At 37.3% G+C, this 57,671-nt stretch carries 48 protein-coding genes (2 of these 48 only partly in view); 19 read left to right on the top strand and 29 right to left on the bottom strand.

Annotation, left to right across the window (positions count from 1 at the left end; all coding sequences use genetic code 11):
- Together RM573_RS12505 and chrA are read left to right on the top strand one after the other, a co-directional pair.
- Window positions 1-373 carry the 3' portion of a Fe2+-dependent dioxygenase gene (locus RM573_RS12505; RefSeq protein WP_311582479.1) on the top strand. The gene continues 308 nt to the left of window position 1, outside the view, so the window shows 373 of its 681 coding nt (coding positions 309-681); its start codon lies beyond the left edge, outside the window; its stop codon occupies window positions 371-373.
- Window positions 374-461: 88 nt separating this feature from the next.
- Entirely contained in the window at window positions 462-1,616 is a 1,155-nt protein-coding gene (gene chrA, locus RM573_RS12500) for a chromate efflux transporter (RefSeq protein ID WP_311582477.1), read from the top strand.
- A gap of 78 nt (window positions 1,617-1,694) precedes the next feature.
- Here the strand turns inward: chrA and yihA are convergent, their stop codons facing one another.
- The gene (gene yihA / locus RM573_RS12495) at window positions 1,695-2,312 is read right to left on the bottom strand and encodes a ribosome biogenesis GTP-binding protein YihA/YsxC (RefSeq protein WP_311582474.1); all 618 of its coding nucleotides are present in this window, start codon (window positions 2,310-2,312) and stop codon (window positions 1,695-1,697) included.
- Between the two features lie 200 nt (window positions 2,313-2,512).
- Between yihA and RM573_RS12490 the strand changes: the two genes are divergently transcribed.
- The 10 genes from RM573_RS12490 to RM573_RS12445 all read left to right on the top strand — a co-directional run bounded on the left by RM573_RS12490 (window position 2,513) and on the right by RM573_RS12445 (window position 15,578).
- Window positions 2,513-3,775, top strand: coding sequence for a c-type cytochrome (locus tag RM573_RS12490; RefSeq protein ID WP_311582471.1), 1,263 nt, complete (start codon window positions 2,513-2,515; stop codon window positions 3,773-3,775).
- 230 nt (window positions 3,776-4,005) lie between these two features.
- The gene (locus RM573_RS12485) at window positions 4,006-4,584 is read left to right on the top strand and encodes a paraquat-inducible protein A (RefSeq protein WP_311582469.1); all 579 of its coding nucleotides are present in this window, start codon (window positions 4,006-4,008) and stop codon (window positions 4,582-4,584) included.
- Entirely contained in the window at window positions 4,568-5,191 is a 624-nt protein-coding gene (locus RM573_RS12480; protein WP_311582466.1) for a paraquat-inducible protein A, read from the top strand. The genes RM573_RS12485 and RM573_RS12480 overlap by 17 nt, the downstream gene beginning before the upstream one ends.
- Entirely contained in the window at window positions 5,181-8,198 is a 3,018-nt protein-coding gene (locus tag RM573_RS12475; protein ID WP_311582463.1) for a PqiB family protein, read from the top strand. Before RM573_RS12480 ends, RM573_RS12475 begins: the two co-directional genes overlap by 11 nt.
- A 31-nt stretch (window positions 8,199-8,229) precedes the next feature.
- The gene (locus RM573_RS12470) at window positions 8,230-9,723 is read left to right on the top strand and encodes a DUF418 domain-containing protein (protein WP_311582460.1); all 1,494 of its coding nucleotides are present in this window, start codon (window positions 8,230-8,232) and stop codon (window positions 9,721-9,723) included.
- A 152-nt stretch (window positions 9,724-9,875) separates the two neighbouring features.
- Window positions 9,876-11,561: a M1 family metallopeptidase gene (locus RM573_RS12465; protein ID WP_311582457.1), complete on the top strand. Its 1,686-nt coding sequence runs from the start codon at window positions 9,876-9,878 to the stop codon at window positions 11,559-11,561.
- A 110-nt stretch (window positions 11,562-11,671) separates the two neighbouring features.
- Complete coding sequence (locus RM573_RS12460) at window positions 11,672-12,709, top strand: tetratricopeptide repeat protein (RefSeq protein WP_311582454.1); 1,038 nt, start codon at window positions 11,672-11,674, stop codon at window positions 12,707-12,709.
- Window positions 12,710-12,815: 106 nt separating this feature from the next.
- Window positions 12,816-13,388: a HutD/Ves family protein gene (locus RM573_RS12455; protein WP_311582451.1), complete on the top strand. Its 573-nt coding sequence runs from the start codon at window positions 12,816-12,818 to the stop codon at window positions 13,386-13,388.
- A gap of 120 nt (window positions 13,389-13,508) precedes the next feature.
- Entirely contained in the window at window positions 13,509-15,020 is a 1,512-nt protein-coding gene (locus tag RM573_RS12450) for a S10 family peptidase (RefSeq protein WP_311582448.1), read from the top strand.
- 174 nt (window positions 15,021-15,194) lie between these two features.
- Window positions 15,195-15,578, top strand: coding sequence for a response regulator (locus tag RM573_RS12445; protein WP_311582445.1), 384 nt, complete (start codon window positions 15,195-15,197; stop codon window positions 15,576-15,578).
- 103 nt (window positions 15,579-15,681) lie between these two features.
- On the opposite strand, the gene RM573_RS12440 is transcribed toward RM573_RS12445, so the two are convergent.
- From RM573_RS12440 to tatA, 10 genes are all read right to left on the bottom strand, one after another.
- Entirely contained in the window at window positions 15,682-18,525 is a 2,844-nt protein-coding gene (locus RM573_RS12440; RefSeq protein WP_311582443.1) for a M16 family metallopeptidase, read from the bottom strand.
- 36 nt (window positions 18,526-18,561) lie between these two features.
- Window positions 18,562-19,953 (bottom strand): M16 family metallopeptidase, encoded by a 1,392-nt coding sequence (locus RM573_RS12435; protein ID WP_311582439.1) that lies wholly within the window; start codon window positions 19,951-19,953, stop codon window positions 18,562-18,564.
- Entirely contained in the window at window positions 19,937-21,277 is a 1,341-nt protein-coding gene (locus tag RM573_RS12430) for a M16 family metallopeptidase (RefSeq protein WP_311582436.1), read from the bottom strand. Before RM573_RS12430 ends, RM573_RS12435 begins: the two co-directional genes overlap by 17 nt.
- 350 nt (window positions 21,278-21,627) lie before the next feature.
- Complete coding sequence (gene hemB / locus RM573_RS12425; RefSeq protein ID WP_311582433.1) at window positions 21,628-22,668, bottom strand: porphobilinogen synthase; 1,041 nt, start codon at window positions 22,666-22,668, stop codon at window positions 21,628-21,630.
- Window positions 22,661-24,007, bottom strand: coding sequence for a GGDEF domain-containing protein (locus RM573_RS12420; protein ID WP_311582429.1), 1,347 nt, complete (start codon window positions 24,005-24,007; stop codon window positions 22,661-22,663). Before RM573_RS12420 ends, hemB begins: the two co-directional genes overlap by 8 nt.
- A complete protein-coding gene (locus RM573_RS12415; RefSeq protein ID WP_311582426.1) occupies window positions 24,004-24,792 on the bottom strand; it encodes a TatD family hydrolase in 789 nt (262 codons plus the stop codon). Before RM573_RS12415 ends, RM573_RS12420 begins: the two co-directional genes overlap by 4 nt.
- A 10-nt stretch (window positions 24,793-24,802) precedes the next feature.
- The gene (locus RM573_RS12410; protein WP_311582423.1) at window positions 24,803-25,351 is read right to left on the bottom strand and encodes a hypothetical protein; all 549 of its coding nucleotides are present in this window, start codon (window positions 25,349-25,351) and stop codon (window positions 24,803-24,805) included.
- Entirely contained in the window at window positions 25,338-26,105 is a 768-nt protein-coding gene (gene tatC / locus RM573_RS12405; protein WP_311582420.1) for a twin-arginine translocase subunit TatC, read from the bottom strand. The genes RM573_RS12410 and tatC overlap by 14 nt, the downstream gene beginning before the upstream one ends.
- Window positions 26,105-26,455, bottom strand: coding sequence for a Sec-independent protein translocase protein TatB (gene tatB / locus RM573_RS12400; RefSeq protein WP_311582417.1), 351 nt, complete (start codon window positions 26,453-26,455; stop codon window positions 26,105-26,107). Before tatB ends, tatC begins: the two co-directional genes overlap by 1 nt.
- 3 nt (window positions 26,456-26,458) lie before the next feature.
- Window positions 26,459-26,689 (bottom strand): Sec-independent protein translocase subunit TatA, encoded by a 231-nt coding sequence (tatA, locus tag RM573_RS12395; protein ID WP_311582414.1) that lies wholly within the window; start codon window positions 26,687-26,689, stop codon window positions 26,459-26,461.
- Window positions 26,690-26,782: 93 nt separating this feature from the next.
- Here tatA and RM573_RS12390 point away from each other — a divergent pair, with 93 nt between their 5' ends.
- Window positions 26,783-27,826, top strand: a complete 1,044-nt coding sequence (locus RM573_RS12390; protein WP_311582411.1) for a hypothetical protein — start codon at window positions 26,783-26,785, stop codon at window positions 27,824-27,826.
- A 16-nt stretch (window positions 27,827-27,842) separates the two neighbouring features.
- Here RM573_RS12390 and RM573_RS12385 read toward each other — a convergent pair whose 3' ends face one another.
- Both RM573_RS12385 and rpoH read right to left on the bottom strand, forming a co-directional pair.
- Window positions 27,843-30,461: a bifunctional diguanylate cyclase/phosphodiesterase gene (locus RM573_RS12385; RefSeq protein WP_311582406.1), complete on the bottom strand. Its 2,619-nt coding sequence runs from the start codon at window positions 30,459-30,461 to the stop codon at window positions 27,843-27,845.
- Between the two features lie 162 nt (window positions 30,462-30,623).
- Window positions 30,624-31,490: an RNA polymerase sigma factor RpoH gene (gene rpoH, locus RM573_RS12380; RefSeq protein WP_311582403.1), complete on the bottom strand. Its 867-nt coding sequence runs from the start codon at window positions 31,488-31,490 to the stop codon at window positions 30,624-30,626.
- Window positions 31,491-31,725: 235 nt separating this feature from the next.
- Between rpoH and RM573_RS12375 the strand changes: the two genes are divergently transcribed.
- Window positions 31,726-32,940 (top strand): EAL and HDOD domain-containing protein, encoded by a 1,215-nt coding sequence (locus RM573_RS12375; protein WP_311582400.1) that lies wholly within the window; start codon window positions 31,726-31,728, stop codon window positions 32,938-32,940.
- A 14-nt stretch (window positions 32,941-32,954) separates the two neighbouring features.
- Here RM573_RS12375 and ftsX read toward each other — a convergent pair whose 3' ends face one another.
- From ftsX to ftsY, 3 genes are read right to left on the bottom strand one after another with little or no spacing between them, the layout of a single operon-like run.
- Window positions 32,955-33,941 carry a permease-like cell division protein FtsX gene (gene ftsX, locus RM573_RS12370; RefSeq protein ID WP_311582395.1) on the bottom strand — a complete coding sequence of 329 codons (987 nt, stop codon included), beginning with the start codon at window positions 33,939-33,941 and terminating at the stop codon, window positions 32,955-32,957.
- A 1-nt stretch (window position 33,942) separates the two neighbouring features.
- Window positions 33,943-34,626 (bottom strand): cell division ATP-binding protein FtsE, encoded by a 684-nt coding sequence (ftsE, locus tag RM573_RS12365; protein WP_311582391.1) that lies wholly within the window; start codon window positions 34,624-34,626, stop codon window positions 33,943-33,945.
- An 11-nt stretch (window positions 34,627-34,637) separates the two neighbouring features.
- Window positions 34,638-35,864 (bottom strand): signal recognition particle-docking protein FtsY, encoded by a 1,227-nt coding sequence (ftsY, locus tag RM573_RS12360; protein ID WP_311582388.1) that lies wholly within the window; start codon window positions 35,862-35,864, stop codon window positions 34,638-34,640.
- A gap of 113 nt (window positions 35,865-35,977) precedes the next feature.
- Between ftsY and rsmD the strand changes: the two genes are divergently transcribed.
- Window positions 35,978-36,583: a 16S rRNA (guanine(966)-N(2))-methyltransferase RsmD gene (gene rsmD, locus RM573_RS12355; protein WP_311582384.1), complete on the top strand. Its 606-nt coding sequence runs from the start codon at window positions 35,978-35,980 to the stop codon at window positions 36,581-36,583.
- 52 nt (window positions 36,584-36,635) lie between these two features.
- On the opposite strand, the gene RM573_RS12350 is transcribed toward rsmD, so the two are convergent.
- The 4 genes from RM573_RS12350 to RM573_RS12335 form a co-directional block, all read right to left on the bottom strand.
- A complete protein-coding gene (locus RM573_RS12350) occupies window positions 36,636-38,207 on the bottom strand; it encodes a serine hydrolase (RefSeq protein ID WP_311582381.1) in 1,572 nt (523 codons plus the stop codon).
- Between the two features lie 217 nt (window positions 38,208-38,424).
- The gene (locus RM573_RS12345) at window positions 38,425-39,033 is read right to left on the bottom strand and encodes a YjaG family protein (protein WP_311582377.1); all 609 of its coding nucleotides are present in this window, start codon (window positions 39,031-39,033) and stop codon (window positions 38,425-38,427) included.
- 57 nt (window positions 39,034-39,090) lie between these two features.
- The gene (locus RM573_RS12340; protein WP_311582372.1) at window positions 39,091-40,806 is read right to left on the bottom strand and encodes a hypothetical protein; all 1,716 of its coding nucleotides are present in this window, start codon (window positions 40,804-40,806) and stop codon (window positions 39,091-39,093) included.
- A gap of 106 nt (window positions 40,807-40,912) precedes the next feature.
- Complete coding sequence (locus RM573_RS12335; RefSeq protein WP_311582367.1) at window positions 40,913-41,674, bottom strand: SapC family protein; 762 nt, start codon at window positions 41,672-41,674, stop codon at window positions 40,913-40,915.
- A gap of 217 nt (window positions 41,675-41,891) precedes the next feature.
- Between RM573_RS12335 and RM573_RS12330 the strand changes: the two genes are divergently transcribed.
- Complete coding sequence (locus RM573_RS12330) at window positions 41,892-42,266, top strand: hypothetical protein (protein ID WP_311582364.1); 375 nt, start codon at window positions 41,892-41,894, stop codon at window positions 42,264-42,266.
- On the opposite strand, the gene RM573_RS12325 is transcribed toward RM573_RS12330, so the two are convergent.
- Window positions 42,263-42,970 (bottom strand): helix-turn-helix domain-containing protein, encoded by a 708-nt coding sequence (locus RM573_RS12325; protein ID WP_311582361.1) that lies wholly within the window; start codon window positions 42,968-42,970, stop codon window positions 42,263-42,265. The two genes, RM573_RS12330 and RM573_RS12325, sit on opposite strands and share 4 nt — an antisense overlap.
- Before the next feature lie 281 nt (window positions 42,971-43,251).
- Here RM573_RS12325 and RM573_RS12320 point away from each other — a divergent pair, with 281 nt between their 5' ends.
- Complete coding sequence (locus tag RM573_RS12320) at window positions 43,252-44,403, top strand: helix-turn-helix domain-containing protein (protein ID WP_311582358.1); 1,152 nt, start codon at window positions 43,252-43,254, stop codon at window positions 44,401-44,403.
- Here RM573_RS12320 and RM573_RS12315 read toward each other — a convergent pair.
- On the bottom strand, window positions 44,395-44,754 hold the full coding sequence (locus RM573_RS12315) for a DUF1428 domain-containing protein (RefSeq protein ID WP_311582356.1): 360 nt from the start codon (window positions 44,752-44,754) through the stop codon (window positions 44,395-44,397). The genes RM573_RS12320 and RM573_RS12315 overlap by 9 nt on opposite strands.
- Before the next feature lie 93 nt (window positions 44,755-44,847).
- Entirely contained in the window at window positions 44,848-45,654 is an 807-nt protein-coding gene (locus tag RM573_RS12310) for a hypothetical protein (protein ID WP_311582353.1), read from the bottom strand.
- 234 nt (window positions 45,655-45,888) lie between these two features.
- Here RM573_RS12310 and RM573_RS12305 point away from each other — a divergent pair, with 234 nt between their 5' ends.
- Window positions 45,889-46,929 (top strand): glycoside hydrolase family 5 protein, encoded by a 1,041-nt coding sequence (locus RM573_RS12305; protein WP_311582350.1) that lies wholly within the window; start codon window positions 45,889-45,891, stop codon window positions 46,927-46,929.
- A gap of 53 nt (window positions 46,930-46,982) precedes the next feature.
- Here the strand turns inward: RM573_RS12305 and RM573_RS12300 are convergent, their stop codons facing one another.
- The 3 genes from RM573_RS12300 to RM573_RS12290 are packed head-to-tail and all read right to left on the bottom strand — an operon-like array spanning window position 46,983 to window position 51,083.
- A complete protein-coding gene (locus RM573_RS12300) occupies window positions 46,983-47,939 on the bottom strand; it encodes a carboxylesterase family protein (RefSeq protein WP_311582347.1) in 957 nt (318 codons plus the stop codon).
- Window positions 47,939-48,649 (bottom strand): DNA alkylation repair protein, encoded by a 711-nt coding sequence (locus tag RM573_RS12295; RefSeq protein WP_311582344.1) that lies wholly within the window; start codon window positions 48,647-48,649, stop codon window positions 47,939-47,941. The genes RM573_RS12300 and RM573_RS12295 overlap by 1 nt, the downstream gene beginning before the upstream one ends.
- Window positions 48,650-48,662: 13 nt before the next feature.
- Complete coding sequence (locus RM573_RS12290; protein ID WP_432280242.1) at window positions 48,663-51,083, bottom strand: glycoside hydrolase family 3 C-terminal domain-containing protein; 2,421 nt, start codon at window positions 51,081-51,083, stop codon at window positions 48,663-48,665.
- A 441-nt stretch (window positions 51,084-51,524) separates the two neighbouring features.
- On the opposite strand from RM573_RS12290, the gene RM573_RS12285 reads away from it, so the two are divergent.
- Window positions 51,525-51,680 carry a hypothetical protein gene (locus RM573_RS12285; protein ID WP_311582338.1) on the top strand — a complete coding sequence of 52 codons (156 nt, stop codon included), beginning with the start codon at window positions 51,525-51,527 and terminating at the stop codon, window positions 51,678-51,680.
- Between the two features lie 43 nt (window positions 51,681-51,723).
- Here RM573_RS12285 and RM573_RS12280 read toward each other — a convergent pair whose 3' ends face one another.
- The 3 genes from RM573_RS12280 to RM573_RS12270 form a co-directional block, all read right to left on the bottom strand.
- Window positions 51,724-53,238, bottom strand: coding sequence for a tryptophan halogenase family protein (locus tag RM573_RS12280; protein ID WP_311582335.1), 1,515 nt, complete (start codon window positions 53,236-53,238; stop codon window positions 51,724-51,726).
- A gap of 138 nt (window positions 53,239-53,376) precedes the next feature.
- A complete protein-coding gene (locus tag RM573_RS12275) occupies window positions 53,377-56,400 on the bottom strand; it encodes a TonB-dependent receptor (RefSeq protein WP_311582332.1) in 3,024 nt (1,007 codons plus the stop codon).
- Between the two features lie 271 nt (window positions 56,401-56,671).
- On the bottom strand, window positions 56,672-57,671 hold the 3' portion of the coding sequence (locus RM573_RS12270; RefSeq protein WP_311582329.1) for an AMP-binding protein. Its footprint extends 572 nt past the window's final position; 1,000 of the gene's 1,572 nt are visible here — the last part of the coding sequence; the start codon falls outside the window, past its right edge; it ends in the stop codon at window positions 56,672-56,674.

Below are 57,671 nucleotides of genomic sequence, written 5' to 3'. Positions count from 1 at the left end.
CCCTAATACAGCTGATGTACTCCGAAGCGATGTGTCGATGACTACTTTTCTAAGTGAGCCTGAAGAATATGAAGGCGGTGAATTAATCATTTCAACGGAATTTGGTCAGCAACAAATAAAATTACCTGCGGGATATGCAGTCGTTTATCCATCAAGTAGCTTACATAAAGTAACCGCCGTTACCCGTGGCCAAAGAGTGGCAGCGATCACTTGGATGCAAAGCATGATTTCAGAGACAAGTATTCGACAAAACTTATACCAGTTAGATCAAACGATTCAAAATTTAATTAAAGAAAACAACACATCACGAGCAGAATTAGATAATTTACATAACGTTTACCATAACCTAATCCGTCAATTTGCAAAGTTGTAATGTCATAATCAAGGTGTATGATCGGGCTTTAACTGAATAAAGTGATACCTCACTTTTGTTTTGATAACTGTTTAACTTTACCGAACCTATGAATACTTATTTTGACATCTTCAAACAATTCTTACTGCTAGGCGTTATCAGTTTTGGCGGACCTGCTGCTCATATTGGTTACTTTCACCATAAATTTGTGCATAAATTACAGTGGATTTCACAAGAAAAATACGGCCAAATCGTAGCACTGAGCCAATTTTTACCCGGTCCGGGATCAAGCCAAGTTGGTTTTGCCTTGGGCTATCACAAAGCAGGCATTGTTGGCGCTTTTCTCGCTTTCATAGCTTTCACACTACCTTCAGTTATATTAATGATAGCGCTTGCTCAGTTAAGTAACCAACTCACTGATAACAGTTATTTTTATGGTATTACTCATGGTTTAAAATTACTTGCTGTTGTTGTAGTCACTGATGCCGTAGTGACCATGTTTCGCAGTTTTTGCCGATCGAAATTGACCAAAAGCTTAGCGGTATTCACTGCGATTACATTATTGGTATTTTCAAATTTATTGATGCAATTGGCCGTGTTAGTGATAGCAGGCGTGATTGGCATAAAATATTTAACCCATTCAGCGTTAGAAAGCCACTCGGTAAAATCAACATTTTCTTGGTGGCCATTCGTTCTCTTTATAGCGCTATTAATCCTGTTGAGCGCCTTAGCTTCACAATCAGTTCATTGGCAACTTGCGGCTGATTTTTATCAAGCTGGCAGTATGGTTTTTGGCGGCGGACATGTGGTTTTACCCTTATTACAAAATTTATTGGACGGACAGCTTACAACCGATACTTTTTTAACAGGATACGCTGCCGCACAAGCTGTACCAGGCCCAATGTTTACTTTAGCGACTTTTCTGGGGTTTCATCTATCACCTGACGCGCCTTATACCGGAGCCATTATTGCTACCTTTAGCATTTTCTTACCGGGTTTTTTATTAATGTTAACCCTGTTAAAGCATTGGCAGAATTTAGCGCAATCACCTAAATTGATGGGGGCGATGCAAGGCATTAATGCCGCCGTGGTTGGTCTATTGGCAAGCGCGCTGTATTTTCCTGTCTTTACGTCATCAGTTCTCAATGCGCTTGACATGGCCGTTGTAGTATTGGGTTTTTATTGTTTAAAACAATTAAAGGTGCCAATTGTCGGGCTCGTTATTGGCTTTAGTTTGCTAGGGATATTATTAAATTTAGCTTAGCTGAATTACTGGTTATAAATATTGCCGGTATTTATGGCGAGGTAAGGCTAAATAATGCTTACACTTACCCCGTTCTACTTATTCGCTCGCCGACGTTGATAACCAATCACAAATGATTTTGTTAGCTTGCTCGGCTCCTGTTCTTTTCAATGACGAGAATGCCTGCACTTTAATATCAGCATTTAAAGGTGCTAGATTTTTCTTCACTTTCAAAACTTCGGCGCTGGCTTTACCTTGCGATAATTTATCTGATTTAGTTAATAACGCCAAAACAGGCAAATTGCTTTCGGCCGCCCATTCAATTAAGTTTCGGTCTAAATCTTTTAACGGATGACGAATATCCATTAACACAACCAGTCCTTTTAAACTGTCACGTTTTTCTAGATATTCACCTAGTGCTTTTTGCCACTTCTTTTTCATTTCTAAGGGCACTTTTGCAAAACCATAACCCGGTAAATCAACCAGTCGTTGCGTGTCGCTTACTTCAAAAACGTTAATTAATTGTGTACGACCGGGTGTTTTACTGGTGCGTGCTAAACTTTTTTGATTCGTTAAGGTATTTAATGCACTAGATTTACCTGCATTTGAACGGCCAGCAAAGGCTACTTCAATGCCTGTGTCTTCAGGGAGTCGGCGGATATCGGGCGCACTAATAGTAAAAGTAGCTTTAGAAAGGTGGACAGCAGCGTTAGACAAAATAACTTCCAGAACAAAATATTTAAAAAGTAATTATATCTCTTTTTATAAAATAATAATTAAAACCTTGCATTTTTTAATGTTTTTTTTCTTCATTCGCTTAATTATTATCAGCTTTCGTGTAAAATGCCGCGGTAAATTTACTCATTTAAGCAATGCTTGGCTACAATTAATCAAGTCATTAACACAGAGAGTCCCTTATGAAAAAAGTCTTTTTCTCAATTATCATCGGGTTAAGTATGTTAGCGCATGCTAATGCGTTTGAAGGCGATGCCAAAGCCGGTAAAACTAAAGCAGCCACATGTGCGGGTTGTCATGGTACTAATGGTATTGGAATTATGGGTTCTTATCCGAATATTGCAGGACAACATGCGGATTACATCGTTAAACAATTGAAAGCATTTAAGGCAGGGACGGATCGAAGTGATCCTGTCATGTCGCCAATGGCTGCCGCGTTATCTGAGCAAGACATGGCAGACGTTGCTGCTTATTTTGCCAGTTTCGGTCGCGATGGCTCTGCACCAGCTGGCGCAGAAACAGCTGCAACAGATAATGACGCGGCAGCAACACCAGCACAAGTAAAAAGAGCACCCGCAAAGGCAGCATACGTTGCAAATGCAGCCTCAGGAAAGGCCTTGTATGAACATGGCGATACTACTCGAGGAATAACAGCCTGTATCGACTGTCATGGTAAAGAAGGCAATAGCCAAGTATTAATTAACCCTAATTTATCTGCACAACATCCTGAATATATTGAAAAGCAATTAAAAGCGTTTAAAGCAGAAACTCGTCATAATGCCTCTATGAACCAAATTTCAGGTAACTTATCTGACGAAGATATTGCTAATTTAGGCGCTTACTTTAAAGACCCTGCTGCCGTGGGCGAAGTAAAAGCTTCAGCCGCCAAAGTGGTCGTAAAGTCATTTACTGGCGATGTAGCTGAAGGAAAAATAAAAGCGGCGACTTGTGCTGCCTGTCATGGTGCTGACGGTAATGCATTGGTGGCTATGTACCCATCTTTAGCGGGACAGAGTGAAGCATACTTAGTAAAACAAATTACTGACTTTAAAACAGGTACTCGTCAAGATCCGGTTATGGCGGGTATGGTTGCCGCGTTATCAGCCGATGACATTCAAAATATTTCAGCTTATTTTGCTTCACAAACGTTAAATCCAGCCATTGCTGAATCAAACGAGCGAGGCAAAAGTTTATACCTAAGCGGTAATGCCAAAACTGGTATCACAGCATGTGTTGCTTGTCATTCAATCAGTGGTAAAGGCATGGACAAAGCGGGTTTTCCTGCGGTTGCCGGTCAAAGTGCAACGTACTTAAAGTCTCAACTTGAGAAATTCCGCACGAAAGCACGTACGAACGATACAAACAGTATGATGCAAAATATTGCCTTAAAGTTAACTAAGAAAGATATTGAAGCTGTGGCAAACTATATGGCTTCATTAAAATAATTTTCATTTTCACCTTTAGCGCGATTGATGTTAGTAATGTAATTAACTAATTCGTGCTTCTTCGATAAAAAGCAGCGTAATGGCTGCTTTTTTATTGAGTTAAATTCATCATTTTATTGGCGAATGTCTTCCAATCTCTTACACTAAAATTAATCTCCATTATAAATACACGTTTTTTGAGTACTTTAAACAATAAAAATGAACTAATTGCTTGTAAACATTGTGACTCTTTGGCATCTGTACCGATACTAAACTCGGGTGAATCGGCTTTATGCCCCTGCTGTGGACGAACACTTTACTCTCGAAAAGTAGACTCGGTTAATCGAACATTAGCAGTATCACTAGCAGGGTTAATGTTATTGGTGCCTGCCTTCACTACGCCTATTATTGGCGTTAGTGTTGCGGGTAAATATAACGATGCCACCTTAATTGATTGCATTATGTTAATGATCAATGCAGATTTTTATATTATCGCTTTTTGTGTTTTTCTGTTTGCAATCGCGATTCCTAGTATCAGAATTTTTTCAGCTTTTTATCTTTCATACAAAATAAAATGTAAGCAACTAGGTCCGTCATTACTGACTTTTTATCGCTCGTATCATCTTTTTGATAGTTGGACTATGGTGCATGTGTTTTTTCTTGGCGTGATAGTTTCTATGTATAAACTCATTACTCTAGATGAATTAAGTGTTGGGAGCGGCTTGATCAGCTTATTGTTATTACTCTTTTGTTCAACCTTAATTAGTATCACTTTAGATCAACGGCTAATTTGGGATTTATTGGAGGAAGAACTTGAATCACAAAGCTAAAGCCTTAGGACTTGGCAGTTGCCCTTGTTGCCAAAAAATCAACAAAATGACCGCGAAAAGGCAGCGCTGTATTCGGTGTCATCAAGTATTTAGTCAACGTAAAGAATTTAGCGTGCAATACACATTGGCTTGGACTCTCGCCGCTATCGTCATGTTTATTCCAGCAAATGTTTACCCTATGATGGTATTTTATACGTTAGGTAAACCAGAACAGTCGACCATTATCGAAGGTATAGCTTCATTTATACAACAAGGACTATATCCTATTGCTTTTATTATTTTTCTTGCTAGTTTTATCATACCGTTAGGCAAAATAATTGGCTTACTGATTTTACTTTATAATACAAAAAACTATTCAAAAATCTCAAAAAGAAAACAAACACAGATGTACCATTTAATTGCCTCATTAGGTCCGTGGTCTATGCTTGACGTGTTTGTTGTTGTGGTAATGGCAGCTGTCGTAAATTTTGGTTTTTTTACCTCTATTGAAGCAGGGGTAGGTATTACATACTTTACCTTAATGGTTATTTTCACTATTTTTGCCGCTGAAAGCTTCGACCCTAGGTTATTGTGGGATATAGAAAGAAGGAAAAACCATGACAGATAAGCAAGTCGACACACACCCGGCTGCCTATATAACAAGAAAAAAAGGCATCTCTGCCATTTGGATTGTGCCTATTATCGCGTTAATTTTTGGCGCATGGTTAATTATTAAAACGGTGTCGGAACGGGGCACATTTATTACGGTTCAATTTGACAATGCCAGCGGAATTGTCGTTGGCAAAACCGAAGTGCGTTATAAAGGTTTACCGACAGGTATCGTTACTGGGCTGGAAGTCTCTGAAGATTTAAAAAGTGTCATTGTTGAAATTGAAATGGTGGCCAGTGCTAAACACATGTTAACCGACAAAACGCTATTTTGGGCGGTAGCGGCGGATATTTCCTTTCAAGGAATTTCTGGGTTGGAAACTATTTTATCTGGTAATTACATTAATATTCAGCCGGATTTTGAAGGGAAAGGAGAAGCCCAAAAGCAGTTTATTGCACTCAGTGAGCCACCAAGGCTCAGTGACACGACACCAGGCTTACATATTAATTTACTCGCCGATAAACTTGGCTCTATTGGACGAAATTCACCGGTTAGTTATAAACAGATTAGCGTTGGTCATGTTTCTGGCTATCATTTTGATAATCAAACGAACAAAGTAAATATAAGCGTTTTTATTGAACCAGAGTACGCACATTTAGTGAAAGAAAATTCACGCTTTTGGAATGCCAGTGGCTTTGAGGTGTCTGGTTCAATCACTTCTGGGATGCAAGTTAAAACAGAATCTTTAGCGTCGATAGTGGCAGGTGGTATTGCATTTTCTGATGCAAAATTCGTTACACCGTTACCCCAAGCCAAAAATGGCCAGAACTACCCTTTATTTTCAAGTTTTCAAACCGCAGAAATGGGTCATGAAATTATATTAACCCTGCCGTGGGATGCGAATATAGAACAAGACGCTAGTATTGTTTATCAAGGATTAACCCTTGGTTATATCGAGTCTTTCTCTACGATAGATCCACAGACACGAACCATTACTGCCGTAGCAAAAATTAATCCCAGAGCAACGCCCTATTTAACGGATCAAACCCAGTTTTATGTGGTCTCGCCCAAATTAAGCTTAGATGGCAATAGCCCTATAAATGGCTTTATTAAAGGCGCTCATATTGGTTTACAACCTTCTTTGAAAGGTCAGCCTCAACATCAATTTATGGTGTTAAATAAAAAACCACCCTATAGCTACGATGAACCAGGGCTGCATTTAGTATTACAAGCCAGTCATATCAATTCGTTGTCAGTCGGCACAGGTATTTTTTATAATCAGCAAAAAGTTGGTTCAGTACAGGCGATTGAAAATAAAGCAGGTAGTACATTTGATGTACATATTTATATTCAAGAAAAGTTTCAATCTCTGATCAATAGCAAAAGTCATTTTTGGCATATTAGTGGCGTAAAAGTAAAAGGCGGCATCCAGCAATTTGAAGTACAAGCCAACTCACTTCAATCTATTTTAACCGGAGGAATCGCATTTGACATGCCAGACACTTCCGAGAATATTGCTGTGCATAACGGTGACAAATTTACGTTATTTAACAACCAAGAAACCGCAACGCAACGCGCTACTTTTCAATTGAAAACACACTCAGCAAAAGGCTTAACTACCCAAACCCGAATAATGTATAAAGGTGAAGTTGTTGGCTCCATTCATCAAATACAACGCCAAAAAAATCAAGTTACGTTAACAGCAGGTTTATTTTCAGAATTTGACTTTTTATTAAAAGAACAATCTCAGTTTTGGTTAGTTAAGGCAGAGCTTTCGCTGAGTGGCTTAAGTGATACCAATGCTTTATTTGGTGGAAACTATATTAATGTCAATGCGGGTTTAGGGGAAAGCAGTCAAACTTTTGAATTAGCCATTACACCTCCAATAAAGCATATAAGCGCTACAGGATTGCAACTGGCTTTACATACACAGAATGGCTCAGCGGTTCAATCTGGTAGCCCGATCAGTTATCGAGGTATGTATATTGGCGAAATCGACCATGTTTCTTTTGCTCCAAATGCAAAAGGCTTAATAATAAACATCACTATCGATGAAGAATATCGGCATTTAATTACACCTTTTAGCCGTTTTTACAACGCTAGTGGCTTAACAGTAACAGGTGGGTTGACTAATTTTACCGTTAAAACTGAATCTGCTGATACGCTAATACGTGGTGGCATTAGTCTTTATAATCCAGCAATCATCCCAGAAGATGATCGTGTACAAGAAGGTGCAAGCTTTACTTTATTTGATCATGTTCAACAAGCAGAGATGGCAAGCACTGCGATTAAAATACATTTTAATGATGCAGCAGGCTTAACGGAAAATTTAGCCATAAAATACCAAGGACAAGACATAGGTTTGGTTACTCGTGTTGAACTAGACCAAAAAAATTATGGCGCTATTGCCTATGCACTGTTAAATGATAAAGGTAAAAAGTTTGCAAGAGAAGGCAGCCAGTTTTGGTTAGCCAATACCGCGATTAATTTATCTGGAGAAAATGATGTTAATGCCATTTTAGAAGGATATTATATTAGTGTACTCCCCGGAGATGGTAAGCAATCACAAACCTTTCAAGCACCTGATTTTGAACCTGTAGTGACTCAATTACCTTATGGCTTAAACCTCAAATTAACCGCCAACGCTCTTGGTTCAATTCGTGTTGGCAATCCTATTTTGTATCGACAAGTAAAAGTAGGCAAAGTCATTGGAGTTGGGTTATCTTCGACGGCAGATAAAGTGAATGTTTACATTAATATTGCACAACGATATCGTACACTTGTTACTACGCAAAGTAAGTTTTGGAATACCAGCGGAGTGAAAATAGATGCTGGATTATTTTCGGGCGTAAATATTGACTCTGAATCCGTTGAAACACTATTAACTGGGGGCATTGCATTCGCGACTCCAGAATTAACAAGCGATAAAAATAACTTACCCATTAAGCAACACCATGAATTTACACTTCATAATGAACGACAAAAACATTGGCTCAATTGGGCCCCAAAAATATTATTAAAATAGCGTCAAAAACATAATAAAAAAAAGAGATCACATGGAATCGACAACGAATACAGGGTATGAAACCCCGACACATTTAAGCCCTGTTGAACATATCAACCGTATCCAAGTTATGGATTTATTGAGAGGTTTTGCCATCATAGGTATTTTATTTATGAATATCGAATGGTTCAACCGGCCCATAAATGATTTATTAAGCTTTGACTTAAAGCTAACGGGTTTAGATTGGGCGGCAAGTTGGCTAGTAAAAGTATTTATAGAAGGCAAGTTCTATCGAATATTTTCCCTGTTATTTGGCATGGGATTTGCCGTGATGCTGTTAAAAGCACAAGCAGCCAATAAGCCGTTTGGCGCTTGGTTTAGTAGACGAATGTTGGTGTTATTTATCCTTGGCATCTGTCATTTGATTTTTTTATGGAATGGCGACATTCTTCATGATTATGCTGTTGGCGGCATGTTATTGCTAGGCGTAGTGTTTTTACTTCGCACAAAACGTTTTGCCAAACGTAACCACCCTAACACATATTTAAAAATAGCATTATGGATCATGGCCTTGCCATTGTTTATCGCCATCGCCGTTTCGCTATTTTTTGGTATCACTCGCACTCATCAAATCATGACGCAAGATTGGCGTGAACAAACAACGGTTATAGAACAATCGGAAGTTCAACTGAACTCCATCAAGGAACAAGCAAAAAGACACGCGTTATCAGCCCCTGAGTTAGACACGTCAACACCAATTGAGGAAAACTCAAAGACAGAACAACAAGAGCCTAATTATGAAGATTTAACACCGGAAGAGAAAATCGCTCATCAAATAGAGAGTCGTGTTGACCATAAATTAGAGATGGAACAAAAGCATAATGCTGAAACCGAGGCATTTACTCAGTCGAAGTATGCCGTTGCCACGCAATTTCGGATAAAACAAGCGATGTTTTCGTTAAAAATCACCCCCGTGATGGCGATATTTATCTGTTTACCTTTATTTTTAATTGGTTATTGGTTGGTCGCTAGTGAGCGGATAACTAAACCTGAGTCTCATCAGAATTTCTTTAATATTTTATGTTGGGGCGGTTTGATTATTGGCGTTATTGTCAATATCTCTGGTACATATATAGTGCTACATCCTGCAACTCAAGGCGCGATAGAATTAGAAGTGATCGGCGAGATCCTTCAATATTACGGACAATTAATTTTATCCCTTGGCTACTTAGCTTTAATGGTGAAGTTATCGCAGAAAAGACAATTCCTTAAATATTTTTCTTGGCTGTCTCCGTTAGGCAAAATGGCACTAACGAATTATATTACTCACTCAATAATTCTGACCAGTATTTTTTATGGTTATGCCGGAGGCATGTTTGGACAAATAGCCCGTGCCGAGCAAATGCTTATTGTTGTCGCGATAATTTTCGGCCAAGTGCTGTTCAGTAAATTATGGTTAAATTATTTTAAGTTTGGCCCTTTAGAGTGGATATGGCGATCGTTAACGTACTTAACTTGGCAACCGCTTCGACGTTCAAAAGTCTAAATCAAAACCTTCCTCACTATTCAATATCGGTGGGGAAGCATTAACAACCCTTCCTTACACTGTTACTATTTTGTTGATTAATTTTAACAGTGTAATAAACTCAACATTCAGTGTATATTGTATAACATACGTTTTTTATCATGAGTAAAATAATGAAAACTATCGCTACGATGATGATAAATTGGAGCTTAATTGCTTTGTTTACCATTTCAACTTCTTTAGCTGCCGAGGTGGTTAATGACAATCCTTCGGTCAATCGGCAAGATATCTTAAGAGGTTCAATTACCCCTGAACGTGCATGGTGGGACGTAAGTCATTACCATTTAGACATTCATGTCGAGCCTAAAACCAAAACCATTTCAGGGACAAACACCATAAAATATCGAGTTTTGGCGGAACAACAACGTTTGCAAATTGAATTACAAGCCCCCATGAAGCTCGATAAAGTTATGCAATCAGGAAAAGCACTAGCTGTTCAACAAGACGGCTACAGCTATTTCATTTCAGTCATCGAGCAACACGATATTGGCTCAGAACATCAACTTACCTTATATTTTTCAGGTAAGCCGCAAGTTGCTATCCGAGCTCCTTGGGATGGTGGCATTACATGGAGTAAAGATGAGAAGGGTACCGACTTTATCGCTTCAAGCAACCAAGGAATCGGCGCAAGTATTTGGTGGCCAAATAAAGATCATGCTTATGATGAACCCGACAATGGCGTCACAATTAGTGTCGAAGTTCCCGAGCATTTAGTCAATGTTTCTAACGGTCGATTAATCAAAACAGATCATAATAAACAAGCAAAAACAAAAACCTATCACTGGAAAGTGGTCAACCCTATCAACAATTATGGTATCAATATTAATATTGGTGACTATGTTCATTTTGGCGAAAAGTACCAAGGTGAAAAAGGCCAGCTTGATATGGATTATTGGGTATTACGACACAATTTAGCCAAAGCAAAAAAACAATTTAAAGAAGCAAAACGAACCATTGAAGCCTTCGAATATTGGTTTGGACCTTATCCTTTTTATGAAGATAGCTTTAAGTTGGTTGAAGCACCTTATTTAGGTATGGAACACCAAAGCTCAGTGACTTATGGCAACGGTTATCAAAATGGCTACTTAGGGCGTGATCGCAGTAGCACTGGAGCAGGAATGTTATTTGACTTTATAATTGTTCATGAAGCTGGCCATGAATGGTTCGCCAATAATATTACCCATAATGATATTGCAGATTTGTGGATTCATGAGAGCTTCACTAATTATTCTGAGAGTTTATTTTTGGAATATCATTTTGGACCAGAAACTGCGTCTCAATATACCCGAGGGCAACGACTGAACATTGCGAATCAAACGCCAATAATCGGCCAATATAATGTTCATCAACGAGGCTCAAGTGACATGTATGACAAAGGTGGCAACATGCTACATATGATTCGTCAAATCATCGATGACGACGATATCTGGCGTAGTATTCTTCGGGGCTTAAATAAAGATTTTTATCATCAAACGGTTAACAGCAAGGATATTGAACAATATATTAACCAAAAATCCGCAAAAGATTTTTCAAAAGTCTTTGATCAATATTTACGTGATACCCGCATACCAACGTTTGAATATTTTATTAAAGATAACCAGATGAAATTACGCTGGGGCAATGCCATTGAAGGATTTGATATGCCCGTGAAAGTGAAAATTAACGATAAAATACATTGGTTATCACCAACGACGCAATGGACGACGGTAACGTTAAAAGAAAGCAACCCAAGCTTAGTCGTTGACGCTAACTTTTATATCAGTAGTCAAAATATTTTAGGTTCATCCATTCAAAAGTAGCAGTTATTTTATCAGGTATTCGATAAAGAGAATCATGACATGTTAATGAGATGATTTTCTTTGTTGAATATTTGTTAACCCGTTATAAATTACGCTATAAAGCAAGATAAGTGGGTGAATTTCATTGTAATAGTCAGTCACTTGTTTACTATAAGTTAACCTCAAAAATTACTGCAGACAACGCTATAGAAATGGCTCACAAGATAAATCACAAACAAATAGCTTTTTTCATGCTTTTGCAGGGTTTAGCGATATTTGTTGCAAGTGCTCACCCACAGAAAAAAGTTCCGACTAAATTAAGCTTACCTGTCATTGCAGATATCTGTTTAACCTCGCCTTTTGCGTGTTTACAACACGTGGATGAAGCCCTGTTGTCAGCTCCGCAAAATAGTCGAATATATTTTGAAATTTTACAATATAAGATGGAAGCTCTCTTTAACCTTCAAAGGGGAGATGAGCTATATCAAGAAACTAAGAAATGGTTAAACAAACCGAACCTGCCCTTACCATTTCAAGTCACTAATGCTATTTTTTTTGCTAAAACAGCCTGGCACCGAAATGAAAAAGAAGCCGCTAAAAAAAGTTATTTTTTAGCAAAGTCTCTATTAGCACAAATGAACGAAGTTTATCCGTCACCATTACGACTAGTACAGTTTGCTAATTTGCAACTTCAACTGAATGAATATCAAGAAGCGTATGACTTATTATTAAGCTTAGCTAACAAATACCCGAACAGCCCTGACACACGTTTTATGGTAGAGCTACATGGTAATTTAGGGCATGCTGCAAACCGATTGGGCAATTATAAAAATGCTCTAAGGCATTGGCAAGAAACAAAAAAGTGGGTCTATCTTTTTGATAACAAACAACAAATAGCAGTAGTTTTATTTAACTTAGCCGAAGTTCAACTTAAATTGCTGCAAGTTGATCAAGCTGAAAAAAGTTTTATTGCCGCCATCGCTAATTCAGTAAAAGCTGGAGATCATGTTAAAGCAAATCAAGCTAGATTTCTCCTTCTGCAAACGCAATTAAAATTACGAAAAGTATGTGCCAACAATCCAGTGATGAATGCCTTAGATACTACGTACTTACCTGATAACCCTAAATATAATCTAACACGCTTATCTGCAAAATTAAGCACCTGTTAACCAATATTTTTATGTGGCTTAAACTTAGCGACGATTAAATCGTTGCTATAAATAGCATTCTCAAGGACACTAGTCTTAGATTATTTGTTACTTGCTATACCTCCTCATGATAAACATTATTTCTGCGCAATCATTTAAAGCGATCCCTTGGAAAAATGGTAAAGGAATTACCACTGAACTCGCGATTAATCCAACAGGTACCTTAGACAATTTTCAATGGCGATTAAGTATCGCTACGGTTGCTGAAGATGGCATATTTTCTGACTTTTCAGGGTATATGCGAAATTTAGTGTTAATTGAAGGTGACAGCCTTTCATTAACACATAACGAAAATAAAACCGACACGTTGACTAAGCTATTAGATTTTGCAACGTTTGATGGCGGCTGTAAAACGTTAGGGACTCTACAAAATGGTGCAATCAAAGACTTTAATATCATTACATCAAAATCAGCGTGTGACACTAGAGTAGAGACGTATCCCCGTCCTACACACCAAACAATTAACTTTAATGGTCTAGTGTTCGCTTTTAGTCTAACTAGCGACATTAGTATTCAAAAAAATCGTACTGATCCACAAAGAGTACACCAAGGCGATTTACTGCAACTAAACCATCCCGATAAGATGACTTTATCCGGTACAGACTTGATCTTAGTCTTTATTAAAATCATCAATGAGTAAGTTAGACAACCAACGCAAATTTAACGGTATTCAACGGAAAAACTCTGACAGTAATAAGTTTATACCCTATGCTTGTTATATCTAAAAATAAGCCAAGAACTTAAAAACAAAGGGTTATAAATGATCATGAAAAAATTCATTCAATTCACTCTCCTTATGACTTGTCTTACTTCTTTTGCTTTCGCTGACAATATGCGTAAGTTGGAAGTAGACACAAAAAACCAAACAAAACACACAACCAAGATTAATGGTAAAAAAATTAGCTACACTGCCACTACTGGCACCCAACCAGTATGGGATGATGAAGGTCATCCAACCGCCAGTTTATTTTATACATACTATCAACGAAGTGATGTAAAAGATGACAGTTCAAGGCCATTATTAATTTCGTTTAATGGTGGTCCAGGCTCTGCTTCGGTTTGGATGCACGTGGCTTATACCGGCCCTAGAACTTTGAATGTGGATGACGAAGGTTACCCATTACAGCCTTATGGTGTAAAAACAAACCCTTATTCTGTATTAGATGTCGCTGATATTGTCTTTGTAAACCCAGTGAATACTGGTTATTCACGTGTATTACCCGATAAAGACGGCAAGATGCCATCAAAAGAACAGCAAAAGAAAATGTTTTTCGGGGTAAATGCTGACATAAAATATTTAGCTGATTGGATCACCACCTTTGTTTCTCGTCATGATCGCTGGCGTTCACCTAAGTATTTAATTGGTGAAAGTTACGGTACCACGCGTGTTTCAGGTTTAGCGCTAGAATTGCAATCACGCCAATGGATGTATGTAAATGGTGTGATATTAGTTTCACCGACCGATATCGGTATTAAACGTGAAGGCCCAGTTAAAGCAGCAAATCGCTTACCTTATTTTGCCGCAGCAGCCTGGTACCATAAAGCGTTAAACAGCAACTTACAAAGTAAGTCTTTATTAGAGCTATTGCCGGAAGTTGAAGCTTTTACGATTAATCAATACCTACCGGCCCTTGCTAAAGGCGCATTTATTAGTGAGCTAGAAAAGCAAACGATTGCCGATCAAGTTGCGCAATATTCAGGTCTATCTAAGCAAGAAGTTTTACGTAGTAATTTAGACATCAGTAATGCTTATTTTTGGAAAGAGTTATTACGCGATCGTGAACAAACAATTGGCCGTTTAGATTCGCGATATTTAGGTATCGACAAAAAAGCCGTCGGCGCTAGACCTGACTATAATGCAGAATTAACGTCTTGGTTACACAGCTTTACGCCAGCGATAAATTACTATTTACGTGAAGAGCTTAACTATAAAACAGATATCAAATACAACATGTTTGGTAATGTTCATCCATGGGATCGTTCTAAAAATAATACGGGTGAAAACCTTCGTTTAGCTATGGCGTCAAACCCTTATTTAAACGTTATGATCCAATCCGGTTATTTTGATGGCGCAACTAATTATTTTGATGCGAAATATACCATGTGGCAGCTAGATCCAAGTGGAAAAATGAAAGACCGCTTATCATTTAAAGGTTATGAAAGTGGTCACATGATGTATCTACGTCATGAAGATTTAAAAACGTCAAATAATGACATTCGTGCATTTATGAAAAATACTTTACCGAGCAAATCTAAAGCCGCTAAGTATTAAATATCCCTAGCTCATTGGTAAAGCCTTACTGACAAGGCTTTACCTTTTTTATCAATAAGTTATATTTAAAAAAGCCCGTCAAAAACCTACCCTTCGACTTAGTTATAAAATCTTTACAAGTGATCAGTATCTATCTAGTATTAATTAAAATACTAATTTATGAGATAGAAAAACATGGCAGAGTCATTAGAAACGAGCATTTTAATCGTCGATGACAGCACCATAAATACGCGAATCATTGCTAAAATGATCAGTGATTTGAACCATCAAGTGCTCGTTGCTAACAGTGGTCCAGAAGCCTTAAAGTTACTCACCACATTTAAACCAAGTTTGATTTTACTCGATATAAATATGCCAAACATGGATGGTTTTGAATGTTGTAAACGTATCAAAAATTCAAGCAGCAGAGCAGACATACCGATTATTTTTATTTCAAGTTCAGATTGTCCACACGATCAAATAACAGCTAAAAAATTGGGTGGCGCGTGTTATTTAACAAAGCCAGTTGATGCAAATAAGTTACTAAAAGAAATAGAATTTCATTTGCCTTGGGCATAAATCGGCGTGTAAAAAAGGGTTAATCCACTGGTGATTAACCCTGCAAACTAATTTCTAAGTTGTTCGAGACTTTAAAGCGATAATCTCTAACAATACTCGTTATTTAAATATCATAATTAACCACTTGATAACCTAGCGCTTCAAGCTGCGGTTTTAATGTTTTGGCATCTCCCACGACCACCATAAACATATCCGCAATATTTAAGTGTTTTTTCGCTAACGCGTTGATTTCTTCTTTTGTGATAGTCTCTACGATATTCGCGCGTTGTTTAACAAAATCGGCGGTTAAATCATGCTCTAAAATTTGCGCCAAAAAGCCTAATTTAGCGCGTGGCGTTTCATATTTTAAGGCATCTTTTTGATTAATAGCATTTCGCATAAAGCTTAACTCTTCATCGGTAATGCCGTTGTCATGATATGCCTGTATTTCTTTTACAAATTCCACGATAGATTTATCTGTAGCATCGGCACGCACTTCCGCAGAAGCCGTGTAGTTACCCGAAAATTTATCAGCACTAAAATAAGAACGAGCTCCGTAGGTGTAGCCTTTATCTTCACGCAAGTTTAAATTTATTCGGCTATTAAACGCGCCGCCTAAGGCAAAATTCATCAAGTAAGATTTATAATACTCTCCGGTAATGTCTTGTGTAATTGAGCGTTTACCGATGCGAATAGCTGATTGTGCCGCTTCATCCTTATTAACCAAATAAATAACGCCTGTTTGGGTATCAGGTTCAGCTAACACCAGTGATAGCTTTTCGCCTTTTCCTTGCCAAGCACTAAATACATCAAGGGATTTTGATAAGGCTTTTTCTTGCAAGTCTGATACAACAATAAGCTGGCTATCAAATGGTTTTACCTGCTGTTGGTAAAAGGCTTTTATATCATCCAGAGAAATGCTTTTAATGCTCTCTTCGCTACCTTGACTAGATATAGAGGCGATATTGTCAGCTTGTAACAATTGACGATAAGCTGTTGATGCTAAATAGCCTGCATCTTTTTTATTATTAATAATTCCTTGAATAGCATTACTTTTATTACGGGCAAATTCAGACTCGATAAACGCTGGCTTTAATAGTTTTTCATTTACTAAAAGCAAAGTAGCGTCTAAATTTTTAGTTAACGTGCTCACGTTAACATTCAAGTATTGATTACCAGCTGAAATACTTACTGAGCTACCCAGCTTTTGTAAGGCATTACTCATTTCTTCGGCACTACGTTCCGTCGTCGACTCATTCAACGCACTTGCGAGCAATGAAACAACCCCGGCTTTTTCTTTATCCGAATAGTAATGACCAGCAGGTATTTTCAATAATAATGTAGTAGTAGGCGTTTCAATGCTTTGTGTACCTAAGACTTTAATGCCATTGGCCAGTGTTTTTTGCCACATTTTTGGTACTTCAACCGCTTTATTCGCCCCAGATGTTGGAATTACACTACGATCAAAGTTGTCTTTTGCTTTACGAATGACAAGCTCTTCAGAAGATGTCTTAGATAATACGCCTGCACTTCTTAATGGCGGGGTAAAATTATCTTCTGCAGCAATTAATTCCGTTTTACCTTTTGGAATAACGCTCATAATGACACCGTGTTGACCTTTGATGTATTGTTTAAACACTCGCATCACATCGGCTTTAGTGACATTTGCGTAACGCGCAATATCTTGAGCAATATAATTTGGATTACCTTTAAAGGTTTCGTTAGAAGCTAATGTACTGACTTTTCCTGCTACACTCTGTAGGCCAAAGACATAGCTTGCTTCCATACTTGCTTTAACTTTTGTTAAATCATCATCTTCAACACCACGTTCTTCAAACTCTACAAGAGTATCTCGGATCACTTTTTCAATATCAGCAAGCGTCTTTCCCGATGCCGGATGAGGTAAAGCAAATAAATTAAAGGTACAGGCTAATTCTGCACAAGGGTGACTTACAGAAGCTTGAACAGCCAATTGATTTTTAACTAAATTCTTATAAAACAAAGAAGTTTTACCACCTCCTAAAATACTAGAAAGAACATCCAATGGCGCTTCATCTTCGTGACGAATAGACACGGTTGGATAAGACATATATATCAGAGGTAAGTGAACATTATCTTCCATCGAAATATAGCGATCTTCTGCTACTGTCACGGTCGGTTTTTCAGGCATTGCAACCTCAGGACCACGCGGAATCGTGCCGAAATACTTATTCACTAAGCTTAGCGCTTCTTGTTCATCAATATCGCCACCTATGGTTAACGTCGCATTGTTTGGGCCATACCATTTTAAGAAAAAGGCTTTTAAGTCATTTACGTTTACGCGATTAAGGTCTTCCATATAGCCTATCACTGGCCATGAATATGGATGACCAGCAGGGTAAAGTGCTTCAGAGACACGTTCATTCAATCGTCCGTATGGGCGATTATCAACCCGTTGACCACGTTCATTCTTTACGGTTTCACGTTGTACTTCAAATTTCTCTTGTGTCACCGCATCAACTAAAAAACCCATTCTATCGGCTTCAAGCCATAGCATTTTTTCAAACTGATTTGCCGGTACGGTTTGGAAATAATTAGTTCTATCGCTGTTCGTCGTACCATTCATGGTACCGCCAGCTTCCGTGACTAATTTAAAATGTTGTTCATCTTCAACATTTTCGGAGCCTTGAAACATCATGTGTTCAAAAAAGTGAGCAAATCCCGACTTTCCTATTTCTTCACGTCCTGAGCCAACGTGGTAAGTCATGTCAACATGCACTAATGGATCGGAATTATCTTGATGCAAAATTACCGTCAAGCCATTGTCTAAGGTATATTTTTTATATGGAATAACCGTTTTACCTGACTGTGCTTTGACTTCTTCAATAAATTTAACTCCTGACGGCAATATATTTTCCTGGATAGGCGTGCTCGCTTGTTCACAAGCGCCTAAACAAGCAATGACTAAAGCAATGCTCCACTTTTTCAACAGACTTCTCCTTTTAATTTTTTATTCAATTTTATGTTATTTAGTATTAAAACCAATATCATTAATGTTCACTTCAACTATTTCACCATATTTAGTCAATTTATCTCGTATAGCATCTGCTTGGCCAATAACAACAAATTGTAGGTTTTCCTGTGGAAAATATTGCTGAATCAGTTGCTTGCTCTTTTCAGTAGTTAGCGAGTCAACTTGTTGTTCAAAGGTATTAATAAAGCTTTCATCAAACTGATAGCCATACATATTTACCAGTAACGAGGCAAGCTCACTAGAGGTTTCAAATTGCGGTGGAAATTGACCTTTTACGTACGCTTTTGCTGAGTTTAAAGTATCATTATCAATACCTTTTTCCCACAACCTAGCATAAGTTTGCAATGCTAAATCAATGGCCTCAACCGTAGTATCAGTTTTAGTAAAAGTTGATATCGCAAAGCTACCGTCTTGACTGTATGAATTAAAACGACTTCTAGCGCCATAGGTTAAACCTGCATTCACCCGTAATTCATCGTTGAGCCATGAAGTAAATCGAGCGCCTAAAATAGTGTTTATCACTGAAATACCAACCCGATCCGGATTGCTTTGCGCAATCCCTTTGCCGCCTATTAAAAACGTCGATTGGCGAGCGTCAGGTTTATTTACCAACAATACTTTTGACTGCGATGCCTTTGCCACTTTGGCAATTTGGGTGGCTGTAACTTGTTGAGTATTTTTCCAACTTGCAAACAAAGACTTCAGTTGTTTTTTCATTTGCTGACGGTCAAAGTCACCCACAACAATCACGGCACTATTACTCGGCTGATACCATTGTTGATAATGTTGTTTTAACTGTTCCAATGTCAGTTTTTCAATAGATTGGCTATCGCCTTGTACGACAGAGCCATAGCCTTGTTCACCAAAAACAAGCTGGTTGAAATAGTGATTAATCACCGCACCAGGGCGTTCTTTACTTTGCTGTAAGTTTAAAATATGTCGTTGCTTTATTTTGTCAAACTCACTTTTATCGAAACGAGGAGCGGTGACCAGATCGCGAACTATAGGTAAGATTTTTTGTTGATCTTTGCTTGCAAGGGAAGCACCAAGAGTGACAAACTCTAAATTTGCACTACTAAAAATGTCAGCTCCGACAAAATCGATCGTTTCATCTAGCTCACTTTTATTTAACGATTGTGTGCCCAAAGTAAGATTTCTGGCGGTAAAGTAATTTAAGCCCGCGCGTTTTCCATCTTCAATGGCTCCTACTTTTACCACAACACTAATATCAATTAATGGAACTTCTTTCTGCTCCATTAAATAAATCACTAAGCCATTGTTTAATTTCAATTTTTCATAGGTGGGTAAAGTATACTTTGCCAGACTAACTGCACTAAAAACCGTAATACTCAGCAAGAATAAATAATTAAAGATCCGCATCATTGCTGTCCTCTTGTGAAGATAATACACCAACTGTTCTATTGGCTTTTTTCAAATATGTTTTAGCCACTCTTTGTACGTCTGCTAACGTGACTTTGCTATATTCTTGTGGAGCAGTGAATAGCTTTTTATAATCACCAAAATAAATTTCATAGCTACCAATGGTATTAGCTTTACCGTTAATGGTTGCCATTTGACGATAAAAATTCACCAGCTTAGTGTTTTTAACTTTTTGTAACTCTTGCTCGGAAATACCTGCTTTAATTATGCTATTTATTTCAGCAATAATACTTTTTTCTAATTGTTGTGCACTCACATCTTTTGCTGCTACGGCATAAATATAAAATAGGTTAGGGTCAATCGACTCAGGTTGATAACTAAAAACTGAACTGGCAACTTGCTGTTCATTCACCAATGCTTTTTGCAAACGAGCACTATCACCTGTTGTTAAAATATCATTTAAAATTTCGAGCGCGTAAAAGTCTTGATGTTGAGTTTCAGGGACATGATAAGCCATTAAGATATTCGGTGTTGTGACCGATTTTTTTTGTAAATAAACCCGTCTTTCACCTTTTTGCTCGGGCTCTACAGTATGGACTTTTCTAGGCGCTGGTTGAGCAGGAATAGGCTCAAAGTATTGTTTTGCTAATCGCTTTACTTGTTCAACCGTTACATCACCAGAAATAACAACTACGGCGTTGTTTGGTGCATAATAAGTTTTATGGTATTGCTTTAAATCTGCTAGGCTCCAATTATCGATGTCTGATTGATGACCAATAACAGACCAACTATAAGGGTGAGCGCGAAAAGCAGCATTTTTAACTTCAACAGAAATACTACGATAATTTGAATTTTCAAGGCCTGTACTACGTTCCGAAGTTACCACACCACGTTCACTTTCTACCATTTTTGCATCTATGGCTAAATTGGCGATGCGATCAGCTTCTAAATCAAAAATAGTTTCAATGGCAGACACAGGAAACCAATTCGTATATACCGTTAAGTTTTCAGTGGTGTAAGCATTATTGCTTCCACCGGCAGCCTCCATAGTACGATCAAATAATTTAGGACCATATTTTTTAGCGCCGTTAAACATCATATGTTCAAAGAAGTGTGACAAGCCTGTAATACCAGGGTATTCATTTCTCGAACCCACTTTCCAAAACAGATACATATTGGCATTAGGAATAGAATGATCTTCTAATACCATAATTTTCATTCCATTGTTTAAGGTAAATGTTTTGACATCCTCAGCTTGGGTTACTGCTTGTATTGGCTGACTAATGCACAGCACAATCAAAGCAATAATCGTCAATAACGACTTCATATAATACTCCGTATTACGTTCTTGAAAGGTAGTTGATAAGTATGCATTGATTCTCATCATGTATATAACAAAAATTTAACATAAATTAACAGTCGGCGCTTACCTATTCTGCTGGAATGTTTAAAATACACGGTGAATGGTGATTTAATCAGTGAAGCTGATGTTTAACTTAGAATATTTTAGAAAGTTATCAAGCGAGGCGGCAAAGAGATTGCCGCGAAAATAACAAATCAATAGACGATAAAGAGTCTCTGCCGCTTAAATCATTTCACGTGAAAAGTCTTAAAGTACAAAGAACAATCAGCGCATTAAGACAGTTATTTATTTCGATGAACCACGCTTTGCTATGTTTACTGAGTGTCTTCGTGTATCCAACGCGCAACTTGTTTGGCAAAGTAAGTAAGAATTCCGTCTGCACCAGCTCGTTTGAACGCTAATAAGCCTTCCATGACACAAGGTTTTTCTGCCAACCAACCGTTTTGAATAGCAGCCATATGCATCGCATATTCACCACTGACTTGATAAGCATACGTAGGCACTTGAAAATTATCTTTTACCCGACGGACAATATCTAAATAGGGCATTCCAGGTTTCACCATAACCATATCAGCCCCTTCAGCAATATCTTGCGCTATTTCATGTAAGGCTTCATTACTGTTTGCAGGATCCATTTGATATGAGTGCTTATTGCCTCCTTTAATATTTCCAGCAGAGCCAACCGCATCTCTAAATGGGCCATAATAATTAGAAGCGTACTTTGCTGAATACGCTAAGATGCGAGTATTCACAAAGCCATGTGCCTCTAGTGCTTTTCGAATAGCACCAACTCGACCGTCCATCATATCTGAAGGAGCCACAATATCAGCGCCTGCCTGAGCATGAGAAACCGCTTGCTTAACTAACACATCTTTAGTGATATCATTTAAAACATATCCTTCATCAACACCGTTTAATCCATTGTCGCTTGTGCCCAAAATCCCATCTTGACCATGTGTCGTGAACGGATCTAAAGCAACATCAGTAATGACGCCTAATGTAGGGAATTTTGCTTTTATTGCCCGCACGGTTCTTTGTGCTAAGCCATCAGGATTATAAGCTTCTTCCGCCATTAACGATTTTTTATCATTAGGGGTAACTGGAAAAATAGCGATAGCAGGGATGCCTAAATCAACCAGCTCTTGTGCTTCTTCAAGAAGCAGGTCAATACTTTTTCGTTCGACACCAGGCATTGATTGTATTGTTTCTCGCTGATTTTCTCCTTCAAGCACAAACACCGGATAAATCAGGTCATTTACCGTTAATTGATGCTCTGCCATTAGACGCCTTGAAAAGTCATCACGACGCATTCTACGCATACGACGCGCCGGGAACTGACCAAACTCATTATTCATCATTTTCTCCTGATTGCGAGCGAGAGGTTGTCGCAACAATTTCTTTTACTTGCACTTGATTACGGCCATCAGCTTTCGCTTGATATAAAGCTTTGTCAGCACCGTCAAATATATCGATAGGGGCAATATCTTTTTGCTGTTGATAAGTACAAACACCACAGCTAATCGTTAAGTTTATCGACTGACTATCAAAATCAAATGGTGTCGAAAACACTAATTCTCTTAATTCTTGCGCAAAAGCTACCGCGCCATCTGTGTTAGTTTCGGGTAAAATAAGACAAAACTCTTCCCCACCATATCGACAACCAATATCACTACTACGACGCAAAACTTGCTTAATTAATTGACCCAATTTTATCAAGCATTTATCACCTGCAGAGTGTCCATAGTTGTCATTGATTTTTTTAAAATGGTCAATATCAACCACTACAAGGCTCAGTGGGGTTAAATTACGTCGACTTCGTCTAAATTCAGCTAATATTTTTTGATCATAGAAACGACGGTTATATAAACCGGTCAATTCATCTAGCGTATTTTTTTCTTTGAGTTCTCGATTCACTTCTTCGAGCTCTTGTAAGGCAATATTTAACTCAAGAGTGTGCTCTTGAACACGAGACTCTAATAATTCTTGGTCTGCTTCTTGTTGCACTAACAATTTTTGATAGGCAGCTTGATACTGTTCAGATTCGGCGACAGCTTCTGCCTTTGCGGCGGTCATTTCTGCTCTTGATAATGCTGCCTGTCGATTTAATACATACAAAAACATCAGTGCTAGTAACCAATAACATGCACTGAAAATTTCACCATTAAACGAGTGCCAGCCAAATAAAATGATATTGCTTTTAACACTGATAAGATAAATAGCAGAAAGTGCAGTGAAGTAGGGCACTAAGTCATGCTTTTGTTTTACTAAGATATAATTTACCGTTAGCAAAATAAATAAAGTTAAAAATAAGGCGATATGAGTCAATAAATAAACGCGTTCTATTGGTGCAAATGTGGTTAATACGCACAGTAAAACCACTAAGATATTTAAATACTTTACCGGATAATTTTTTAAATTTAGCGTTAAAAAAAGCTGTAAAAACATCAATAAAAAAGGGATGGAAAACAATAATAACAGCGTCAATGTTGTGAAATTGCCACTCATTTCAATGGAAGAAAAAAAGTGCACCTTCTGTATGGCTGAAAGTGAGAGGGATGTCAGTAAAAAATAGCCCGACAAATAACCATAAGTTTTAGATTTATTCACACAAAAAATACTAAATAGCACAATGGCAAGCGTGAAAATTCCGCCCAAAGCAATACTATCAATAAAATATCGCGCTAAAGTATTCATTGTATTTGCCACGCAAAAACGTGTTGAGCATTTTGATAAGTACTATGCATAATTTCTGAAGCAGAGTAAGGCGTCAACTCTGCTAACGCAGCGACCACATAAGGTAAATAACTGGGTTCATTTCGACTGCTTTTCGGCTTAGGACGAATACTTCGAGGCATAAGATATGGAGCATCAGTTTCAATCAACAAACGTTCGAGTGGAATATATTTCACAATCTCTCTTAGTATCTGACCTCGACGTTCATCACATAGCCACCCTGTTATGCCAATATACATATCAGCATCTAAACATTGTTTTAGTTGTGATAAGTCTCCAGTAAAACAATGGCTCACCATTGCAGGAATTTTACCTATATATGGTTTTAGGATTTCAAACCATGGCTGAAAAGCGTCTCGTTGATGTAAAAAAAGCGGTAGGTTAATTTCACTAGCAAGCGTCACTTGTTGCGCAAAAACCTGTTGTTGGTTTTTTGGTGTTGAAAAGTTGCGGTTAAAGTCTAACCCGCATTCGCCTATTGCCTTAACATAATGATGTTTAGCTAACTCACGCAATTGCTCAATAAAGTTATCTTCAACTTGATCGGCATCATGAGGATGAACGCCAGCGGTACAAGCTAAAAATGGCGAATGTTCATGACAAAAAGACAAAGCCTTCTGACTTTCAGTAACATTTGTCCCGGTCACTAAAAGCCCGTTGATATTCGCTAATTTAGCTCGCTCAATTACCGCTGACCTGTCTTTGTCAAAGCGTGTGCTAGTTAAGTTAACACCTATATCTATCAAAATAAGTTCACTATTTTCTGCGTTTAACTTTAATTCTTCTTTTTTGCTTCTCTGTTTTTAAATATATAACCCCAAGCATCCCTTTAGATAATTTCACACGATCCCCAGGTAAAACCTTTAAGAAATTATCATCGGTCTGATACCACACTTGTCCATTTTCAAACGTGATAACGAGTTTATTGTGCAGCACTTTTTTTACAGACTTCACCGTAAAAAATACTTCGTCGATACTTTCTTTCGCTTTCTTTAAATGCTCTCCACCAAAGTCATCAACTTTGTTTGCTTCTTTCGATTGTTTTACAACCATAGGTTTAGTTTGGCTAGGGCGCGCAGCAACAAGATCAGACGGATGCTTTTTCGGTTCAGTTACTCTCACCGCAACTGGTGGCTTGGTTGTACGGCTACTTTTTAATGATTTAGCCAGGGTGTCATAACAAACTAACCTTTTGAGGCTATCTTTAATGCCAGCACATTTTTGTATATCTGTTATAGGATCAGCCTGTACATGACTGATAGCCAAGCAAACAACAACAAAAGTAACCAGTTTATTTAGATTCATTTTCAACTTCCTCGGAGTGCTCTTCGTCTTCACTCTCTTTATAATAAATGGCTGAAATAAGCACGCCAACTTCAAACAATAACAGCATAGGTACCGCTAATAATGTTTGCGAAATAATATCTGGCGGCGTCAACAACATACCAATAACAAAAGCTCCCACAACTACATACGGTCTTTTCAGTCGTAAACTTTGTGGTGTGGTAAAACCAGTCCAGCATAATAAAATAATCACGATTGGAATTTCAAATGCCACGCCAAAAGCAAAAAATAACTTTAAGACAAAATCGAGATAGCTACTAATATCCGTAGCAATATTCACCCCTTCCGGAGCAACTGAGGTAAAGAAAGCAAAAACGATTGGAAAAACCACATAATAAGCAAATGAAATGCCGCCATAAAACAGAAAACTGCTGCCAAACATCAAGGGACCGACTAATCTTTTTTCATTGCGGTACAAACCCGGAGCAATAAATGACCAAACTTGATACAAGATATATGGCATAGCAATAAATATTGCTAAAACAATGGTTAATTTGAACGGTGCAAAGAACGACGAGGCAACATCCGTCGCAATCATTTGTCCACCTTCAGGCATAGTGGCAATAAGTGGCTTTGATACATACTCATATATATCATTGGCAAAATAAATCATCGAACAAAACACGATTAAAACAGCTAACACTGCTTTTAGTAATCGAGATCGCAACTCTAACAGATGATCAAATAATGTGTATTGCTTTGTGGATGAGCTCATTAATTTTCGTTTTCTTTATTGCTGCTAGACTCAGTTTTATTCTCAATAACCGTGTCTTTTTTATAAGGATGATTCACGGATTCTGCGGCTTCTTGTAACGTTTTTAAAGACTCAGCCACTTCAGGCGACAAATTTTGTAAATTCGCATCTTCCGCTTTTTTTAAATTTGCATGAAGTTCCTGAATACGTAGCTCTTCCGTTAATTCTGTTTTGACATTGTTACTAAAACTTTTTACGCCACTGATCCAACCGCGCACCGTACGAATTGCCACAGGTAATCGCTCTGGTCCTAAAACCACTAAACCAATAATAGAAATTAGCAACAATTCCCAAAAACCAATATCAAACATCAGTTATACTTTTTCTTTATCTTTAGCTTCTGCTTCAACTTTCGCTTCGCTATTAGAGCTATCCGCTAAGGCCTCATTCTTTTCTGACGTATTTTCGTCATCTGTTACTGACTTTTTAAAGCCTTTAACTGCTGTACCAAGGTCTGAGCCTAAGTTTCGTAATTTTTTAGTACCGAATAATAAAACCACAATGACGGCAATTATCACTAATTGCCAAATACTTATACCACCCATAAAAAAAACTCCTATAATTCAAGTGAATCCATTATAAAGTTAATTGAAAAAAAAGCACCATTTAGCCAAGTAAAATATGAGGTAAAACAAACTTTGCAACAAAAGTTACTTTTTAATTTTTCTAATATCGGTTTTTCATTGATAGTTGCTTGCTTTATGGTAAGCAATACTTACGCACAAGCGCACGAACAAGTGAGCACATCTGATACCAAGATTTCAAAACAACAAAACGAGAAGAGTCACTCATTACAAAAAAACACCAACAGTTCCCACAGCAATGAAGATTACCTTTGGATGGAAAGTTTACATCAATCCATTTCTAATTCTGTTTATCAATCAGCTGTTTGGTTTGATAAATTTTTTCTTGATGAGAACACAGAACAAGCAACCCCTAGAACAAATGCCAGAATACGTATCGGTTGGGAGCCTAAAGCTCGAGATTGGAGTGAAATAGACACACGGTTTCGTATCAAAGTGAAACTGCCCCATTTTAAAGATAAGATCGATTTAATTTTATCGGATGATGACGAGCTTGATCAAAGTAACCTGCCATTAGACTCTCCTAAAGCACATCAAGAAGGTAACGAAGAAAACTTTGCGGCCGCGGTAAGGTTTACCCATAAAAAAGATAAAAATCGCTTACTCGAGTCTCGAATCGGAATTTCTGGTGGCGATATCTTTGTTAAAGCACGCCATAAACGACGTTACACTTGGGATAACACCCATAGCTTTAGGTTTGAACCGTCTTTATATTATTTTATTGATGATGGGTTAGGTGCTAAGCTTTTTCTTGAATACGATTACCAACTTAATCCGCAATCGCAATTAAGGGTTAATTATAGCATTCGAGGCTCAGAAGCTTTTAGTGGTATCCGATGGAAGCATAGTTTTTATAAATTAACTCAATTAGAACAAAATGCTGCAACTATCCTTGGATTAAAAGTAGAAGGTGAACGTAATGGCGAAAATGGCTTTTTAATTGATAACTATACTTTAAGTTATCGTTATCGCTTTAACGCAATAAAAAGCTGGTTATATTTTGAAGTTGAACCTTTTTTGGAATGGTCTGAACAAGAAAATTATACCACCACACCAGGATTAGCTTTAAGGGTTGAAGGCTTTTTTTATAAAGGATAACTAGTTTATTATCCCGTTATGCTCTCGCTTTCGGTAAGTCTTGATTGATTTCTGGCGATTTAGCTATCTTTTCTGGGCGACTGATATGATAACCTTGGCCAAATTCACACCCCACTTTTTGCAGCTTATCTAACATATCTTGTGATTCTATCCCTTCTGCCACTAATCGATAGCCAAACTTACTACCTAATTCATGGAGCGCTTTCACTAAAGATATATTGTCAGTATTGGAGTTTAATGAGCGAATAAAACTGCGATCTAACTTAATAAATTCAAAAGGATAACTATGTAAAAAGTTCAATGATGATAAACCGGCCCCATAATCATCTAAGGCTAGTTTCACACCAAACTCTTTTAACTTTCTTAATCCTTTTAGCGCTAGTTCTGCATGTTGGCTAAATGCTGACTCATTAAACTCTAAGATTAACCGTTCAGGTTCAACCGTATTGACTTTAATTAAGTCGATTAAGTGCGCAAGTTGATTTGCTTGTGTCAGATGTCTACCAGATAAATTAATGCCTATAAATGCATGTTGGTAGTCTTCACTCGTTTGCCAACTCTTAAGCTGTAAACAAACTTCTTCGATTACCCAAGTTTCAATATCAAGAATCATCCCTGTTTCTTCCGCCATAAACAGAAATTCACTCGGCGTTAATAAGCCTTTTGAGGGATGTTGCCAACGTAATAAGGCTTCAAAGCCAATTGTGTTTGAAAATTCAAGATCAGAAATTTGTTGATAATGTAACTCAAATTGCTTTTCTTTTATCGCGATACGTAATTCTTGTTCAAGTGTCATACTGGCAATAAGTTGCTCACGCATGCTTTCATCAAAGAAAACATAACGACCACGCCCCAAACTTTTAGCTTGATACATAGCGGCGTCAGCATCACGCAAAATCTCATTAGAATCATTATATTGCTGACCACATAAGGCAATCCCTATGCTGGCATTTGAGTACAAGGTATGACCGTCTAATTCAAACGGTTTTTCAATAGCGCTAATGATTCGAGAGGCTACTTCTTCCACATCGTCTTGAGACTGCAATGAATCTAATAAAATAACAAATTCATCGCCACCTAATCTGGCTAATATGTCGTTATCCCTAACACAGTCGCTTAAGCGAGCGGCAATTTCAATCAAAAACTCATCACCGGCATGATGCCCTAAAGTGTCATTGATTACTTTGAATCTATCTAAATCGATAAACAATACCGCAGAGCGATTTTTTGGATGACGTTTTAAATGACTTAACGCATAAGCTAATCGATCTGAGAACATGGCCCGATTGGGTAATTTGGTTAACGCATCATGATTCGCTTCAAAATATAATTGCTTTTCAGCTTTTTGTCGTTCTTCAATTTGCATACGTAAATTAAGGTTCGTTGCCTGTAACTCTTGTGTACGCTGATTGACTATTTTTTCTAATTGTTCATGACTTTGCTGCACCGCTTCCTGAGCTTTTTTCCTAATAATTGCCGAAGCAATATGTTGGCTAACAAATCGAATTAATTCTAAATCACAATATTGATACGCATGCTCGTCTTGATAATGTTGAATGGCTAATACACCAATAATTTTACCATTTTCAATAAGTGGTGCGCCTAACCACGCCTTAGGTAATTGTTTAGCGGGGTAATTTAATGAGAATTTTTGTTTAGTGACTTTGCCTTGCGCCGATAATATATAAACATTCTCATCAACAATTAATAACGGTAAGCCGGTTTTAATCGCCAACTCAGTTAATCCATTGGCAAATTTTCTTGGCTGGGGGCTGGAGACTTTTTCATCTTGATAATAAGGAAAAGATAACTCTGTATCATCATCAGAGATTAATGCAATATATAAGTTTTTTGCTGGTAAAAAGCTATTCACCTCACCATGCAATATTTCATAAAAACTATTGATATCTTTAGTTGATGAAGAAAGCTCAGATATCGCCAATAAAGCTTTATGCATTTTAACGGCTTTTTGGCGTTCAGCAATTTCTTGTTGTAATTTTACATTGGTAGCGGTTAGTTTTTGTGTTCGTTGACGAATGTTTTTTTCAAGTAACTCTCGACTTCGTACCCGATCAATCGCTGTGACTAAATGTTCGGCAATAAATTCTAATAATTGGCAATCTCGGTCATCAAAAAATAACTTTTTATCGTAACTCTGTAGTGCGATTACGCCAATCGTTTGATATCCACGCTTTAATGGTACACCTAACCAATCAACACAGGGTGAACCATGAAAGGCTATTTTTTCAGTACGTACCAGTGCCATTCTTTCTGCTGAACTGCAATGAAAAGATTCACTCTCTTCAAACACTAACCCGGTAAGTGTATGTTGCCAGTGGTTAATGTCAAAGTGCGCGAGTAATTGTTCTTCTTTCGAATTATGGCTATAAGCAAGGGAAAGTTGGCGAGATCTATTTAACAAAACAATATGAAAGCTATCAGTCACTAAAAGCATTTTAATCACTGATTCAAGAGCACGATAAAAAGATGCCATATCCGTCACTGTACTTGCCAGTTCAGACAATTGCAGTAATCCCGATTGCATCGTTTTTATTTGACGATATTTTTTTAGTAACGATTTTAGCTTAGGTAGTTGGCGCGCAGCTTGAATATCGTTTTTCGCCTTTACTTCCATTAAGGCTAACCCATTTAATTATTATTAGTATTTTTATTGAGCGATTAGTCTACCAAAATATGATTACTTTGCTAGTGTAAATTTGGTCTAATAATACGCTATTTTATTTTTTCTATAAAAAAGCCGACATATTTGTCGGCTTTTATCGATACATTTATTAGTTTAAGCGGCCATGCCAGCTTTTAACTTATTTAACGCATTTTTTTCTAATTGGCGTACACGTTCTGCAGATATTTCATATTTATCGGCTAACTCTTGCAATGTGCTTTTTTCGTCATTTAACCAACGTGTTTTCACGATATCTTGACTACGATCATCAAGGGTAATTAATGCGTTCATTAACCGTTTGTTCGCATGATCTTCCCAGTTTTGATCTTCTACTTCAGTCGCTAGATCAGATTGTTTATCTTCTAAATACTGAGCAGGAGAAAAATTACCCGATCCCATGGCACTATCATCATCGTCAGAAGACAACTCAAACGCTTGATCTTGGCTAGTCATACGAGATTCCATCTCTAACACATCTTTTTCACTTACACCGAGTGTTTCTGCAACATTAGAGATTTCATCGTTACTAAACCAACCTAAACGCTTTTTATTTTTTCGTAAATTAAAAAATAATTTACGTTGCGCTTTGGTCGTTGCAACTTTAACAATACGCCAGTTTTTCAAAACAAATTCATGAATTTCAGCTTTAATCCAATGAACAGCAAATGAAACAAGTCGCACACCGACTTCAGGATTAAAACGTTTAACGGCTTTCATCAAGCCGACATTACCTTCTTGGATTAAATCAGCTTGTGGTAAGCCATAACCTGCATAACCTTTAGCGACATGGATAACAAAGCGTAAATGCGACATAATTAATTCTTGCGCCGCTTGTAGATCATTTTCTGCATATAAACGAGTTGCAAGATCATGTTCACGCTCAGCTGTTAGCATAGGAATGCTATAAGCAGATTGCATATATGATTCAATACTGCCGCTTTGTGGAACCGTTAGCGCCATACTTTGAATATTATCACTCATTTATTTAAACCCTTTTCTTTACCTAGCTCGCGATAATAACACGAAGCTTTTCTCTGATCGAGTATTTACTGCAATCAACATAACGTACTAGACAGGACGATACAATAAATGCTTTCATAGATACGAAAAATAATGTGTGTAAATTTGTAAAATAAAATAGATTTTTAAAGAAATTACAAGATGTTGACTACTAAAATTACATATTTATTAAATTTTAATGTATTGAGGTGTTATTTTGTATTCTTACATAGCTAGACAGCCTATTTTAGATATTAACAAGAATGTTATCGCTTATGAGCTATTATTTCGTGATGGCAAAAGCAATAGTTTCCCAAATATTGATCCCAATTTAGCCACATCAAATATTCTTACTAATAACCATTTAACCTTAGGGGTAGAACAAGTTACAGGTGACTTACCTGCCTATATTAATTTTCATGCTATTACCCTTATACGTCGCTTTCCAAACTTTCTCGATCCTAAAAAAGTTGTCATTGAAATTTTAGAAGACCTCGAAATTTCCAACAAACTTGTCGAAGCAGTAAAACAACTTAAAGAAAAAGGTTATACCTTAGCATTAGATGACTTTGATTTTGATCCGAAATGGGATGTTTTATTACCCTATATTGACATTATTAAAGTAGACGTTTTAGTTTTTTCTTTATTAGAAATAAGTAAATTTATTCGCAGACTTCCTGATACTAACGTGACATTACTTGCGGAAAAAGTTGAAACGTTAGAACAATATGAAAAACTAAAAATGTTAGGATTTACTTTGTTTCAAGGGTATTTTTTTGCCAAACCAGAAATGTTAAAACAACGCAAAATCACTACCACTAAACAAAATATATTAGACCTTATCGGTCAAGCGAGCAAAGCTGAATTAGATAATGAAGTGATCGGGGATATTTTCAGCTTGGATCCTGGCTTAACCTATAAATTATTGCGTTTTATCAATAGCCCTACCTATGGCAATAATCAAGAAATCACCTCTTTAAGACACGCACTTATTTATATCGGTGAACTTGAATTAAAGAAATTTATCACCTTGTTAGCTTTATCCGATTTAAATGCTGGGAAGTGTGATGAAATCATGCGCTTGTCATTAATTCGGGCAAAATTTTGTGAACTTATTTCGCAAACTAAGTTAGATGAAGAAAACCCACCCAAGGCTTTTCTCACCGGAATACTGTCTTTAATTGATGGCGTTTTAGACCATGATTTGGAATATGTATTAAATGCCTTGCCTATTCACCCAGAGATTAAATCAGCATTACGTAATGAAGACAATTACTTAAATGATTATTTAACGTTAGCTAAACTGATTGAAAAAGGATGTTGGCAAGAATGTGAAGCACTAACAAACAAAATAGATTTAACAACAGACTATTGTTTTGAAACTTACCAAGAGTCGCTTGCGTGGGCAGATGGTATGTTATCTGATCAATAAACTAGATTCTCAAATTAATCTGCCGTTGGCTCTATGGCTCGAATATGTTTTCTAACGGAAATATAACTGCCTGTTAGCCCGAGTAATACCGCAAAAGAAATTAAAATAAACATTTCAAAAGCATCTAGTCCAATTAATTGAAAATCACTTTGGTATAAATCCGTAAGATTGAGCAATGCGCCCGTAAAGTATTGCGCTAAAACCGCAACACATATAACCGCGACAACACCACCTAGCACACCATACCAAACGCCTGAGTATAAAAAAGGGCGTTGAATAAAGCTATCGGTTGCGCCAACAAGTTTCATCACGGCAATGGCGTCTTTTTGATTTAAAATTGCCAAACGTATGGTGTTACCAATAATTAAAACCACCGATAAACACAGTAATATCGCAATACCGGTAACAATATCTTCAATGAGTTGGGTAATTGCTTCTAATCTCGTTAACCATTCTAAATCTAACTTACCTTGCTCCACTTCTCGTTCATTTGATAACTTTTGAAGGAGTTCTCGTGCCGCTTGAGTTTTACTGGCGCGTTGAGTTGGCGTCACCAGGATAGTGGCAGGTAAAGGGTTTGATGATAAATACTCAAGCGCATCACCAAAACCTGATAATTCTTTAAATTCTTTTAGTGCACTGTCTGCTGAAATATATTTCACTTCCGCCACTTCAGGATATAAATTGATACGCTGGACAAGGTTTTTTGCCGCTTTATCATCAACCGATAGCTTTAAAAATAAACTAATTTCTGAAGCAGAATCCCACTGCTGTGAAATAGCTTTGGCATTTTTTACAAACAAGTGCAACGTCGCAGGTAAGGTTAAACTTATCCCGAGAACCAAGACTGTCATTACTGAAGTGAAAGGTGTACGCCATAAATCACCTAAACTACCAATACTTTGTTGTAAATGACGAATAAATCGAGCAGCAATTTTCGCAATGATATTAGGTTTATCAGATTGATGTTGTGAAAAATTACCCGCAGTAAACTTCGTCACTTTATTCTCCTCTTAAACCTTCAAGCAAACCATCATTAATCATAGAACCTTGTTTGAGCGTTAAAGTGCGATATTTTAATCGAGCAATTAGCCCTAAATCATGAGTAGCAATCAAGACTGCTACACCCATGTCGTTGAATTCTTCGAATAATTTTATGATATCAAGAGAGAGTTTAGGGTCGAGATTCCCCGTAGGTTCATCTGCTAATAAAATAGGAGGCTTGTTGACCAAAGCACGCGCAATACCGACTCGCTGTTGTTCGCCACCAGAAAGCATATTTGGAAAACAACGCGATTTAGCCGATAAATGGACTTTATCTAAAGCTGCATCCACTCGTTTCTTGGTTTCTTTATGACTGTAACCTTCAATAATTAACGGTAGCGCAACGTTATCAAACACAGTACGGTCCATCAGCAAGTTATGGTTTTGAAAAATCATTCCAATGCCACGTCTTACATAAGGAATTTGTTGATAAGTCACCGTCGATAAATCGACGTCATTAATGATAACCTGACCGCTAGTAGGTTTTTCCATCAAACTCATCAATTTTAATAACGTACTTTTACCCGCGCCAGAATGCCCCGTTAAAAATGCCATTTCTCCAGCAGCTAAACTAAAGCTGACATTATTTAGCGCGATAAAGCCACCAGGATAAGTTTTATTGACGTGATTAAAACGGATCATTAATTAAGTTCTTATGTTTTATTGCCTAAAGGGGCAGCTTGCGCATTATTATCAACAAATAATGCATCGATAAAATCTGTGCCATTAAATGGTCTTAAGTCATCAATACCTTCACCAACCCCTAAATAACGAATGGGCATTTTGTATTTATCTGCTACGGCAAAAACGACACCGCCTTTCGCGGTTCCATCCAATTTTGTTAACGTTAATCCCGTTAAGCCAACCGCTTCATCAAATAATTGTGTCTGACTTAAGGCGTTTTGCCCTGTTCCGGCATCTATGGTTAACATAACTTCATGTGGTGCATGCTCATCTAATTTCTTCATCACTCGTACTACTTTTTTGAGCTCTTCCATCAGATGATTTTTATTTTGTAAGCGTCCAGCGGTATCCGCTATTAATACATCAGCTTTTCGTGCTTTGGCGGCACTAATGGCATCAAAAATCACTGAGGCACTATCAGCACCAGTATGTTGGGCAATAACTGGAATATCATTTCGCTCTCCCCATACTTGCAATTGTTCTACCGCAGCGGCTCTGAAAGTATCTCCAGCAGCTAACATCACAGACTTGCCTTGTGCTTGAAATTGTTTGGCTAATTTACCTATCGTGGTTGTTTTACCAACGCCATTTACCCCAACCATTAGAATAACAAAAGGGCCTTCGCCTTCAGGAATTTCAAGTGGTTGACTCACCGGCTCGATGATTTTTTGTAATTCAACTTTTAAAAGCTCATATAACGATTCAGCATCTTTTAACTGTCGACGAGAAGCCGAGTCAGTTAACGAGTTAATAATTTTAGTTGTGGTTTCAACACCAACATCGGCAAGTAACAAATGCGTTTCTAATTCTTCGAAAAGCTCATCATCAATTTTTTTACCCCGAAATAAATCAAAGACTCCACCGCCTAAATTTTGTCGGGTTTTAGATAAACCTTGCTTTAATCGTGCAAAGAAGCCAGTTTTGGGCTCTGGCTCTGGCTCTGGCTCTGGCTCTGGCTCTGGCTCTGGCTCTGGCTCTGGCTCTGGCTCTGGCTCTGGCAGGCTATCTTCAACCTTTGGACATGATGCATCAACGGCATCCTGTTGTTTTTCAATAGTTTCTAATTGATCTTCAGAATTATTTTCAACGGAGTCTTGCTCATGTTCTTGGCTTGTTTCTTCAACCAACGCTCCGGTCGATTCTTCTTTTTGACCACCAAGGCCTAACCAAGAAAACATACCTTTCTTTTTCGACATACGATTATTTCTTTCTCTGCATTATGAATAGTTGTAGTCATAACGCGTTAAACAAGGATAAAATTGGATAATAACACCTAAACTGCTGACAAAAAACTAAAGTAGCTCAACTTATGCGCAAAACAAGAAATCATGCTTCAAAAGGCTCTCAAAAAGCCAAAGCTACCGGTAATATTCGCATAATTGCGGGCAAGCATCGTGGAAGAAAACTTCCTGTGCTAATGTCAGAGGGTTTACGACCAACAACGGATAGAGTAAAAGAAACAGTTTTTAACTGGTTAATGCCTTACATTCAGCAAAGTCATTGTTTAGATTGTTTTGCTGGGGCAGGAAGTTTAGGGTTTGAAGCCCTATCTAGAGGGGCCAAGCAAGTCACTTTAATCGAACTTGACAAAAATGCCGCGAAACAATTGCAACAGAATAAAGCCTTACTGAATGCCGATAATATCGACATTCATCAAACCAATGTTTTAAATTATTTAGCCGCTAAACCAAGGGGAAAATTTGACATTATTTTTATCGACCCGCCCTTTAGGAAAGGGTTAGCCGAACAAGTTATCAACCGACTTAATGATCATTGGTTAGCCAAGGATGCTTTAATTTATATTGAAATGGAAAGTGAAAACAATCAGGTTTTAATACCAGATCATTGGACATTACTAAAAGAAAAAACTGCTGGACAAGTGAGTTATCGTTTATACCGCAATGATGAAGAGTAACTGAAAACAATGAGTTAGCATTTCATAATCGGCTAACTCATTGCAACTAAATTTATGGTAACGGCGTTAGTTTCAAATCATGAAAATCAAAGCTAAAATCAGTGAACTTAGATACAGCTTTCATGGTCGCAAAATTGATTGACCCATCTTCACGCAAATTAAAGTTAACGAAGGCATCGGCTTCTAACGTTCTATCCTGCCAATGAACAATAAAAGTATTATGCTGATAATGCGTTAAAGTACCAGTTAATTGAGCTGTTTTACTAAATTGCATATGAAGCTGTTTACCATCAAAAGTAATATCTATATTGCCATACCAATTATCTTGATAGGTTTGCGCGTATTCTGCGAGTGGTAACGATGGCTTTGAGTCTTTAGCTATTTTTTTCGACTCCTGCGCCAAGCGAGCTTTTTCTTTCGCGGTACGTTTTTCTTGAATAGCTTGGTAGTGTTTTACCCAATCTGTATCACTGATGTTTAAATAGCGGTGTAAAATGGTATTGGCAATCGCATTAAAAGCATAGCCCGATTGCTGATTAGTTAGAATCACCAAGGCTAGGTTCTCTTCAGGTACCATGACGACTTTTGAAATCATCCCTAAAATACCACCGGTATGTTGCACGAGTTTAACCCCATGATAATCTTTGAGATCCCAGCCTAAGCCATAAGCAGAAAAATGAGTTTTGTCATTTTTCATCGCACTTTCAGAAACCGTTTTTAAAGTATGCGCTTGCCACATTTTTCGACTTTGCTGCGGACTAAATAATCGGGCTTCTTTACCATTTATTTGATACACACCACGATTTAACTGGGCTTTTAACCATAGCGACATATCATTTACACTAGAAGCAACCGACGCCGCTGAATGAAATTTTTCTAAAAAGTTACCACCAACTACGTTAATCTCTCCATTTAAAGGTACGTGCGCACGAGCAACATTTGCGTTGGTTTTTTCTATTAGCGAAAATTTAGACCTAGTAGTTGTCATACCAAGCGGAGTGAAAATATTTTGTTGTATATTTTCTTCCCAAGATCGCCCCGTAACACGTGCGATAATTTCACCCGCGATGATATACATTAAGTTATCGTAGGCATATTCACTGCGAAAACTCGACACCTCAGGCAGATATTTAATCCCTTTAATAATATCGTCTATGGTATGGGTTGTTTCTGGCCAAATCATTAAATCACCGGCACCTAACCCTAAACCACTATTGTGTGATAATAAATCTACAAGGGTAAATTCGCGCGTAACATAAGCGTTGGGCATTTGAAATTCGGGAATAATATCAATGACTTTAGTTTTCCAAGATAATTTACCTTGATCAACTAATTGTGCAATTAACGCTGAAGTCATGGCCTTAGTATTAGAAGCGATTCCAAATAATGTATCACTGTTTACTTTTGTAGGTTTACCATGCTCGATAACTCCAAATCCTTGGTTCATGACAACCTTATCGTCTTTGATAATGGCGACAGCAACTCCAGGCACCTGAAACACTGCCATTGCTTGAGAGATAACGTCCTTTATCCGATGATTATGTTGCACGTTTGATTGTGCATTACTCGTAAATGGCCAGATAACAAATACAACAGCAATCGATAATAATTTGATGAATTTCAAAATTATTCCTCTTTTATTTTTTTTAAAAGAAAATAACCAAATTTTATTTAAAAAACCAGTAATTCTTTCAATATTAAAATGAGATAAGGAAACTTTATATCCTCGTCAACAATGACTCAACCTTTCAAAAAAGTTATGAGGAGATCAGCTAAATTTTACAACGATTGATTTTAAAGTGTATTGAATCATTAACTCACTACCTATCATTAAAAAGGACTTATTGAATTTCAATACCTAAGTTTGATAAGCCTTGTTCAGACACGATATTTTTTAATGCTTTGATAGTCGCTTTATTTTCTGGGGAATTTTTCACAAAATCAAAAAGCTCATTTTGAGTCGCCACTTCCCATTCCATCAACGGGTGAGCTTGAATATCTTGTTGCGATATTTCTTCAGTCTCAGCAGAGTTCTGCTCATCCAGTGCTTGTGTTAAACAAAGCTCCACATAAAAATGAACACTGTTTTGCGACAAACGTGAAATATTGTCAAAGCCTTCATCTTCATTAGTTTGCATTGCTTGCAATAAAGACATGACAGCCATAGTTACATCTAATGCAGGATAAACCCCAAAAAAATCGAATGCTTGTGGATCTGGTACCTGTTCTTCAAGCTTTAATAATTGCGCATCGTAGTTGATTTTAACTTTTTGACTTTTATCTAATCGTTGCCAGATAAGGTCGAGCTGATTACGTATTAACTGATAGTTTCCAAAGCCAGAGTTTTCCGCAAACATTTCGTAGTTGGGCAACATACGTTCAATTAACGTTGCACCAAAAGCAATGTTTTGCCATTGCGATAATTTTGTAAAAGGAAGGTGAATGGGCACAAATATTTCCTATTCTGAAAAAACTGCCTCGATTATAACCAGTCGTGAAAAATAAAGTTATTTTTTTGCCAATTCTTTTTGTGCATATTCAAATCGTAACCGGTATTCAGTTAATTTCGTTTCTAGCTCTGCAACTTGTTGTTCAAGCTTCTGAGATAGCTCGGTATTCTCGTCTCGTAGATATTTGATAGTATCGCGTGCTTTATTGTACTCAACTTCTTGTTTATCTCTTTTTTCTATTTGCGCGAGATGACGCTGCTGATTTTGTTCGATATTTATTGTTGCTTGCTCGAGATCTTTCGTTAAGTTTTCAGTCATCACTCGATAATGTTCAATCTCTTGCTTCGCTTGCTCATTCGAAGCGGTTAAAGTGTCACAATTTTCCTGAAGTTGTGCCAATGCTTGAGTATTTTTGCTGAGTTGTTCGTCATTAACCATAATTCGCTGAGCCATTTCAGCAAGCTGCTCTTCAGCTTTTTGCTGTCGTTGATTATTGGCACTTTCTTGTTCTGCTAATTGTTGTTTTTGTTGCTCGACAGTTTTTTGCAATTGATGGTGATTTTGCTGCAATTCGTCATGTTCCACTTGTAATGCTGAAAAACTTTGTTGTTGTTCATTAAAATGACTTTCACTGGTACTGAGAGCTGTCGTCGCTGTTGCAAGTTGTTCATTAAGTTTATCGCAAGCTTCCTGTAATTTATGCTGCTCTGATTGCAAGGAAAGGTAACTCTGTTCTTGTTCTATAAGATTACTTTCACTAGTTTTAAGTGAGGCAATTGCGGTTTCAAGCTGGTCAGAAAGTTTCTCATTATCTTTTTGTAATGCATTAATTTGAGCATTTTTTTCAGCGGTTTGTTTATCGCTTTTACTTTTAGCTTCACTGAGATCTTGAAGTTTCTGATCAAACATTTGTTGCTTGCTCGCAAGAGTATTTTCTAACTCCTGAAGCTGTGCTGTTTGTTGGTCAACATTTTGCTGTAAGGACTGATTGTGTTCTTCGAGCTCTGACAGTTGTGTATGAAGTTTATCAATTAACGCTTGGCTCTGTTGCTGATCCGCTGTCGCTTGGTCAACTTGTTGCTTAAAGACTAATTCTCGTTGTTGATATTCCGTTAAGGCAAGCTTATTACTTGAACTGTTTTGCGTTTGTTCCGCTTTAATGTGTGCTAGTTCAGCTAAAGTGATATTCAGTTGATTTTGCAAGTCAGAAATTTGTTGATTCTGAACATCTAATGTCGCCGATTTCGCTTGTGCATTTTTTTGCGATGTTTTTTCTGATTCACGCAACGAGGTCAATTCTGTCAGTTGTGCTTGTGTAACATCTTCTGATTGAATAATTTGCTTTTGTTGCTGTTTATTTGTTGCGGTTAATTGTTTAACTTTTTCCAAAAGATTGGCGTTTTCAGCCATTTTTTCTTGTAACGCCGATTCTGTATCCGTTAATTTGACTTCATTAAACTCAGCATTATTTGTAATAATTTGCTGTTGCTCTTGAACAGTGTTTTCTAATACTTTTGACTTTTCTTGAAATTCTTTTGTGTTGTTATTCAGAGTGGTTTCTAAGGCTGAATTTTTGCTTTTTTCTGAGTTAAGCTGTTCTACAATAGCTTGATATTGAGGGTGTTTTGCGATGACTTCGTCGGTAATTTCATTAATTTGTTGCTGACCGAGAAAAAAGTTAGTAACTTTTTCTTCTATTTGAACATAAATTTCACCAGCAAGAGATTGAATTTTATCATCTAATTCTTTAGGGATTTTGTTCTTTTCAACCATTCAAGCCTCAGAAAAGTTAATTGCTTTCACTAAAACTAGCATAGCTTAACACAATAAAAAAGGGAGCGTTTAAGCTCCCTTTTTAGCAAACATTTTCAATGAAGGCTTATTTTGCTTCTTCAGCTTTAACTACACTGTATTGAATACCGCTAACTTTCACCGGATTTTCACTAGCATTGCGAAGTTGAGCTAAACGATTTACTTGGCCTGCAGACGCTAACATGGCGTGAATTGGCATAAATAAACCTGACTTATAGAACTCTAATGCTTTTTCATCACTTAAACCGTGAAGTTTTTCTTCGTTGATACCGAAAATACCAACCAGTTTTTTCTTCTCTTCATTATTGAAAGCAATATTAAGTTCTAATTCTTGTAATAAATCATTTTCTAATAAGATTTTAACAAAATTTTCATTCGCAACTTCATTGTCATACAAACGACCTAATTGCTCCTGAATTCCTTTGAAGTATTCTGTGTCATTACCATCTGCATCGAATAACGCCTGATCTTTATCTTCACCGACAAAAGGGCTATCTAAATCGATACAAGCTGTTAAGGTTTTTTCTTTTTCAGGATCTAATCCTAATGAAAATGGCACCATTGAAATAGAGTGTGGAATATAAATGGCCTGCCATTTTTTCTCTTCGTGATATAAGTTTTCACCGGCTTCTAACCCTAACATGACTACGGTACGGTAACGCTCAGAATCAGGATCTTTGATTAAAACAATAGGATAACTAGTGGAAGCTTGAGGGAATTCACGCACGTTAATTGGCGCAATATGTTGATTGGCAACATGTGATAAATCACGTTGGTTGGCAACTTTTAAATTTTGATGTTGCTCTTTTTTAATGGCTACTATATTCATATTTTAATTCACTCTAACTTTTTTGAAATTTTTTCTGTCTATATTTAGGACTATTGAACTAATTATTTTTAACAGATCTTATAATGTGAAATAAGTTATGGAGACGATGGTTAATGCTTTCAATAGTGAATAATTAAAAATATAATAAATATTGATCAAAATTTACTGATTCATGAAAACAAACCAGCGAATAAACCTGATAACGTGGTGAATTAAAATGATTTTTACATTTAACTCAGTTCAAAAAAATAAGATAGGTTTATCATCAGTGATTATGACTTTATTGAGTTTTTTGTGCTTTTTTTATGCAATCTCGGCGTTTAGCCAAGCAAGAATTAAAGTGATAAATGGTCATAACGCTGAAGGGTTCGCACGCACACAAATTAAAAATGAAACCACCAAAGAACTGGCCTGTTGGGTTGCGATTGATGGTTTTAAGGCAAAATTTCGATTACCGCCGGCCGCAACTTCACGGTGGTTTACGGCCAATGATACGCGCTACAGCTATGCTAATTTCAGTAGTTGGTGCGACAATATTGAATTTCACCCTCAATATAAAAATTACCCTAATGGCGGTCAAGTCTTTGGTTAATTTAACCATTTAAAGAGATAGATCATTATAAAGCCACCCGTTAATAAGAAAATAAAACCAAAAACAACGGCAAAATCTTTCATCGGAGACTCCATTTCACGAACATCTATGAGTTCATAATAACGGCGCTGTTGACCATATTCTTCAACAAACCCTTCTCCTCGATAACTTCGAGTTAATAATAAACTTTCATCTAAACGAGCAATGTTATCAGCAATACGCTTTTTGCTTATCTCCCAGTCTTCTGCGAGCTCTCTTAGTGGTGACATTTGATAATGTTGATTAATTTCGCCTTCGTTAATTAACCCCATTGATTTGTATTGATATATTGAGTGAGGAAAAATGGTCGATGAGTTTCCTATAATGACAAAAGCAACACCCAAAACAATCAGCATGGCTGCCAAAATATAGCTACGACGCATCTTTAATTTTTTAGCAGCTCTTTGAGACTCAATTTTCACGGCAATTTCGGGTAAATGTTGCAAATTTTCTTGTAAATACGACATGCTCAAACTATCAATTAAAGTGAATACATCAATCTCAAACGCGCCCGCTATTTTTGATATCACGTCAAACGAAGGAGAGCCTTTCTCATTTTCTAATTTGGATAAATAAGATTGTTCAATGTGCGCTTTTTCTGCTAATTCTGGTTGCGTTAAACCAGCATCCTGACGGAGTTGTTTTATTTTTTCACCAAGTTTCATTGTTTGTTCCTTTTGCTTGAATCAATTGAATTTCAAGCGAATTCTTATTCATCATATCAGGAATATAAAGATGAATATGCTGAGATACTCATGAATATTTTATAACATTCAGCGTGTGAGTTCTTCATGCTGCCAAACTACACTAAAAACATAGATAAATTAAAAGCCTAACAATAGCCGATAAAAATGTAACCGCTTTCAAAATGTTTTTGTTATCTGCTGACATCAAGTTTGATTCAAGCTACTATCTATAGAGAATCACTATTTGCTTTGAGCACGTTATGGATCGTCTTCTCTTTAATACCTTTGATTTGGCACTACTTATCACCATTTATCAGTGCACTCTTTTTGCTCTATTTTTAATCTTACTCAAGAAAGGTAAAAGACAAAGTAATATTTTATTGGCATTATTTTTACTCTCTTATGCTGCCATCCCTCTTGATACATTAATTAATTTTGGTGCTGCGTTTAGACAATTCGCCATGGATTTTTCGCCCAATATTTTTTATATCTTCGGAATGGCCTATTGGATAGAAGCGGTGTTACTACTATTTTTTGTCCGGTCTTTAATCTATAAAAACTTCTCCTTACAACCCAAAGACATATTATATTTCTTACCTTTTCTTATTTTTGCAGCCCATGATATTCACGATTGGCATTTGCTTGACTCACAAACAAAGTTTTTGATTTTAGAGGGTTATCAATTAGCCAACGAGCCTGCTTATACGCGTTATATCAATTTATTTAGAGAATGCTTTAGAACATTTTGTGGTGTGCTTTGTATAGTAGAACTTCATCGTTATCAAAAACACATTAAAAACGAGTTTGCTGATATTGAAGCAATAGATTTAACCTGGCTCAAAATATTAGTGATTGGCTTTTTAGTCATTAGGGTACAAGCGATAATCACGACATTAGGCTTTATGACCTCGATTGATTTACACATCAATATTAATTATGCCTTAATCGGCCAAATATCTAATTTTATGGTGATGTTTTTGATCAGCTTTTTAATGTTTTATAGCTTAGGCTTCTCAAGTGTATTCAAAGGTATTGAAAACAAAGAAAAAGTAATAGAAAAAGATCCGATTGATTTAGCTCAAGTGGCAAAAATAGAAACGTTTATGCGTGAAAAAAAGCCTTATTTAAATCATTTGTTAAATTTGGAAAACTTATCAATGCAGTTACAAATGCCTGCCAGAAACTTATCGCAAATTATTAACCGTCATTTCAAACAAAACTTTTTTGAATTTATCAATCGATATCGTATTGAAGAGAGTAAGTATTTATTACAGCAAGAAGAAAATAGAAAAGTCACTATGCTCGACATTATGGATCAGGCGGGTTTTAATTCTAAGGCAACGTTTAATACTTTTTTCAAAAAAAGTGTCGGATTAACACCGACACAATATCGAAAAGAGCAGCTAAAGTGATTCATCAAAAATAATGTTAAAACCGCCATAAATTAATCGCTTACCATCAAATGGCATCGGATTTTCTTCTGGATTCATCCGAGGGTCTTCCATCATTGCTTGCCAACCAGCATCACGAACTTCTTTTGAAGGCCAAATAACCGATGAAAACACCACCGTCTCGTCAGCTTGGCACTTAACCGACATAGGGAAAGACGTGACTTCACCTTCAGGAACATCATCTCCCCAACCTTCGGTTATTTTTAGCGCTCCGTGATCTTTAAATACCTTAGCGGTTAATTTTGCGTGGGTTAAATACTGATCTTTATTTTTAGTCGGTACTGCTGCGACAAAACCATCCATATAAGCCATTTTCAATCTCCTCAATTGTTACATTCGCATTTATGTTTAGCGGGATAGCTAAAGTTGCTTTCAGTATTGTTGTTAAATACTTTTATCACAAGTTTAGTCGGCTAATTCGAGTGTTACGTCTGCAAAACTGATGGCTAACTCCGTATAATATTCAGGCAATTCTTCAATATAGTTATCAAGTAGATAGCTTCTGAGTGTTTTTTCATTGCTTGTTTCAGCAGTGATCAACAAACCCATCACTTTGACTGATTTTATTTCATCTCTTGAAATCGGTTGTTCTTGCCAGTTTTTTTGCCGATAAAAATCAAAGTCTGATAACAAAATATCTATGGTTTTCTCTTGTTTAAGCTTAGCTGAACTCACCATAGATGACTTGATCACCAGTTGATAATTAGCCAAGACAGTTGCAATGTTTTGATCCTCGTGATGCGCACCAAAAAATTTAATATTAATCACGCCATGTTCAGAGAGCAGCGCTTTAAGCCACTGTTCATCAATTAAACCAGCATCAATGTATTTGCTATAACCCTTTTTAACCTGCGCTAAGCTTGGAATAAACGATGCTTGTTTATCGAGGGAAAGCCTAAATGAAAACGCTTTGATTTGACCAAAGGTTAACTCAGGTTGTGAAAAAACGATTTTCAAGCCATTGCTATGTTGTTGATGCCAATTCGCCAATTTCTTAATTAACGTTATGTGAATTTTTTCAGTTGTTGCTGTGTTTTCTATAAAAGGAGCATAGGCGGTTGCCTGACTTTTCAAGCCTTTAAATTGTTCGGGTGAAGTGGCAGGGTGATTCCAATGTTGAATTTGTTGCGATTGAATTTTTACAACTTCACTGGCATTAACTCCTGTGAAAAACATGCCAATAAGCGCAAAAAACGTGATGACTCTAACCATAATTTACCTTAATTATTTCATTCACGATAAACATACCTTGCTTAACCGCTAAAATCGTTCAACTTTACAATCAAGAGTAGACCTGAACGACTATAATTTATAATCCTATGTTTTTATTAGATAAAATACGATAGCTGATATTAGTTCAAACTCTATTATTCGAACTTTTTCAGACGAATTTACGTCGTTCACTGGTTATCATGGCAACACAAAAAAATAACATAAAGCGAAATTATGATTATCACATGTAAGTCTATATCAAACGTGGTTATTCGAACATTATTTTGGCTTGTATTTGCCAATACTTTAGTTACGTTTAGCGTTAACGCCAGTCAATCTCCGGTAAAAATTCATGGTCAATTAGCCGTGCAACAAGGAAAAATTGTTGATCAAAACAACCAGGTAGTTTCTTTAGCTGGACCCAGTTTATTTTGGTCGACTAAAGATAAAGAAGGTGAGCCGTTTTATCATCCGCAAACGGTTAAAACAGTAGCCAATGACTGGAACGCCACCATTATTCGAGCGGCAATGTCGGCACAAGGTGATGGCAGTTATTTAACTCATCCGGATCGCCTTCGTCAAAAAGTATCAACCGTTGTTGATGCTGCCATTGCCGAAAATATATATGTGATTGTTGATTGGCACTCTCATCATGCCGAAGATAATATTGAACAAGCTATCGATTTTTTTGAAAAAATAGCGACAAAATATCATCAATATCCCAATGTTATCTATGAAATTTATAACGAACCTTTAAATAATACCGATTGGTCATCAGTCATAAAACCATATGCCGAACAGGTGATTAAAGCCATTAGAGCAATTGATAACAACAATTTAATTCTCGTCGGTACACAAACCTGGTCGCAAGATGTCGATAAAGCCGCACAAGATCCCATACTTGGTTTCGACAATATTGCCTACACCTTACATTTTTATGCCGGAACACATAAAGATGATTTGCGAATCAAAGCAAAAAAGGCACTTGATGCGGGTCTAGCACTCTTTGTTTCTGAATGGGGCACAGTGAATGCGAACGGTGATGGTGAAATCGCTAAAGAAAGTACCCAACAATGGCTAAGTTTTATGAAAGAGCATGCCTTATCTCATTGTAGCTGGTCTATTACCAATAAAGATGAAGGGTCGGCCATGTTAAAACCAACCACAACCAATGTTGGACCCTGGAAGGATGATGAATTAACTCCTAATGGTCTTTACCTTAAAAACATCATCAAACATTGGAGTATGCCTAAAAATGAGGATCGAGGTCTTTGAGGAATCAGGCTTAGCTACTTTGTAAATGACCCTGTTATTTCATTAGTCACTCATTATTTTAATGAGTGACTTAACAACCATTCATAAAAGTCACTACTGGCATACACACGCTTCCAAGCATCATGACCCATATCTTCATGGACAGTGAAACGCACCTCGTTATGTCCTAATTCTCTTAGCTTTTCGATACCTGCATAAAAGTATTGAATTTCTACTGCGTTATCATGACCACCGGCAAATTGCCAAATAGGTAGTTGTTCAGCGGCAATGGCTTGCATTAAATCGGGATGCCCCCAACCAACCACAGGAGCAATAGCAGCAAATTTATTCGGGTACTGGCTCGCCATAAACCAAGTGCCAAACCCTCCATAACTTAATCCCGTTAAGTATGTTTTATTTTTATTAACATTATAGTTGGTACTTACTTCACTCAAAATATTGATTAAATCTAATTCAACTTTATCCCAACCCAATGGCAACAACGGTGATATTTCACTCATATCTTGCAGTGATGGTGTTCTTATAATCGGATTCTGAGGGCGAGATTCAACGCTAGGAGGTGTTCCTTGTGTTTGTCTTTGAGGTATATCAGAGTACTTCCTATTATCAATATAACCAATACCGCGTTGGTCAAAATCGAACATGTGTAACTGTGGAGAAATGATAATAAAAGGTAAATCTTGTTTCTGGATCCATGCTTGATAAACAGGCCCATGCTTTAAAACAAAATCTAATTCATCTTTACCATTACCCCGCTCACCGTTACCATGCAAAAACATCATTACAGGCCATTTTTTATCTGGCTCTGAAAAATAACCTTTCGGTAGATAAAGAAAATAATCTCTTTCTTGGTTATTTAGCTGACTGATATAACTTTTCCGAATGAGCTGCTCTTGAGAAGGGCTCTCTCGTTTTAAGGCACAAGCTGACAATAAACTTAACGTGCAAAGTAATATAAGAACCTTGGTATAATTTTTACTATACAAACTTAATCTCCAAAATGAATCCATTACATTTGCCCTTTTAAATAGGCTGTTCTTTCTACTTTGGTAAACTTTTCAATTGCATACCGTAGCATAGTACGTGGCATGTTTTGGTAATGTTTTTGCAAAAAACGCTCTGCAACTTGTTTATTTTTATTTCCGACTTCCCTTAACATCCATCCAACAATTTTATGGATTAAATCGTGTTTATCATGGAGTAAGATTTCTGCCAATATTAACGCATCATCAAATTGATGATTTTTAATAAAAGTGTAGGTTGACATCATTGCCATGCGCCTTTCCCATAAATGACTAGAAAGTGCTAATTGATGTAGGATTGATTTATTGCGATTAAAATAAAATTTTCCAAGGATTTTATGTGCCGAACTATCAACAATATCCCAACTGTTAATGTAGTGGGTATTCGCTAAGTAAGCTTTTACTATTTCACTTTGCTTGGCTTCATCTTTTTTTGATTGTTCAAAAAGCTGAACTAACAGCAATACCGCAAACAATCTTATTTCATGATATTCATGTTTGAGTAAAACTAACGCCTCCTTTAAAGTTGCGTTTTGATACAACTTAAGTGTCTGACGAAGCACAGGAATACGAATTCCAATGAATTTATCACCTTCTCCGTATTCACCTTTGGCTGTTTTAAAAAAACGCTGAGAATGTTGAGCAATGTCTGGATTTCCAGCATTTATCAGTTGTGCTGTTATTTGCTCAACAAGCATGGCAGAGTCTTCATCATTGATTTTGATAAGTAAATGTTTCTTTTAATATTATCTTATCTGACGAAGTACCAAGTTGCACTTCAAATTCTCCTGGCTCTGCTAGCCAATCATTGCTATTAGTATCCCAAAACGATAAATCTCTCTTTGTTAGGGTCATTGAAACCTGCTTTGTTTCCCCCGGCTGCAAAAACACTTTATCAAAACCTTTCAACTCTTTGATTGGGCGTTCAACACTTGCCGCTCTATCATGTAAATATAATTGCACCACTTCAGCGCCAGCAAGTTTACCCGTATTCGTCACTTGTGCCGTTACCTGAACGCTTTGCTCATTGCTGATGGTTTTACTTGAAACTTGAATGTCACTTAAGGCGAAATTTGTATAAGAAAGACCATGCCCAAAGGCAAAAGTTGGTTTAATATTTTGTTGTTCAAACCATCGATAGCCAATAAAAACACCTTCTGTATATAGCGATTCTTCCGCGTTATAATCATTCAAGGCAATAGGGGCGGTATGCTCTAATTTTTCCGGTAAGGTTATTGGCATTTTACCACTTGGGTTGACTTCACCAAAAAGAACATCAGCAAATGCATGGCCAGCTTCCATCCCTCCATACCAACCCCAAACAATCGCATTGGCTTGCTCAGCCCAAGGCATTTCAACAGCAGAGCCAGCAACTAAAAATACCACTGTTTTTTCGTTAGCCGCTAATAGCTTACTAATAATCTCATCTTGGCTGTTCGGTAATTTCATGTCGGGTCTGTCAATTGATTCCCGGTCATCACCATGACTTAGACCACCAAAGTAAATGACCGCATCGGCAGCTTTTGCCGCTGCCAAATATTCAGCTTCATCAGTAAATAAGTTCCCAGGGGCATCCCAACCAAGCGTGAACGAAGTATTGCCGTCGTATTTTATTTCAAAGGCATATTCTTTATCCGCATCAAGTTCAATATCATGACTTAATATAGCACTGTCAACACTGGTATGATTTACCACTACATCACCATCAACGCTCAAAGTAAAATCACCAACAGCTGATACATTTAACGTATGCACTCCAGCTTGTAGCGGTTTAATTTGCGCCTTCATGGTGATGTGATCAACACCATTATCATTTAATGATGTAAACTTAGAATCAACAATCCAAGATTCTGAAGCTAGCTCTTTTCGGGCTTTATCTTTGAAATATGAAATATTCCATGCCGGTGTACCTGTCCAATGGCGAGAAGCAACATAATCACTTGCAATTGGTGCTAATACACTACTGCGAGCACGCATCACGGTAATATTAACGTCTTCGCCTAATTGTTCTTTTAATCCTGCTAAAGGTGTAATTTCATAGAGTGATTTTACTTCGGAAGACCCACCACCAGTGCCATGTTTTTTATCCGCATTTGGGCCTAACACTAAAATGTTTTTAATGGTTTTTTCATCAAGTGGTAAGACATTTTTTTCACCAACGACTTCATTTTTAAGTAAAACCACACCTTCGGCCGCAATTTTACGTGCTGCAAACTGATGTGATTTGGTATTACGTTGTCCAGGCAAGCGATTATCATCATACATACCAATGCTATATTGTACCCGTAAAATACGACGCACTTTATCGTCTAACACCGACTCAGGAATGTTACCTGCTTTAATTTCTTTCAATAGGGGTTGAGCAAGAAAATATTCATCATACGTAGGAACATCTGTACCCATTTCTAAATCTAAGCCGTGCATAGCGGCATCATGGGTATTAATATCAACATTCCAGTCAGTTAAAAGTACTCCCTTAAAGCCCCATTCACCTTTTAAAATATCCATCACTAAGTGCTTACTTTGGTTCGCATTTGTACCGTAATATTCATTGTAAGCCCCCATCATTCCTAACACATTGGCTTCTTTTACCGCCGCCTCAAATGCCGGTAAATACACCTCTCGCAACGTACGTTCATCCGGTTTTGCATTAACACCGGTACGATTTAGCTCTTGTGTATTTAAAGCATAATGTTTTATCGTGGCAGCCACGTCATTTTCTTGGATGGCTTTAATTTGTGGGACAACAAGTTTTGCTGCAAGAATAGGGTCTTCACCCATATATTCAAAATTTCTGCCATATAAAGGTAACCGCGCTAAGTTTACACCCGGTCCTAAAATAAAATCTTTTTTACGATCTCTAGCTTCAGCTCCTAAAACCTTGCCATGTAAAATTGCCATCTCTTTATCCCAACTAGCGGCAACCGAGGTTAAATGAGGTAAGTAGGTAGCATGATCATCTGTCCAACCTGCAGATGCCCAATCATGTCGATTAATTTGGTGACGAACACCATGCGGCCCATCAGAAAGCCACATTTCTGGTATACCCACTCGCTCAATAGCATTGATATGAAACTTGCCGCTGGCATGAACTAATGACACTTTTTCTTCCAAGGTCAACTGAGCGAGCATTGCTTCAACGTTTGTCTCGACCGTGGCTAGTCGAGTATCGTGAGGTTTGTCTATTGACCCAGTTTTATTGACTGGCTCATTAGTAACTTTTGAGCAAGCAAGTAGCCCGATAATAGAAATTACAAAGCAGCTCTGTTTTAGATATTTTGTCATTGTTATACCTGATTAGTTTAAATAATTAATACACTTATGAAAGCGCTTACATTTATTATATGGAAGAATAATAAATATAGCAAAACCTCATATGTGAATTTACCTGTTATTGAAATAGCTTTTCGTTCAACTTCATCAATGATCCTAAAATTAAACGTTTTTTAACTTGATACACTCCGATTAAATAGTAATTTAACTACATATACCGCTACTAAACCCGTAAAAACTTGTTAATCACTATGATTTGTTGTAATAATACAACACCACTAAATAGATAAGTGAATATATATGACCGATGTAAATCAACAACCAACAGAATTAAGTAGCACTGAATTAAATCAAAATGAGTCAACTGAATTTGATTATGACAATTCAAATTTACCTCGTGATTTTGATATTCGTATTGAAAAAGCAGAACAACGCGAAGTGTTCGATATCACTTAATATTTACTGCAATTGTACTCTGAATAAAATCATCTGACATACGCTATTCTTGACAGTTTTTTGTAATATAGTCTTTGTGTAACGGCATTGTCTCTGCTGATTTATCTATCACTGATTTGATATGATCTAATCGGCGTTGTATTTCATCTTCGTCGAGAACATCAACTAAAGGATGATAGCCTTTAGGTTGTAAACCTTGGCCATGCATAACGGCAAGCCATGATGTTTCATTAAAAAGTTCGACATTCTCTCGGTAAATTCTGCCATTGGATTGATATAACGCAATTTTCGCTTGTAAACGGTCAGATACTTTCATATCTCGGCAAAACCGCCAAAATTCCGAATCGTCTCGATCTGTTACTTTATAATGTAAGACAATAAAATCTTTAATGTATTCGAGTTCAGATTTCGATTGTTGGTTATACGTATCGATATCAATTTGATCAAAACCTTGGTGAGGAAACAGCCCCATCAATTTAGCAATAGCACTTTGGATCAAATGAAGCCCAGTGGACTCTAGGGGTTCGACGAAGCCCGCAGATAAACCAATCGCAATACAATTTTTATTCCAGCCTTGTTTACGCATCCCCGTTTTCCAACGTAAAAAATTTGGTTTTGATAACGGTTCATTTTCCATTTGTTTGGTCAATATACTAACCGCTTCGTCATCACTCAGGTATTTGCTTGAATACACATAACCATTGCCAATACGATGTTGTAAAGGAATACGCCATGTCCAACCTACTTTCTGTGCAGTGGACTGGGTGAACGGCTTTAAATTTTCAGGTTCTTTCGCCATGCAAGGCATAGCAACAGCGCTATCACATGGCAGTTCATCACTCCAATCAATAAAGCCAGTTTTTAAAGCTCCTTCAATTAACAAGCCTTTAAAACCTGTGCAATCAACAAACAAATCACCTTCAATTCTCTCGCCACTCTCAAGCTTTATTGAGTCGATAAACCCGTCACTATTTCTCAATAAAACATCGACGACTTTGCCTTCTGTGCGTTTTACGCCGCGAGCCGTTGAATAATCACGTAAATAATCTGCGTATAAAGTTGCATCAAAATGGAAAGCATAATTAATTTCGGAAAGTGGTGAGTTCCCCATATTTTGTGGTCGCATAAACCGACCTTGTCTAGCAGCAACAGCCGCAAGTGAATACGCTTCAAGGTCTGGTACTGCGCCTAGTTGATTCATCTTAAGCCAATAATGATGAAATTGTATCGCGTCCATACCTTTGCCATGATTGCCAAAAGGGTGCATATATCCGCCACCTTTTTTAGTCCAATCAATAAACTCAATACCGAGCTTAAAAGTGCCTTTGGTTTTCTTTATAAAGTCATTTTCATCTATACCTAAAATACGATTAAATAGTGTTATTTGTGGAATTGTTGCTTCGCCAACAGACACAGTACCGATGGCGTCAGACTCTATTAATTGTATCTCGCCGTAATTTTGACCTAACACTTTGGCCAGTGTTGCCGCGGTCATCCAACCGGCAGTGCCGCCACCGACGATCACTATTTTTTTTATATGATTATTTTTTGCCGACATAAACGTTCCATAACTGTTTGATATAACGATGCTAACACTCAATAAAAGAAAGTAAAAAGCCGATACTCAATTCTGAATACCGACTTTCACTAATACGATAATGTATGAGGGAAGTTACATTAATCGTATAAACTCACCTTAGAATGTGCCACGTACAACGAAGCTATAGCGTCTATCGTTGGTAAACCATGAGCGTGTTTTTTTATCGCCCGCTTGATTTATTTGCATCATCGTTTCGGTAATATTGTTATTTAAGTTAGTCCCTTGAATACCAAGTTTCCAGTTTTCAGTCACATCCCAAAATAACGATGCGTCAAGTTGCCCATTCGCTTGGTTATAAATAGGCAGGGTAGTAATAACATCACGCGTGGTCAGTAAGTACTCTGAACGCCAGTTATAAGCAATTCGCCCTGAAAAGCCATTTTTCTCATACAATAAAGCTGCATTGGCATTTTTTTCAGATAAACCTTCCAGTGGTAAATCATCAAAAGCAAAATCAGCTGCCTCACTACTATCCGGGTTAGAATCATTTAATCCGGCATTCGGTGAACCATCCTCATTAATATGTGTGTAATTTAACTGAATACCTAAGCCTGACAATGCGCCTGGTAAAGTATCAAAGAATTGTTGATAAGCAATTTCATAACCTTTAATGGTGCCTTTATCACCATTCGTTGCACCAGATACTTGCACCTGTTGAGTAGCACCATTATTGGTATAATCACGAATTGTAACGCCATTAATAAAGTAGTTACTTAAATCTTTATAAAATAGTGAAAAAGTAAGCGAGCCTGCTTCAGCAAAGTACCACTCTAAAGATAAATCATAATTATATGATTCCATTGGCTTTAAATATGGGTTACCTGAGTTTGCGGTATAACGATCATATGCCATAGACACAATATCAGGTTGGCCAGTTTCAGGATTAATATCACTACCATAAGTAATAACATTATCTTCACCAGTGATATCAACATAATTACGCAAATTTCCTAACGAAGGCAACGCAATCGCCTCAGAAAAGCCAAATCGTAATAATAGTTCGTCAGTAAGGTTTAATTTGAAATTAACGCTTGGCAGTATATTGGTGTACTCACTTGAAGCGATTTGGCTTTCAGAGCCACCATTACCAAACGCTTTTTGATCGGCAACTCGGTAAAAGTCACCATCAATAGTAACTGTGCCATCTCCGTTATCGACTGGATCTTCTGGCACGTTATCTGGGTATATAATAAAACCTGCAGTATCATTTTCTAATTTAACATAACGTAAACCAACATTGGCACTGTAATCTAGTCCGTCTATATCACCTTCAAAGTCAAATCTTACGTATGCTGCGGTACTTTTTTCTTGCGTATCATTAATTTCATTAGGAATAAAACCTCCGGTAGTATCGCCACGATCTGCTAACGGATTCCACCCCCAATCAACCGCTTTAGCATTAGCCAATGATGCATTTAAATTACGATAATCACGCACTAAATCCATTGAAGGAAAAATGAAAGCATTTCCACCTTCCATCGATAATACGCCGCCCCGAGCAAAATTATCAAAACTGACAGTTTCATGAGGAACATCCGTATCGGAATACCAAATATTGCCTCCTGCCCAAGCTTCAGACAAGACGCCCCAGTTATAATCTGACTGACGAGTAGTTTGCTCTCTATCGGAATATCGCACACCGAATTGAACAGACTTAATAACACCTTCATCAAAGGTATATTCAGCATCTAATTGACTAGCAAATTCATCACCTTCATTATCCGATACATGGTCCATAGCACTTCTAAAAAAGTGTTTAGTTGGATCAGTAAATGGGTTTGCTGAAGTATCACTCCCTTCACCATCGTAACCTGGATGATATAAGGTAATGTCTGCGACACTGCTACCGGTCAAATCCATTCCTACCACGGCACGGGTTGCTCCCATCAAAGAAACATCTTCAATCTCCATTGTTGAATCAACATATTGGATATCAAAATTAAATGCCCAAGAATCATTCGGGGTATATTTAACGTTAAAGCTGTAGTCATTAACAATTGATTCTTCAATACGTGAACGCGATTGCATATTGTGTTGCATTCCGTAACGCTGAGGATTGCCATCACCTCGCCACCCTGCTTCAGAAGTAATAACCCCACTCTCAAAATAACCATTTTCATCAAATTCAAACTCAGTGCCCGCAACAGGTAACATATTAGAATGAGAATCACTGTCATCCATTTCCATGACGCTTTCCCCCCAAGAGAGGCCTGCTTCAGAGCGAATATACTCACCGGTTAGTAAAATCGTTCTATCCGTATTTTCCCACTGTAAAGAGGTCGCAAAACCTTCACGGGTACGATCATCTAACTTTTTACTTAAACGCGTTGAGCGAGGAATAAACTTCGAGTTGTCCCAGCTTTGCATTTCATAAAGCCCAACCTGTACACCATTAGATTCTACTTTCATTTCAGAATTAGAATAATTAACTAAGAAGCCTAATCGACCTGAATCTAGTTGCCAAATATCGCTATATAACGCCGAAAAAGTCGGAGAAGTTTGTTCGCGTAAATCTGTGTATGTGGCATCGGCACTAAAAGCAAATACTCGCCCGTCGGCATCAAATGCTTTACGTGTATTTAAATTAACAGTCCCGGCAATTCCACCTTCAATCATATCGGCGGTTTGGTTCTTATAAATTTCAACCGATCCCATTAACTCAGGGGAAACATCTTCAAAGCTCAATCCTCGACCTGAATCTGCTGAAAAAGTATCTCTTGCATTAAACTCACTGCGAACATGTGTTAAACCACGAACAACCACGCCGCCACCTTCAACACCAAAATGATCTGGATCGTCTGCTGCGGCAAAGCGCTCAATGGCAACACCAGGCATTCTTGAAATAGCTTCAAGCACACTTCTATCTGGTAATGAGCCCATATCTTCAGCGGAAATAGCGTCTATTACCGTATCGGCTTCCATTTTCATATTTTGCGCCGAAATTAAATTGCCACGTTGGCCTTTTACTTCGATAACTTCGATATCTTCTTGTTTGATCTTTTCTTCAGCTTGTACTGCTGTAGATGACAGTCCAACAATTGCAGAAGCAATTAAAGAATATTTAAATATGCCCCTTTTATTGTGATGATTTGAATTTTTTCGTTGAGAATTATTTCTCATGGTGCGAACTCCCCAAATGTTAATGCAGCGTTATAACGCTTGCTTATATTTTTTTGTTTTCAGGGTCTACGTTAGTCTGATGAACGACAAGAGTCGTTCAAAGAAAATAAATTTAAGGAGTTTGAACGTTCAACTTTAAGCAATACGTATAGATATACGATTGTGAACTGCAATACCTAGCATTTAAATCATTGAAATATAGATAATAAAAAACGCTATCAATAAATTTAATAGCGTTTTTTTAACGAATAATTATGGGAGGGAAATTACATTATACTCGTGCTAATTCTGCCTTTAGTTCATCTTTATCTATTTTGTTTTTATCTGTTTGCACTAAGGGTAGTGACTTTTTGTAAATGACCCGACTTGGGATCATATATGAAGCTAAGTGCTTTTTAAGTTCAAAGATAATTTCTTCTTCAGATATTTCACTCGCAGCGGAATACACCATAATAATCTCTTCTTCTATGAGTTCATTATCGATACCAAACACCGCACATTGATCAATTTGACTAATATTTTTTGCGACAACCGATTCAACTTCATAAGGCGATACCCTAAATCCACGCGTTTTAATCATATCGTCATGCCTTGAAACAAAGTAAAAATAACCCTCTTCGTCTTTATAAACATAATCACCTGTGGCCACGACAATTTCATCCGTTAATTGCCCTTCAAGTTTTATCACATCTTTTAAAATATCGATCGACTTGAACCGCAAAGCATTTTGGTTAGGTGCATTCCAAAAACCTTTATATATGTAGCCGCCACGATGAATCATTTCTCCGACTTCTCGCACCGCGCATTCTTTACCGTCTTCATTAATGATATAGAGTTCTACATCAGCAATAGGTTTTCCGATAGAATCAGGACGAATTTGTACTTGTGAGGGATCTAAATACGTTGAACGAAACGCTTCCGTTAAGCCATGCATCGAATAAAACTTAGCCTCAGAAAACGTATTTTTACAGTCATTGATCATTTTTTCTGTGACATTACCGCCAGATGAGGTAATTGTTTTCACATGAGAAAAGAGTGCTGCACTTGGGATTCGTTGACCTGAGTCTTCAAACATTTGTGAAATATTAACCGGCATTAACGGTAAAACGGTTACTTTGTCATTAATCACATGATTAAAAAAGTCATCCGGTAGAATAAACAAGTGTAATGCTAACGTGGCTTTTTTATAAAGGGTGCAAAATATTTGATTTAGACCGTAATCTAAATTAAAAATCAACGTACCTGAGATCACATCATCTTGTTCTAAGGCT

It is taken from the genome of Thalassotalea castellviae (assembly GCF_031846185.1).
GTDB classification, from domain to species: Bacteria; Pseudomonadota; Gammaproteobacteria; order Enterobacterales; family Alteromonadaceae; genus Thalassotalea_H; species Thalassotalea_H castellviae.
Note: the sequence above shows the minus strand (reverse complement) of the source record. Positions and strands in the feature narration are given on the sequence as shown.

Coding starts and splice junctions, on each gene's coding strand:
- RM573_RS12295 (WP_311582344.1), bottom strand. CDS start 48,649: ATGCTTGTTGAGCAAATAACAGCACAACTGATAAATGCTGGAAATCCA.
- chrA (WP_311582477.1), top strand. CDS start 462: ATGAATACTTATTTTGACATCTTCAAACAATTCTTACTGCTAGGCGTT.
- RM573_RS12465 (WP_311582457.1), top strand. CDS start 9,876: ATGAAAACTATCGCTACGATGATGATAAATTGGAGCTTAATTGCTTTG.
- RM573_RS12290 (WP_432280242.1), bottom strand. CDS start 51,083: ATGCTCGCTCAGTTGACCTTGGAAGAAAAAGTGTCATTAGTTCATGCC.
- tatB (WP_311582417.1), bottom strand. CDS start 26,455: ATGTTTGATATTGGTTTTTGGGAATTGTTGCTAATTTCTATTATTGGT.
- RM573_RS12310 (WP_311582353.1), bottom strand. CDS start 45,654: ATGGTTAGAGTCATCACGTTTTTTGCGCTTATTGGCATGTTTTTCACA.
- RM573_RS12445 (WP_311582445.1), top strand. CDS start 15,195: ATGGCAGAGTCATTAGAAACGAGCATTTTAATCGTCGATGACAGCACC.
- RM573_RS12420 (WP_311582429.1), bottom strand. CDS start 24,007: ATGAATACTTTAGCGCGATATTTTATTGATAGTATTGCTTTGGGCGGA.
- RM573_RS12430 (WP_311582436.1), bottom strand. CDS start 21,277: ATGAAGTCGTTATTGACGATTATTGCTTTGATTGTGCTGTGCATTAGT.
- rsmD (WP_311582384.1), top strand. CDS start 35,978: ATGCGCAAAACAAGAAATCATGCTTCAAAAGGCTCTCAAAAAGCCAAA.
- rpoH (WP_311582403.1), bottom strand. CDS start 31,490: ATGAGTGATAATATTCAAAGTATGGCGCTAACGGTTCCACAAAGCGGC.
- RM573_RS12280 (WP_311582335.1), bottom strand. CDS start 53,238: ATGTCGGCAAAAAATAATCATATAAAAAAAATAGTGATCGTCGGTGGC.
- RM573_RS12340 (WP_311582372.1), bottom strand. CDS start 40,806: ATGGTTGAAAAGAACAAAATCCCTAAAGAATTAGATGATAAAATTCAA.
- RM573_RS12285 (WP_311582338.1), top strand. CDS start 51,525: ATGACCGATGTAAATCAACAACCAACAGAATTAAGTAGCACTGAATTA.
- tatA (WP_311582414.1), bottom strand. CDS start 26,689: ATGGGTGGTATAAGTATTTGGCAATTAGTGATAATTGCCGTCATTGTG.
- RM573_RS12470 (WP_311582460.1), top strand. CDS start 8,230: ATGGAATCGACAACGAATACAGGGTATGAAACCCCGACACATTTAAGC.
- ftsY (WP_311582388.1), bottom strand. CDS start 35,864: ATGTCGAAAAAGAAAGGTATGTTTTCTTGGTTAGGCCTTGGTGGTCAA.
- RM573_RS12315 (WP_311582356.1), bottom strand. CDS start 44,754: ATGGCTTATATGGATGGTTTTGTCGCAGCAGTACCGACTAAAAATAAA.
- RM573_RS12305 (WP_311582350.1), top strand. CDS start 45,889: ATGATTATCACATGTAAGTCTATATCAAACGTGGTTATTCGAACATTA.
- RM573_RS12330 (WP_311582364.1), top strand. CDS start 41,892: ATGATTTTTACATTTAACTCAGTTCAAAAAAATAAGATAGGTTTATCA.
- hemB (WP_311582433.1), bottom strand. CDS start 22,668: ATGAATAATGAGTTTGGTCAGTTCCCGGCGCGTCGTATGCGTAGAATG.
- RM573_RS12490 (WP_311582471.1), top strand. CDS start 2,513: ATGAAAAAAGTCTTTTTCTCAATTATCATCGGGTTAAGTATGTTAGCG.
- RM573_RS12410 (WP_311582423.1), bottom strand. CDS start 25,351: ATGAATCTAAATAAACTGGTTACTTTTGTTGTTGTTTGCTTGGCTATC.
- ftsE (WP_311582391.1), bottom strand. CDS start 34,626: ATGATCCGTTTTAATCACGTCAATAAAACTTATCCTGGTGGCTTTATC.
- RM573_RS12275 (WP_311582332.1), bottom strand. CDS start 56,400: ATGAGAAATAATTCTCAACGAAAAAATTCAAATCATCACAATAAAAGG.
- RM573_RS12385 (WP_311582406.1), bottom strand. CDS start 30,461: ATGGAAGTAAAGGCGAAAAACGATATTCAAGCTGCGCGCCAACTACCT.
- RM573_RS12455 (WP_311582451.1), top strand. CDS start 12,816: ATGATAAACATTATTTCTGCGCAATCATTTAAAGCGATCCCTTGGAAA.
- RM573_RS12320 (WP_311582358.1), top strand. CDS start 43,252: ATGGATCGTCTTCTCTTTAATACCTTTGATTTGGCACTACTTATCACC.
- RM573_RS12325 (WP_311582361.1), bottom strand. CDS start 42,970: ATGAAACTTGGTGAAAAAATAAAACAACTCCGTCAGGATGCTGGTTTA.
- RM573_RS12435 (WP_311582439.1), bottom strand. CDS start 19,953: ATGATGCGGATCTTTAATTATTTATTCTTGCTGAGTATTACGGTTTTT.
- RM573_RS12300 (WP_311582347.1), bottom strand. CDS start 47,939: ATGGATTCATTTTGGAGATTAAGTTTGTATAGTAAAAATTATACCAAG.
- tatC (WP_311582420.1), bottom strand. CDS start 26,105: ATGAGCTCATCCACAAAGCAATACACATTATTTGATCATCTGTTAGAG.
- RM573_RS12335 (WP_311582367.1), bottom strand. CDS start 41,674: ATGAATATAGTAGCCATTAAAAAAGAGCAACATCAAAATTTAAAAGTT.
- RM573_RS12475 (WP_311582463.1), top strand. CDS start 5,181: ATGACAGATAAGCAAGTCGACACACACCCGGCTGCCTATATAACAAGA.
- RM573_RS12450 (WP_311582448.1), top strand. CDS start 13,509: ATGATCATGAAAAAATTCATTCAATTCACTCTCCTTATGACTTGTCTT.